The 41,412-nt window shown below is 70.2% G+C and carries 46 protein-coding genes, 1 tRNA gene and 3 pseudogenes (1 of these 50 cut by a window edge); 27 read left to right on the forward strand and 23 right to left on the reverse strand.

Annotated features, from left to right (window positions below):
- Positions 1-684 carry the 3' end of an SDR family NAD(P)-dependent oxidoreductase gene (locus ABZV78_RS06145; RefSeq protein ID WP_355635789.1) on the forward strand. Its footprint begins 945 nt before the window's first position, so only the last 684 of its 1,629 coding nucleotides appear in the window; its start codon lies beyond the left edge, outside the window; its stop codon occupies positions 682-684.
- A gap of 86 nt (positions 685-770) precedes the next feature.
- Positions 771-1,175, forward strand: a complete 405-nt coding sequence (locus ABZV78_RS06150) for a VOC family protein (protein ID WP_355635791.1) — start codon at positions 771-773, stop codon at positions 1,173-1,175.
- Between the two features lie 6 nt (positions 1,176-1,181).
- On the opposite strand, the gene ABZV78_RS06155 is transcribed toward ABZV78_RS06150, so the two are convergent.
- A complete protein-coding gene (locus ABZV78_RS06155) occupies positions 1,182-1,607 on the reverse strand; it encodes a DUF6223 family protein (RefSeq protein ID WP_355635793.1) in 426 nt (141 codons plus the stop codon).
- 218 nt (positions 1,608-1,825) lie between these two features.
- Here ABZV78_RS06155 and ABZV78_RS06160 point away from each other — a divergent pair, with 218 nt between their 5' ends.
- From ABZV78_RS06160 to ABZV78_RS06180, 5 genes are all read left to right on the forward strand, one after another.
- On the forward strand, positions 1,826-2,941 hold the full coding sequence (locus ABZV78_RS06160) for a histidine kinase (RefSeq protein ID WP_355635794.1): 1,116 nt from the start codon (positions 1,826-1,828) through the stop codon (positions 2,939-2,941).
- Complete coding sequence (locus ABZV78_RS06165) at positions 2,938-3,600, forward strand: response regulator transcription factor (protein ID WP_355635796.1); 663 nt, start codon at positions 2,938-2,940, stop codon at positions 3,598-3,600. The genes ABZV78_RS06160 and ABZV78_RS06165 overlap by 4 nt, the downstream gene beginning before the upstream one ends.
- Positions 3,601-3,884: 284 nt before the next feature.
- Positions 3,885-5,123 (forward strand): D-alanyl-D-alanine carboxypeptidase, encoded by a 1,239-nt coding sequence (locus tag ABZV78_RS06170; RefSeq protein WP_355635798.1) that lies wholly within the window; start codon positions 3,885-3,887, stop codon positions 5,121-5,123.
- 29 nt (positions 5,124-5,152) lie between these two features.
- Positions 5,153-5,863: a DNA alkylation repair protein gene (locus ABZV78_RS06175; RefSeq protein ID WP_355635800.1), complete on the forward strand. Its 711-nt coding sequence runs from the start codon at positions 5,153-5,155 to the stop codon at positions 5,861-5,863.
- 124 nt (positions 5,864-5,987) lie between these two features.
- Entirely contained in the window at positions 5,988-6,857 is an 870-nt protein-coding gene (locus ABZV78_RS06180) for an aminoglycoside phosphotransferase family protein (RefSeq protein WP_355635802.1), read from the forward strand.
- Between the two features lie 109 nt (positions 6,858-6,966).
- Here ABZV78_RS06180 and ABZV78_RS06185 read toward each other — a convergent pair whose 3' ends face one another.
- From ABZV78_RS06185 to ABZV78_RS06195, 3 genes are all read right to left on the reverse strand, one after another.
- Entirely contained in the window at positions 6,967-7,722 is a 756-nt protein-coding gene (locus tag ABZV78_RS06185; protein WP_355635804.1) for an SUMF1/EgtB/PvdO family nonheme iron enzyme, read from the reverse strand.
- Between the two features lie 522 nt (positions 7,723-8,244).
- Positions 8,245-8,835, reverse strand: coding sequence for a VanZ family protein (locus ABZV78_RS06190; RefSeq protein WP_355635806.1), 591 nt, complete (start codon positions 8,833-8,835; stop codon positions 8,245-8,247).
- Between the two features lie 129 nt (positions 8,836-8,964).
- On the reverse strand, positions 8,965-9,108 hold the full coding sequence (locus ABZV78_RS06195) for a hypothetical protein (RefSeq protein ID WP_355635808.1): 144 nt from the start codon (positions 9,106-9,108) through the stop codon (positions 8,965-8,967).
- Positions 9,109-9,154: 46 nt separating this feature from the next.
- On the opposite strand from ABZV78_RS06195, the gene ABZV78_RS06200 reads away from it, so the two are divergent.
- Complete coding sequence (locus tag ABZV78_RS06200) at positions 9,155-10,813, forward strand: GH25 family lysozyme (protein ID WP_355635810.1); 1,659 nt, start codon at positions 9,155-9,157, stop codon at positions 10,811-10,813.
- A 75-nt stretch (positions 10,814-10,888) separates the two neighbouring features.
- Here ABZV78_RS06200 and ABZV78_RS06205 read toward each other — a convergent pair whose 3' ends face one another.
- On the reverse strand, positions 10,889-11,392 hold the full coding sequence (locus ABZV78_RS06205; RefSeq protein WP_355635811.1) for a GNAT family N-acetyltransferase: 504 nt from the start codon (positions 11,390-11,392) through the stop codon (positions 10,889-10,891).
- A 110-nt stretch (positions 11,393-11,502) separates the two neighbouring features.
- On the opposite strand from ABZV78_RS06205, the gene ABZV78_RS06210 reads away from it, so the two are divergent.
- From ABZV78_RS06210 to ABZV78_RS06220, 3 genes are all read left to right on the forward strand, one after another.
- The gene (locus ABZV78_RS06210) at positions 11,503-12,600 is read left to right on the forward strand and encodes a CapA family protein (RefSeq protein WP_355635813.1); all 1,098 of its coding nucleotides are present in this window, start codon (positions 11,503-11,505) and stop codon (positions 12,598-12,600) included.
- Positions 12,601-12,637: 37 nt separating this feature from the next.
- Positions 12,638-13,141 (forward strand): hypothetical protein, encoded by a 504-nt coding sequence (locus tag ABZV78_RS06215; RefSeq protein ID WP_355635815.1) that lies wholly within the window; start codon positions 12,638-12,640, stop codon positions 13,139-13,141.
- 222 nt (positions 13,142-13,363) lie between these two features.
- Positions 13,364-14,419: a CapA family protein gene (locus tag ABZV78_RS06220; protein ID WP_355635817.1), complete on the forward strand. Its 1,056-nt coding sequence runs from the start codon at positions 13,364-13,366 to the stop codon at positions 14,417-14,419.
- Positions 14,420-14,637: 218 nt separating this feature from the next.
- Here ABZV78_RS06220 and ABZV78_RS06225 read toward each other — a convergent pair whose 3' ends face one another.
- Positions 14,638-14,955: a VOC family protein gene (locus ABZV78_RS06225; protein ID WP_355635869.1), complete on the reverse strand. Its 318-nt coding sequence runs from the start codon at positions 14,953-14,955 to the stop codon at positions 14,638-14,640.
- A gap of 461 nt (positions 14,956-15,416) precedes the next feature.
- The gene (locus tag ABZV78_RS06230; protein WP_355635819.1) at positions 15,417-15,947 is read right to left on the reverse strand and encodes a GNAT family N-acetyltransferase; all 531 of its coding nucleotides are present in this window, start codon (positions 15,945-15,947) and stop codon (positions 15,417-15,419) included.
- A 423-nt stretch (positions 15,948-16,370) separates the two neighbouring features.
- Here ABZV78_RS06230 and ABZV78_RS06235 point away from each other — a divergent pair, with 423 nt between their 5' ends.
- Positions 16,371-18,035 carry a DUF885 domain-containing protein gene (locus ABZV78_RS06235; RefSeq protein WP_355635821.1) on the forward strand — a complete coding sequence of 555 codons (1,665 nt, stop codon included), beginning with the start codon at positions 16,371-16,373 and terminating at the stop codon, positions 18,033-18,035.
- Between the two features lie 323 nt (positions 18,036-18,358).
- Here ABZV78_RS06235 and ABZV78_RS06240 read toward each other — a convergent pair whose 3' ends face one another.
- Genes ABZV78_RS06240 through ABZV78_RS06250 form a run of 3 tightly spaced genes read right to left on the reverse strand, consistent with a single transcriptional unit; the run spans position 18,359 to position 18,989 of the window.
- Positions 18,359-18,532: a hypothetical protein gene (locus ABZV78_RS06240; protein WP_355635822.1), complete on the reverse strand. Its 174-nt coding sequence runs from the start codon at positions 18,530-18,532 to the stop codon at positions 18,359-18,361.
- Positions 18,529-18,747 carry a flavin reductase gene (locus ABZV78_RS06245; protein ID WP_355635823.1) on the reverse strand — a complete coding sequence of 73 codons (219 nt, stop codon included), beginning with the start codon at positions 18,745-18,747 and terminating at the stop codon, positions 18,529-18,531. The genes ABZV78_RS06240 and ABZV78_RS06245 overlap by 4 nt, the downstream gene beginning before the upstream one ends.
- Positions 18,744-18,989 (reverse strand): hypothetical protein, encoded by a 246-nt coding sequence (locus ABZV78_RS06250; protein WP_355635824.1) that lies wholly within the window; start codon positions 18,987-18,989, stop codon positions 18,744-18,746. The genes ABZV78_RS06245 and ABZV78_RS06250 overlap by 4 nt, the downstream gene beginning before the upstream one ends.
- A gap of 233 nt (positions 18,990-19,222) precedes the next feature.
- On the opposite strand from ABZV78_RS06250, the gene ABZV78_RS06255 reads away from it, so the two are divergent.
- Positions 19,223-19,462 carry a GntR family transcriptional regulator gene (locus ABZV78_RS06255; RefSeq protein WP_355635826.1) on the forward strand — a complete coding sequence of 80 codons (240 nt, stop codon included), beginning with the start codon at positions 19,223-19,225 and terminating at the stop codon, positions 19,460-19,462.
- 269 nt (positions 19,463-19,731) lie between these two features.
- Here ABZV78_RS06255 and ABZV78_RS06260 read toward each other — a convergent pair whose 3' ends face one another.
- Both ABZV78_RS06260 and ABZV78_RS06265 read right to left on the reverse strand, forming a co-directional pair.
- The gene (locus ABZV78_RS06260; protein WP_355635828.1) at positions 19,732-20,016 is read right to left on the reverse strand and encodes a hypothetical protein; all 285 of its coding nucleotides are present in this window, start codon (positions 20,014-20,016) and stop codon (positions 19,732-19,734) included.
- A gap of 542 nt (positions 20,017-20,558) precedes the next feature.
- Positions 20,559-20,978 (reverse strand): ASCH domain-containing protein, encoded by a 420-nt coding sequence (locus ABZV78_RS06265; RefSeq protein WP_355635830.1) that lies wholly within the window; start codon positions 20,976-20,978, stop codon positions 20,559-20,561.
- A gap of 613 nt (positions 20,979-21,591) precedes the next feature.
- On the opposite strand from ABZV78_RS06265, the gene ABZV78_RS06270 reads away from it, so the two are divergent.
- From ABZV78_RS06270 to ABZV78_RS06310, 9 genes and pseudogenes are all read left to right on the forward strand, one after another.
- The gene (locus ABZV78_RS06270; protein ID WP_355635831.1) at positions 21,592-22,137 is read left to right on the forward strand and encodes a hypothetical protein; all 546 of its coding nucleotides are present in this window, start codon (positions 21,592-21,594) and stop codon (positions 22,135-22,137) included.
- Positions 22,138-22,736: 599 nt separating this feature from the next.
- On the forward strand, positions 22,737-23,123 hold the full coding sequence (locus tag ABZV78_RS06275; protein ID WP_355635833.1) for a VOC family protein: 387 nt from the start codon (positions 22,737-22,739) through the stop codon (positions 23,121-23,123).
- A 434-nt stretch (positions 23,124-23,557) separates the two neighbouring features.
- Complete coding sequence (locus tag ABZV78_RS06280) at positions 23,558-24,379, forward strand: alpha/beta hydrolase (protein ID WP_355635835.1); 822 nt, start codon at positions 23,558-23,560, stop codon at positions 24,377-24,379.
- A gap of 328 nt (positions 24,380-24,707) precedes the next feature.
- Positions 24,708-25,532: an LLM class flavin-dependent oxidoreductase gene (locus ABZV78_RS06285; protein ID WP_355635837.1), complete on the forward strand. Its 825-nt coding sequence runs from the start codon at positions 24,708-24,710 to the stop codon at positions 25,530-25,532.
- Between the two features lie 248 nt (positions 25,533-25,780).
- Positions 25,781-26,563 carry a methyltransferase domain-containing protein gene (locus ABZV78_RS06290; protein ID WP_355635839.1) on the forward strand — a complete coding sequence of 261 codons (783 nt, stop codon included), beginning with the start codon at positions 25,781-25,783 and terminating at the stop codon, positions 26,561-26,563.
- A gap of 739 nt (positions 26,564-27,302) precedes the next feature.
- Complete coding sequence (locus ABZV78_RS06295; protein WP_355635841.1) at positions 27,303-28,241, forward strand: HAD-IA family hydrolase; 939 nt, start codon at positions 27,303-27,305, stop codon at positions 28,239-28,241.
- Between the two features lie 140 nt (positions 28,242-28,381).
- Positions 28,382-28,906: pseudogene (locus tag ABZV78_RS06300) on the forward strand (replication initiator); the annotation flags it as partial.
- A pseudogene (locus tag ABZV78_RS06305) lies at positions 28,903-29,094 on the forward strand (DNA-binding protein). The pseudogenes ABZV78_RS06300 and ABZV78_RS06305, both read left to right, overlap by 4 nt.
- Positions 29,094-30,313, forward strand: a pseudogene (locus ABZV78_RS06310) (site-specific integrase). The pseudogenes ABZV78_RS06305 and ABZV78_RS06310 overlap by 1 nt, the downstream one beginning before the upstream one ends.
- Before the next feature lie 77 nt (positions 30,314-30,390).
- On the opposite strand, the gene ABZV78_RS06315 reads toward ABZV78_RS06310, so the two are convergent.
- Both ABZV78_RS06315 and ABZV78_RS06320 read right to left on the reverse strand, forming a co-directional pair.
- Positions 30,391-30,462 (reverse strand) — tRNA-Val (locus tag ABZV78_RS06315).
- Positions 30,463-30,512: 50 nt separating this feature from the next.
- Positions 30,513-31,043: a TIGR02611 family protein gene (locus ABZV78_RS06320; RefSeq protein WP_355635843.1), complete on the reverse strand. Its 531-nt coding sequence runs from the start codon at positions 31,041-31,043 to the stop codon at positions 30,513-30,515.
- Positions 31,044-31,315: 272 nt separating this feature from the next.
- Between ABZV78_RS06320 and ABZV78_RS06325 the strand changes: the two genes are divergently transcribed.
- Positions 31,316-31,747: an SsgA family sporulation/cell division regulator gene (locus ABZV78_RS06325; protein WP_007457244.1), complete on the forward strand. Its 432-nt coding sequence runs from the start codon at positions 31,316-31,318 to the stop codon at positions 31,745-31,747.
- A 79-nt stretch (positions 31,748-31,826) separates the two neighbouring features.
- On the opposite strand, the gene ABZV78_RS06330 is transcribed toward ABZV78_RS06325, so the two are convergent.
- A complete protein-coding gene (locus ABZV78_RS06330) occupies positions 31,827-32,603 on the reverse strand; it encodes an SDR family oxidoreductase (protein WP_355635845.1) in 777 nt (258 codons plus the stop codon).
- Between the two features lie 151 nt (positions 32,604-32,754).
- Between ABZV78_RS06330 and ABZV78_RS06335 the strand changes: the two genes are divergently transcribed.
- Both ABZV78_RS06335 and ABZV78_RS06340 read left to right on the forward strand, forming a co-directional pair.
- Positions 32,755-33,669: an AraC family transcriptional regulator gene (locus ABZV78_RS06335; RefSeq protein WP_355635847.1), complete on the forward strand. Its 915-nt coding sequence runs from the start codon at positions 32,755-32,757 to the stop codon at positions 33,667-33,669.
- Positions 33,670-33,676: 7 nt separating this feature from the next.
- On the forward strand, positions 33,677-34,132 hold the full coding sequence (locus tag ABZV78_RS06340) for an Rrf2 family transcriptional regulator (protein ID WP_355635849.1): 456 nt from the start codon (positions 33,677-33,679) through the stop codon (positions 34,130-34,132).
- 4 nt (positions 34,133-34,136) lie between these two features.
- Here the strand turns inward: ABZV78_RS06340 and ABZV78_RS06345 are convergent, their stop codons facing one another.
- From ABZV78_RS06345 to ABZV78_RS06375, 7 genes are all read right to left on the reverse strand, one after another.
- Positions 34,137-34,763 (reverse strand): malonic semialdehyde reductase, encoded by a 627-nt coding sequence (locus ABZV78_RS06345; protein ID WP_355635851.1) that lies wholly within the window; start codon positions 34,761-34,763, stop codon positions 34,137-34,139.
- Positions 34,745-35,308, reverse strand: coding sequence for a flavin reductase family protein (locus ABZV78_RS06350; RefSeq protein ID WP_355635853.1), 564 nt, complete (start codon positions 35,306-35,308; stop codon positions 34,745-34,747). Before ABZV78_RS06350 ends, ABZV78_RS06345 begins: the two co-directional genes overlap by 19 nt.
- Positions 35,305-36,639, reverse strand: coding sequence for an LLM class flavin-dependent oxidoreductase (locus ABZV78_RS06355; protein WP_355635854.1), 1,335 nt, complete (start codon positions 36,637-36,639; stop codon positions 35,305-35,307). The genes ABZV78_RS06350 and ABZV78_RS06355 overlap by 4 nt, the downstream gene beginning before the upstream one ends.
- Before the next feature lie 11 nt (positions 36,640-36,650).
- A complete protein-coding gene (locus ABZV78_RS06360; RefSeq protein WP_355635856.1) occupies positions 36,651-37,514 on the reverse strand; it encodes an ABC transporter permease in 864 nt (287 codons plus the stop codon).
- Positions 37,507-38,322, reverse strand: coding sequence for an ABC transporter ATP-binding protein (locus ABZV78_RS06365; RefSeq protein WP_355635858.1), 816 nt, complete (start codon positions 38,320-38,322; stop codon positions 37,507-37,509). The genes ABZV78_RS06360 and ABZV78_RS06365 overlap by 8 nt, the downstream gene beginning before the upstream one ends.
- Positions 38,319-39,353: an ABC transporter substrate-binding protein gene (locus tag ABZV78_RS06370; protein WP_355635860.1), complete on the reverse strand. Its 1,035-nt coding sequence runs from the start codon at positions 39,351-39,353 to the stop codon at positions 38,319-38,321. The genes ABZV78_RS06365 and ABZV78_RS06370 overlap by 4 nt, the downstream gene beginning before the upstream one ends.
- A 141-nt stretch (positions 39,354-39,494) precedes the next feature.
- A complete protein-coding gene (locus tag ABZV78_RS06375) occupies positions 39,495-39,572 on the reverse strand; it encodes a putative leader peptide (RefSeq protein WP_349881247.1) in 78 nt (25 codons plus the stop codon).
- Between the two features lie 244 nt (positions 39,573-39,816).
- On the opposite strand from ABZV78_RS06375, the gene ABZV78_RS06380 reads away from it, so the two are divergent.
- Positions 39,817-39,996 (forward strand): DUF4236 domain-containing protein, encoded by a 180-nt coding sequence (locus tag ABZV78_RS06380; protein WP_355635861.1) that lies wholly within the window; start codon positions 39,817-39,819, stop codon positions 39,994-39,996.
- 109 nt (positions 39,997-40,105) lie between these two features.
- Complete coding sequence (locus ABZV78_RS06385; RefSeq protein WP_355635863.1) at positions 40,106-40,630, forward strand: potassium channel family protein; 525 nt, start codon at positions 40,106-40,108, stop codon at positions 40,628-40,630.
- Here ABZV78_RS06385 and ABZV78_RS06390 read toward each other — a convergent pair.
- A partial coding sequence (locus ABZV78_RS06390) for a hypothetical protein (RefSeq protein ID WP_355635865.1) occupies positions 40,590-41,412 on the reverse strand: 823 nt, incomplete at its 5' end. The two genes, ABZV78_RS06385 and ABZV78_RS06390, sit on opposite strands and share 41 nt — an antisense overlap.

Raw genomic sequence — 41,412 nt, forward strand, 5'->3', positions numbered from 1 at the left:
GCTGCGGCGTCGTCGAGCTACCGGCTGTCCCCGGCGGGTGGCGTCGGCCGCACCGACGTCTTCGCGGCCAGTCGCGCGGTCAGCCGCTCGTCGAGGTACGCGGCCACCTGGGCGTCCTGGCCCGCGGTCAGTGTCGTACGGCAGAGATACCGCTCATGCTGGTCGGCGCAGTCCAGGCGGTACGCCTCCCGCATACGACTGACATGCTTGATCGCCGTCCACGGCAGCCGCAGCGAGGTGTGGGCGGTGTGCCACTCGATGGCATCCGCGGTGAACACGTACCGCAGGGGCGCCAGCAATTCCGGGTTGCGTCGCCGGTACAGCGGACCGTTCATCAACCCGGCGAGGCACCAGACCACCCCGAACGGGAAGCCGAACAGCCCGGCGAAGAACCACGCGCCCTCGGCCAGGAACGTGCCGAGGCTCGTGATGGACAGCAGCAGACCAGCGAGGACGAACATGCGGCTGGTCCGTCGCAGGTCTCGCCGCAGCAACCGCGCGAACCGGGCGTCAGGGGTGACCACCAGATCGAACCCGTTCTGGAGGCCTACGTTGCCGAGCTTGGCGTCGCCCACCTGCACCCCTCGTCGTCTCCGGTATGAGCCCGTCGAGGAATCTAGACCCTGCCGCCCCGGCGAGCCAGATCGCCGAGCGCGACGCCCGGTCGCGACCTCCCCATACTGAGGTGGTGACGCCGCACGCTGGCGTGTCGTCGTGTCGCGCCGGCGTCGGTCCGGATCACCGCTGCGCCGAGGCAAGGAGATTCAGCCGTGACCACATTCGACCAGCACGCCAGCGTGCGCTACCTCGTTGACGACGTCCAGGCGGCCGTCGACTTCTACACCACCCATCTCGGCTTCACCCTGAACAGCAGCGCCGCACCCGCCTTCGCCGATGTGGTGCGCGGCCCGCTGCGGCTGCTGCTGTCCGGGCCGGCCAGTTCCGGCGCCCGGGCAACCCCTGACGACGCCACCAGCCCGGGCCGTAACCGCATCCACCTCGTCGTCGAGGACCTGGACGACGAGATCGACCGACTTCGCGGCGCGGGACTCCGGTTCCGCAGCGAGCTGGTCTCCGGGCCCGGCGGGCGCCAGATCCTGCTCGCCGACCCCGCCGGCAACCTGATCGAGCTGTTCCAACCCGCCCACACGTCCCCCGCCACACCGACGACCTGACCGCGGTCAGACGGTGCGGCGGGAGCGGGCCAACGCGAGCCAGCCGAGGCCTGCGGCGATCAGCCCGATCGCCAGGGCCGCGAAGCCGCCGACGATTCCGTAGCCGGTGCCGGGACCACCCTCGGCCGCGGCCACCACCAGCCCGCCGATGACCATGCCGGTCAGCCCCGCGGCCAGGGCCACCAGGGCCCCCCTCCGGCCGCTGCCGTTGCCGACACGACCGGCGGAGCGGGCCAGAGCCAGGGCACCGATGACCACGCCCGCCAGCGCCACCAGCGCGGCCGCGGTGCCCACGAGTCGCCCGGTGGTCAGGGTGTACGCATCGACGGTGGCGGCGGACCGGGTCGAGACGTGCGCGGCCGCTGGTGTGGCCAGTCCGAACCCCCCGAGCAGGGCGGCAGCGGCGGCGGTGAACAGGTGACGGGCGGACATGAGCTGCTCCTTCTCCTCCTACGACCGGATGTGGCTGATCCTGTCCGCCGGACCCACCACCAGTCGTCCTGCCGACGCGGGCACTTCACGCTGCCGCAGGCGGCGCATCCGGCTGCCGCGGCTGTCGCAGAAGCCGGGACGGTACCGCGTCCGCGGTACCTGGCCGGTCATCCGCGCGCAGGATCCGCCCCGGGCAGGCAGGCGGTTAGGGTGCGCGCATGAGCAGGGGACGGATCGGCGTCAGGGACTGGGCTGTCGCCGTCGGCGTGGCGGCGATCCTGCTGGTCACGGGGCTGTCCGGGCAGCACTCCGCCACCGGCCTCGACCTGCTCGGCTACGCGCTGCTGGCGGCCGGCGGCCTGGTGCTGGCCGCACGCCGCCGCGCGCCGGTTCCCGTCCTGGCCGTCACCGGGCTGTGCGCGGTGGGTTACCAGGCGGCCGGTTTCGACGTGCCTGCCGTCGCGTACCTGTTCGCGGTCTACGGCGCCGTGCGGGCGGGACATCGCGCCGTCACGGTGGCGGCGAGCGTGATCATGCTGGCCGCTCTTCCCCTCGCGGCGATGGCCTCGGGCCTGCACGACACGGGCGAGGCGTTCGCGCAGGCCCGCGGTGCCCTCGAGCTGGCCTGGCTGATCGCGGCCGGCGCGGCGGGTGAGGCGCTGCGGCAGGCCGAGCGCCGGGCGGACGAGGCCGAGCGCACGCGTGAGGAGACCGCGCGGCGTCGCGCCGACGAGGAGCGGCTGCACATCGCGCGGGAGTTGCACGACTCGCTCACCCACCAGATCTCCGTCATCAAGGTGCAGGCCGAAGTCGCCGTCCATCTGGCCAACAAGCGGGGTGAACAGGTGCCCGAGGCCCTGCTGGCGATCCGCGAGGCCGGTCGTGAGGCGGCCCGGGAACTGCGCGCGACCCTGGAGGCGCTGCGCGACGACGACAGGAACCCGCCGCGTGGACTCGACCAGGTCCCGGAACTGGTGCAACGGGCCCGGACGACCGGCCTGGACGCGAGGCTGACGATCGAGGGAGACCGGAACGACGTGCCGGCCGCCGTGGACCGGACCGCTTACCGGATCGTTCAGGAGTCGCTGACCAACGTCGCCCGTCACGCCGCTGCCGCCACCGCGTGGGTCCGGATCGACTACCGGCCCGACGCCCTGGTCATCCGGGTCGACGACGACGGAAGGACCACGTCGGACACCGCGCCGGCGCCCGGCGTCGGGCTGCTCGGGATGCGGGAACGGGTCACGGCCCTCGGCGGTCACCTGCGGGCGGCGCCGCGCCGCGAGGGCGGCTTCACCGTCCAGGCCGAACTTCCCGTGGACCAGCTGTCGTGATCCGTGTCCTGCTGGTCGACGACCAGCCGCTCATTCGCAGCGGATTCCGTGCGCTCCTCGACATCGAGGACGACATCGAGGTGGTGGCCGAGGCCGCCGACGGCCGCGAGGGCGTGGCGCTGGCCAGGGAGCACCTGCCCGACATCGCGCTCATCGACATCCAGATGCCGGTCGTCGACGGCATCGAGGCGACCCGGCGCATCGCCGCGGACCCAACCCTGGCCGGGGTGCACGTCGTCATCCTGACCAACTACGGCCTGGACGAGTACGTCTTCAACGCGCTGCGCGCCGGCGCGGCCGGATTCCTCGTCAAGGACATCCAGCCGGAGGACTTCCTGCACGCCGTACGCGTCGCCGCGCGTGGCGACGCCCTGCTCGCGCCATCGATCACCCGCAAGCTGATCAACCGGTACGTCACCCAGCCGCTCCACACCGGCGCCGACGCGGGGCTGGAAGAGCTGACCAACCGCGAACGCGAGGCCGTCGCCCTGGTCGCGCAGGGCCTGTCCAACGACCAGATCGCCCACCGCATGGTGATCAGCCCGATGACCGCGAAGACCCACGTCAACCGAGCCATGACCAAGCTGCACGCCCGCGACCGCGCCCAACTCGTGGTTCTCGCCTATGAATCCGGCCTGGTAACCCCGCGCAACTCCTGACTCCTGGCCTTTCCCACCGGCCGGGCGAAGGCGTCCCCGACCGGCCTCCGAATTCATCGGAACAGGCTTACGGGACCCATTTCCTGTCCTTTACCTGATGGCACGATCAGGCTGCGGATTTCTGTTCGCGGCTGTTCCCGACAGAAAATGCGACACCTGGCCGCCCGTCCCGTCCGGACCGACTGTCCCGGCGTTTCCGCTTTAGGCAACTGTCGGACCGGAATTCTCGCCGCCTTTCGACAACCGGCCTTCGCCCGCCTTGCCAGCAGTTACGGTCCTTTAGCGTGACCATTGTTCGTATTGCAGCCGTGGTGCTCAGCGCCCTGTTGACCACACCAGCCGCGGTGGCCGGGCCGTCGGCGTCGGCGGCGTCCGCGCCGTACGTGCCGTGCCCGGCCGTGAAGCCGCCGGTGCCCCCGCCCGCCGCACCGTCGCCGCCACCGGTCGGTCCCGCCGACCTGGCCGTCGGCGGAGAGACGCTGGCGACGGCGGGCCTGGCCATTCCGGCGGGTGCGCCGATGGCGCCGGCGGTGACCGCCACCTCGTGGGTCGTGGCCGACCTCGACAGTGGCGCGGTGCTGGGTGGCTGCGGCCCGCACGAACGCCGCACGCCGGCCAGCGTGCAGAAGATGCTGCTGGCCGCGGCCCTGATGCCCAAACTCGACCCCACGCAGGTGGTCGAGGTGACCCGGGCGGATCTGCAGGATCTCGATCCGGCCAGTTCGCTCATGGGGGTGGCGGTGGGCGGCCGTTACTCGGTCGAGAGCCTGTGGCTGGGGCTTCTCCTCAAATCGGGAAACGACGCGGCCAACGTGCTGGCCCGCGCCGGCGGCGGCACCGCCGGGCGGCAGGGCGGCGTGCAGGCCATGAACGACGAGGCACGCCGACTGGGCGCCAACCAGACCCATGCGGCGACACCGTCCGGCCTGGACGGTCCCGGCCAGTACACCAGCGCGTACGACCTGGCGCTGATCGCTCGCGCCACCTACGCCCGCGCGGACTTCCGGCGATACATCGCCACGCGGGTGGCGGAGATTCCGGCCGGGTCGGGAACGCCGGGCTTCTCCATCACCCACGACAACACGCTGCTGGACCACTACCCGGGAACGCTCGGCGGGAAGACGGGCTTCACCGACCTGGCGCGACAGACGTACGTGGGGGTGGCCGAACGTAACGGCCGGCGGCTCGCCGTGACCCTGCTCGGCGCGGAGACCGCGCCGCTGGGCAGCCTGGGCGAGGCGGCAGCGCTGCTCGACTGGGGCTTCGCTCTCCCGCCCGGCGCGTCGGCCGGCCGCCTGGTCACGCCGGACGAGAAGAAGCAGGAGCGTCCCGTTGCCGCCGCCAGAAGCGAGGGGCACGGCCAGGCCGCGGCAGGACGCTCGTTCTCGATGGCGGCCGTCCTCAGCCTCGGCAGCGCCGCCGCCCTGCTGGCCGTCCTCCTCCTGGCTGTCCCGTGGCGACACAGGGCCGCGCGCCGGGCGGCCGACCCGCAGGAAGCGCTCGCTGAAAAGGCAGCACCGTAGCCGTCGGCGGTCGCGGTAGGTTCCACGTCATGGCCACGACCGCCGACGTGCGTCACGAGCTCGCCAGCCTCGCCGACCCGCGGCGGGCGGACGGATCGAGCCGGTTTCTGCAGATGGTTCCGGGCGGGTACGGCGAGGGCGACCGGGCCATCGGTGTCTCCGTGCCGGAACAGCGCAGGGTGGCCGCCCGTTACTGGCGCGAACTCTCTCTGGCCGAGACGGCGGAACTGCTGGCCAGTGGCGTGCACGAGGAGCGGCTGACGTCGCTGTTCATCCTGGTGCGGAAGTTCGCCAAGGGCGACGAGGAGGAACGGGGCCGGATCTTCCGCATCGTCCTGGCCAACACCGGCCGCATCAACAACTGGGACCTGGTGGACTCGTCCGCTCCGTACATCGTCGGGCCCTGGCTGATCGACAAGGATCGGAGCGTCCTGGATCAGTTGGCCGGGTCGAGCCTGGTGTGGGACCGGCGCATCGCCATCATGGCGACCTTCGCCTTCATCAAGGCCGGTGACTTCCACTGGACCTTCCGCCTCAGCGACCGGCTCCTGCGTGACCCGCACGACCTCGTCCAGAAGGCGGTGGGCTGGATGCTGCGCGAGGTCGGCAACCGCGACAGGGCGGCCGAGGAGGAGTTTCTGGCCCGACGCTACGGGGTCATGCCGCGGGTCATGCTGCGCTACGCGATCGAGAAGTTCGAACCGCAGCGACGCCGGGACTACCTGTCCGGCGTGGTCTGAGGCGGGCGCCACGCGTCGCGCGTCAGGACTCGCGGGACGGATATTTCACGGGACACGGGCGACACATCCGGCTAGCGTCCACGGACATCCGCGACCGGGGAGGGCCAGAATGTCGGGTGGTCGGATGCACGAGGACGAGGTGCGCACGGACAGCGCCCTGGTCCAACGGCTGATCGCTCGGCAGTTCCCGCAGTGGGCGGGCCGGCCGGTCACGCCCGTGCCCTCCGCCGGCACGGTCAACGCGATCTACCGGCTCGGCGACGACCTCGCGGTCCGGCTGCCCCGCATCGAAGACTCGGTCGGCCAGGTCGAGTTCGAGCACGAGTGGCTGCCTGTCCTCGCGAGGCACCTGCCGGTCGCGGTGCCGCAGCCGTGCGCCGTCGGCAGGCCGGCCGAAGGGTATCCGTGGTCCTGGGCGGTCTACCGCTGGGTCGACGGCGAGCATCCGACCGAGGGCAACACCGATCCGCGACGGTTCGCCGCCGACCTCGGCGCGTTGGTGGCCGGCCTGCGGCTGGCGGACACCACCGGCGCCCGCGCCGGATATCGCAGCGGTCCGCTGAGCGGCCGTGACGAATACCTGCGGGAGTGGACCGAGGCCGCGCGGGGCATGGTCGACGTCGACGCGGTCATCTCCGTCTGGGAGGCGGCGCTGGCTGCGCCGGCCTGGGACGGTCCGCCCGTCTGGAGCCACGGCGACCTGCTGGCGGGCAACGTGCTCGTCAAGGACGGCCGGCTGTGCGGCCTGATCGACTTCGGCGCGGCGGGCGTCGGCGACCCCGCCTGCGATGCGATGGCGGCGTGGACCCTGCTCGACTCCGACTCGCGCCAGGTGTTCCGCGAGACGGCAGGGTTCGACGACGCGACCTGGACGCGCGGCAAGGGTTGGGCGCTGACCTTCATCAGCGCGCTGACCTACTACCGGGAGACCAACCCCACCATGTACGCCCTCGCCCAGCGGGCGGTCGGAGCGGTCCTGTCGGACGGCGCCTGACCGCCAGGAACCTCGCCAAGCCGGTCACCCTGGCCAGGGCCGGGGATCGCGTGCCAGTAAGGCAGGTAAACGGCCTGATGCCGACCAGGTCAACTTCTCAGAAAACTGCCTACCGGGATGGCAGTGGTGCGACCGGGCGGACCGCGGTGAACTGGTTGTGCTCGTACCGGGTGGCGGAAAGCAGCAGCAGCCACTCGTCGCAGCCCTGCCACGGATAGACGTCGGCGGCGCCGCCGCGTACGGTCCGGTGCCCTTCGCCGGTGCGTGGCCGGGCGTCGGCGGGCGCGCCCTCGAAACCGGGGATCCACACGTCGGCGCAGATCTCGTTCGCCGAGCCCATCGCCGCCACACCGAACGCGTTCTCGGCGGCCGCCGTCCGCTCCTCGTCACCGAAGTCGTCGAGGATGTGGTCCTCGCTGGGCTTCCCGTCGCCACGGAAGGTCAGCGTGGTGGTGCCGGCCCGGGCCGCGTACTCCCACTCGGCCTCGCTGGGCAGCCGGAACGGCAGAGCCGCCAGCAGGTCAGCCAGGTCGTCCTCGAGCCGGGCCGCGCCGGAGTCCTCGTCGGCGTAGTCGTCCTCGTATGCGGGCAGCCAGTGCCGCACCTGCGCGACCGTCAGCGGGTGCCGGGCGATCAGGAACGGTTCGACCCGCACCTCGCGTACCGGCTGGGCGTCTCCGGCGCCGGCGAAGAAGGGCTCGAGGGTGTCCTCGGCACCTCCGCTGCGCTCGATGGCGCGAACCGCGTCCAGCTCCGCGTCGGACAGGCCCATTCGGAACGTGCCGCCGGGCACCGCACGGAACACCACGCCCGACTCGGTGTGCCGCCACGCCGGACGCCCGGCCACGAACTCCTCGATCCACATGGCGCCGCACGCTAGCAGCCCAGCCGCCAGCTCGATCGCCGACCGGACAGTCGCCTCGTCACCCTGCCCGGAGCATCGGCCGAGTGCGGAGAAGTCCGCGTCGGTCAGGCCGACTCGGCGCTCCCGGGCCGTCCGAGGCTGCGACTGCCATCCTGTTCGTACCATCGCCCTTGTCGGTGTGGGAGGTCGTCATGGCGGTCGAGAATCGGGCAGGAAAGCCGAAGCTCCCACCACGCTGGTTCATCCGACTGGCCTGGTCGGTGCACCGGGGCCTGTACCGGGTCTTCCGCGGCCGGGTCGGGCTCTGGCGGCCCCGCGCCAACCGCTGGGGCACTCTGCGGCTGTCCACGACCGGGGCGCCGCACCGGCCAGCAGCGCAGCGTCATCATCGCGTACCTGGAGGATGGGCCGAATCTGTTCTCGCTGGCGATGAATGGATGGGGAGTTCCCCGAGTACGAGGCTCAGGTACCTTTACGCCTTGGCCATCGCCCAGGGCCGCCGACCGGCGTAGCGCGGGCGGTTCAGCGTCCCGGGACCGGGGCCGATCGAGGTCGATCTGACGAGGCTCTGGCCGTAGTGCGCCACCAGCGATGCGACGCCAGCGCGGCCAGCCCGGCGCCGGCGGTGTTGAGCAGTACGTCGTCCACGGAGGACACGCGGTCCAGCCGCAGGACGTACTGCGCGGCCTCGACCAGGACCGAGCAGCCCGCCGCGAGCGCCAGGATCCGCGGTACCGATGCCAGCGCCGCGAACCGCAGCGGGGCGAGGAACCCCAGCGCCGCGAACACCAGCAGGTTCCCGACGATCTGAACGGTCACCGTCAGCGGCCCGCTGGCGAGGATCGTGAGCAGGTCGCGCAGCGGTACCAGGCTCACCCGACCGGGGATGGCGCCGGCCCGGTCGCCCGGCAACATGATCATCCATACCCACGGCACCGTCCCGTAGACGATGCCGACCTCGGCCAGCGACATCCGCCATGCCGGCGTGGTGCCGGTGACACTGCGACGGCGTGCCAGCGCCCACACCGCCAGCGCGGCCAACGGCAGAGCGGCCACCGTGAGGAGTACGACGCCATTGAACGTACCGACCCAGCCGTGCCACCCCTTGACCATGCCGCCTCCGCTTCCGTCCGACCGCGAAATCTACCGGGCCGGGCCGGGCCCGTCGTGATGGTCAGGCAGGTTTCCGCTCGGTGATGTAGTCATCCGCTCCGCTCGTTGCGGCCTGCTCAACCTTCTCCCTCATCGCCCCCGAGCGGCGGCGTACAGCGCCGGCCAGGCCGGGTCGTAGGGGGTGATCGTGATCGCCGAGACCGGCACGTCGGCGGGCCGGTCGCCGACCGCTCCCACGACGATGCGGTCGGGAGTGAGCGGGGTCAGCGGCACGCGTATGTCGACCGTCCGCTGTATCAGGAGCACTCTCTTTGGCCCGATGACCAGCAACTATGGACAAGCGACCCATACCTGTGCTCATAGACGGGGGTTACGCTTTCGTCGGACGCGGCGTGGCGCACTGGCCGGTGTCTGGAGGCGAGCCATGGTACGCAGAGGTCTGGCTGTGCTGCTGGGTGCGGCGTTGTGGTTCGTGGGGCTCGCCGGGAGTGCGTCGCCGGCCCAGGCGCTGCCCACCCCGAGCGGATACTCGATCACGGGCGTTGACGTGTCCTACTTCCAGGGACCCTCGCTCGACTGGGCCGCGGTAGCCCGGGGAGGCGCGAAGTTCGCCTATATCCGGGCCAGCGAGCAGGACGGTCGCGTGGTGCCGCACAACAATCCTGATCCGTACTATGCCACCAACCATGCCGGCGCCCGGGCCAACGGCCTGTACACCGGGGCGTACCACCGAGCCCGCCCCGACCTGAGCAGCGGCAAGCAGCAGGCGGACGTCCTGCTCAGCTTCGCTCCCTACAGCTCCGATGGACGCAGCCTCCCGCCGATGCTGGACATCGAGTGGCCCCGGACCGATTGGGGCCTGAACGACTGCTACAACATGACACCCGCCCAGCTGGTGGCCTGGGTCCGGGACTTCGTCACCGAGATCGCGGTACGCACCGGTCGACAGGCCATGATCTACACCAACAAGAACTGGTGGGATCCCTGTACGGCCAGCAGCCAGAGCTTCGCGGCGAACCCGCTGTTCATCGCCAACTATTCACAGAATCCGCCGCCGCTACCCGCAGGCTGGTCGTCTTTCACGGTCTGGCAGCACGGCGCGGGCGCCCCCATCCCCGGCTCCGACTTCTCCACGCCCGATCTGGACGTCTTCAAGGGCGACTTCGCGTCTCTGGCCCGACTGCTCGGCGGTCCCGCGACCAGCCTGCTGGCGACCGTCAACAACCGCCACGTGACTGCGGAGAACGCGGGCGCCTCAGCCTTGATCGCCAACCGGACCGTGATCGGCCCGTGGGAGCAGTTCGACCAGATCGATGCGGGGGGCGGGTTCGTGGCGTTCCGTGCCCGGGCCAACGGCCGGTACGTCACGGCGGAGAACGCCGGCGCCTCGCCGCTGATCGCCAATCGCACAGCGGTGGGGCCTTGGGAGAAGTTCCGCTTCGTCACCAACACCGACGGCACGGTCAGCCTGCTGGCCAACGCGAACAACCGGTACGTGACCGCGGAACAGGCCGGCACCCGGCCCCTGATCGCCAACCGGACCACCATCGGCTCCTGGGAGAAGTTCCGCGTCGTCACGCCGCCGACGCCTGTCACCCTGCTGGCCAACGCGAACCTGCGGTACGTCACGGCGGGCAACAGCGGCGCCTCAGCCTTGATCGCTAACGGGACCATGATCGGCCCATCCCAGCAGTTCGACCGCATCGACGTGGGTGGCGGGTTCGTGGCGTTCCGCGCCCAGGTCAACGGCCGGTACGTCACGGCCGAGAACGCCGGGGCCTCGCCGCTGATCGCCAACCGCACAGCGGTGGGGTCCTGGGAGAAGTTCCGCCTCGTCACCAACACCGACGGCACGGTCAGCCTGCTGGCCAACGCGAACAACCGGTACGTGACCGCGGAACAGGCCGGCACCCGGCCGCTGATCGCCAACCGGACCACCATCGGCTCCTGGGAGAAGTTCGTCCGGATGACCAGTTGACCGCTGAGACTCATGCGAGCCGTGGACACCGTGTGAACAGGCGTCGGGTGGTTCCCGCTGGCGGGCCGATCGCGGCTATTGCGCCCTGCTGGCGATGTCGAAGCGCATCGTGTCGGCGTCCTCGAACGACTCGACCGTGCGGAACCCTTCAGCGGCGTACAGCCTCGCGGCGAAGTTCGCCCGCTCCACGCTCAGCGACACCGCGGGGATGCCACGCTCTCGTGCGGCGTCCAGAACAGCGCGCAGAAGCGCCCGGCCCACACCTCGGCCCCGCCAGGTTTCCACCACGCCGATGGTCAGCTCTGGCACGTCGTCACTCACGTACCCGTAGCCCGGATCAGCGGCGGTCAGGTATCGGAACCAGGCCGCGCCGACCGGCCGATCACCCGGGTCGACCGCGACCAGGCCGAAGTCGTCGGGCTGCATCCAACCGGTGACATAGTGAGCCAGCGCGGGATTCGCCAGGACCTGCTCGCGAGACCAGTTGCGCTCAGGCATCCAGTTCACGGCCTCCACGAGCATGTCGACCAGGAATTCGGAATCGGCCGGGGTGGCGGCGCGGATGCCGAGGTCGGTCACCGCCGAAGCCTCGCACACAATTTCCGACAGAGCCAGCGAAACCAACAGCGGCCGTCAGGCGGTGGCCGCGGGATCGCGGGGCGTCGCGCGGAGCGCGTACCCTCTGCCGCGTGATCCGCAAGAGGGCGCGTACCTCGCTGGCGGCGCTGACGGCGGTCGTAGTCGGCGTCGGGCTGGCGGGATGCGCCGCCGGGTCGACCGACCCGGCACCCGCCTGGCACGGGGCCACGCCGGGCCCGACGCCGCTCGCCACCGGCACCGCGACGCCGGAGCCGAATGCTCCGGTCGAGGTGAGGCTGGCCTTCGCCGGTGACGTCCACTTCACCGGGCGTACTCTGCGCCTGCTCGACGATCCGCAGACGGCCTTCGGGGCGATCGCTTCGACGCTGCGCGACGCCGACGTCACGCTGCTCAACCTGGAGACGGCGGTGACCGACCGGGGCACCCCCCAGCCGAAGACCTACCACTTCCGGGCTCCCAAGACCGCCTTCGCGGCGCTGCGCGCAGCCGGGGTCGACGCGGTGTCGATCGCCAACAACCACATCCTCGACTACGGCCGGCAGGGGCTCTCGGACACCCTCGACGCCGCGGCGGAAGCCCGGTACCCGGTGTTCGGCGCGGGCCGCGACGCCGACGCGGCGTTTGCGCCCTGGTTCACCACCGTGCGAGGGCTGCGGATCGCGGTGCTCGGCATGTCACAGGTGCATGACCTGGCCGGCTCGTGGCGGGCGACGGACACCCGACCGGGGGTGGCAATGGCGTTCGATCCCGCCCGGGCCACCGCCGCGGTACGTGCGGCGCGGGAGCACGCCGACCTGGTCATCGTCTTCATGCACTGGGGCGTGGAGGGCAGTTCGTGCCCGAGCGGAGAGATGAAGACGTTCGCCGGAAGGCTGTCCGAGGCGGGCGCCGACATCGTGGTCGGTACGCACGCGCACACGCTGCTGGCCGACGGCTGGCTGGGCCAGACCTACGTGCACTACGGACTGGGCAACTTCCTCTGGTACGGCAATTCGCACAGCACGGACTCCGGGGTGCTGAAGCTGGTCGTACGCGACCGGACAGTGGTGAAAAGCCAGTTCGTCCCGGCGACGGTTTCCGGCGATGGTCAGCCGGTGCCGGCCACCGGGGTCAGCAAGCAGCGCATCCTCGACAAGCTCGCCACCGCACAGCGGTGCACCGGCTTGGCGGCAAAGCGCCCCGGATAGCGCGGCGGACGGCGCCTTCAACGTCGTAATCGGGATCGTGCTGATCTCCCATGCGCCGGACGCCGCGTTCGGTACTCAGCGGTGCGACCCGAACCTCGGTGGTGGCCCGTTCCAGGGCGAGGACGTCTGGGTCTTCGCCCTGCCGGCCGCGCAGCAGGGCAACTTCACCTCACTGACCATCGAGTTCGCCACGGAGGGTGGCCCCGTCACGGAGACCATCACGACGACACCGGCCGGTGACCGCGCGATCGTCGGCAACCGGGCGTGGATCAGGACGCCAGCCGGCCTGTCCTCGACCGGCGAGCTGGTGAATCCCTTCGCCCTCACCAACGCCAGGGCGGTGATCACGGGCACCGACGGAACATTCGACCTGGCGCAGACCTGCCCGGCGAGCGGCGGGACACCCCGCCCCAGCCTGCCGGTGACCGGCGCGGCAATCTCCGGCCCGACGCTCGGCAAGCTCACTGCCGTGGGCGGCGGTCTCATCCTGGTCGGCCTCGTACTGCTTCGCGCGCAACGGCGTCGTCGCTACGTCGCCTGACCTGAGCCGGTCCATCCGTACACGGGGTACTCCCCCGGCAGGACCGCGTCAGCCGTCGCCCATGGATGGATCTGCTGTTGGCCGGGACCCGACATGTCGGGTCCCGACCAACAGCTGCCCGTCCAGGTTTCGCATCTCGGCCCCGACATCCCGCAGGTCAGCCCGAGGGCAATCCTGGCCAAGTCGGCCCAGGGTCCGGCGGGTTTCCGTACGCTGCGCTGAGTGAAATGGGCACGTTCCTTCGTCGCGCTGGCAGCGACTCTGACCGTAGCGGCGTGCGACGCCGCCCGGATCCCACCGGCGGGTGCGCCCACCCGTTCCGCGCCGGCCGCGTCCCCGTCCCAGCCTGCCGAGATCACCTTGGCGTTCGCGGGCGGCGTGCACTTCGCCGACCGTACGCGTGATCTGCTCGACGACCCGGCGACCGCGTTCGGGCCGATCTCGTCGACCCTGTCGGCCGCGGACCTGGCGATGGTCAACCTGGAAACGGCGGTCACCACGCGGGGCGCTCCTGAGCCGAAGGAGTTCCATTTCCGGGCGCCGGCAAGCGCGTACGACGCGGTGAAGGCCGCCGGCATCGACGTCGTGTCGATCGCGAACAACCACGCGCTGGACTACGGAAGGGCGGGACTGGCCGACACCGTGGACGCGGCCAGGGCCGCCGGGGTGCCGGCCGTCGGGGCGGGCGCCGACGCTGCGGCGGCGTACCGGCCGTGGATCACCAAGATACGAGGCACCAGAATCGCCGTACTCGGGTTCAGCCAGGTCGCCGAGTTGTGGTCGCAGTGGAGGGCCACAGAGACCCGGGCCGGCATCGCGATGACCAGGGACCTGCCCCGCGCCGTCGCCGCGGTTCAGGCCGCCCGGCAGCAGGCCGACGTGGTCGTGGTCTACGTCCACTGGGGTACGGAGGGCGAGGCGTGTCCACCCGACGAGGCTCGCGCGTTCGCCGGCGAGATGGCCCGCGCGGGCGCCACGATGGTGGTCGGCACCCACGCGCACCTCCTGCTCGGCGACGGGTGGCTCGGCAGGACCTTCGTCCAGTACGGGCTCGGCAACTTCGTGTGGTGGCGCGACGACGCGTACAGCAACGACACGGGGGTGCTGCGGGTCACCCTCGACGGATCGACGATCTCGAAGACCGAATTCGTGCCCGCGACGATCTCCCGACGCACCGGCCGACCCGAACCCGCCGGCGGGGACGACGCGGCCCGGATCCGCCGGGAGTATGCGGACCTGCGCGCCTGCACCGGACTCGCCGCGAGCCCCGCCCCCTGATCGATCCGAACACTTGGGGCACCACCAAGGCGCAGCTACCGCAGCCCGTCTCATGCACTCCTTAGCGCCCGCGAAGAGGTGGGCCCAGCAGGCAGTCCGACGCCCACCGGCCTCGCGGTATGACGCCGCCGTCCAACAGCCGGCACCAGCCGGGCGGGGGCGGACAGCCCTGACCACTTCGGTGTGCCCTCTCGGCGGGCGGGGCGGATCGGGCTATCTCAGACCGCCGTCACCATCCAGAGGTGACCGTCGGGGTCGGCGAATGTGCCGACGTAACCCCACGGCTGCTCGGCTGGGGGCGTCACGACCCGGGCGCCCGCAGACCGGGCCTGCTCGACGATCCGCTGGACCTCCGCCGGACTCTCGGCGCTCAGACCGAGCACGCACTCACTGCGGTCCCGATCGGCGACCTCATGGTCACCGATGACCCAGCCAAAGCCTCCGCTCGGCACCAACATCAACCGCAAGCCGTCGTTCACGGTGAACTGCAGCGGCTCGGGGATTCCGTCCGCTGCCGGCTCGCCGAGCGCCGCCAGGCCGAGGGCCTCGGAGTAGAAGCGGTGCGACGTCGGGCGGTCCCGCGATCGGCAGGCTGACGATTACGGGCGAAGTAGGCATGGTGGCAACTCCAGGTCTGGGCGGAAACTGTCACCGTGACGGACCGGCCTACCGGTCAAAAATCATCGCTCGACGCCGAGCCACCTGGCACATGCTCCCCGAAGTTGCAGCGGAACTTGGGGGCCGGGCTCGGCCCACCAGCGGACCCACTGTGTGCCCACACGCCCGTGATGTCTCTCGACTCGGACCAGATTTTGGCGAGTCATCTACAGTCGGCCGGTGGATGTCGGCGGCGTCGTCGAATGTGGCCTGGTGGTCTTCGCAGGCCCCAGCTTCCTCTTCCTCCTTGCCGTCCTCACGGCCCGATGGAAGCAAAAGGACTAAGCCACGACGCGCTGGACAGCCGAGGCGCCCCTGACCTCTCTGTGGCCGATGAGGGTCACCCGGTCGCCGACGACGTCTTCACCACCTGGTACATGGCGTGGTCCTGCCACCGGCCGGCGATATTGAGGTATTCCGGCGCCATGCCGAACTGCACGAACCCGTTTCGTTCGAGCACTCGCTGCGATCTGGCGTTGTGCAGCAGGGTCTCTGCCTGCACCCGATGCAGCCCGAACTCCTCGAAGGCCACCCGCACGATCTCGCGCACCGCCCTGGTCGCGAACCCTTGGCCATTGTGGCTGGCGCTTACCCAGTAGCCCATGGCGCATGACTGAAAAGGGCCACGCACGATGCCGTTGAGCGTGATGCGGCCGATCACGCGACCGGAGTCGTCGAGGATGACGTGGGGCAGCTTTGATCCCTGCTCGTGCTGCTGGAGATCGGCTTCGATGACGGCGTGCTGGCCGTCTGCCGTGAAGTAGTCCTCGCTCCGGATCGGGTCCCACGGCGCAAGAAACTCACGGTTGACGCGGAGCAACTCGGCCAGGGCCAGCGCATCCTCGGAGGTAACGAGTCGGGTGATCTTCACCCACCCATCGTCGCAGGCAGGCATCTCTCCTTCCTTTCCAGGCTGCCCGAAGGCGGAGGCGGGTGTCATCAGTTGTCACCGCGTTCGCTGCCTTCCTGCTGCCTTCAGCGCCCAGTTTCCCTGAGCGGGCTCACCACTCGCCGGACGAGGTCTTCCGCTTGGCGGCATAGAGAACCGCGTGGTTCCACCCAGGCCACGACTGATCCGGCTCTCCCACGTAGACCCGAGTAACGATCGCTGAGCTCTGCTCGGGACCGCCCTGAAGGCACGCATCGAGGTCCGCCGCGATTTCCTCGACGTCTTCGTCCACCTCCGACGTCTGCTGCCCGATGAGCGGAAGTTGTCAGATGGTTCTGAACCGCTTGCCGCGATCGATGCAAGCTCGCACCACCGCAGCTAGGGCAAGGCCCTAGCATTGCCTTCATGATCGAGAACTTCGCGGATCGGCTCCTGTGCGACATGGCCGGCCTCGATCCCTGCACAGCGGTCGTCGAGGCTGGCGAGCAGGATGTCGATGGGCTTACCGACTACAGCCCCGAGGGCCACCAGGCCCGCGCCGACCTTGCAGCCCGCGCCCTGCGCGAGCTCGAGATCTTGGGTGACGCACTGCCGGCCGCGACCCCGCTGCACGCACACCTCGCCGAACGGCTGCACACGCGTGTCGCCTTCCACGACGCCGGGGAGGACCTGCGCGAACTGCACGCGGCGGCCACCGGTCCACTCGAGCTTATCCGCCAGGCCGTCGAGGCCGCGGTTCCCAGCCGCGGCGCCGAGGGCGCGGCCTTCGAGGAGGGCTGGGCTCGTGTCGGCGCACGCCTGGCCGCGATCCCCGCGGCCATGGACGGGTATGCCCGCAGTCTCCTACTCGCCGCGGAGCGCGGCAATTTGCCGGCGCGGCGTCAAGTGGAGCTCGTCACGCAGCGCTGCCGCAACTGGATCGACGATGATGTCGCCCTGGTGGATCGCTACGGCGAGGGGCGTCAGCGGGCGTCGTTGCAGGCCGCAGCGACGGGCGCGCGAGTGGCGTACCAGAAACTGGCCGAAATGCTGACCGCGGACCTGGCGCCGCGGGCCGTTGAGGAGGAAGCGTTCGGCCAGCAGCGGTACGCACTCTGGGTGCGCACCTTCCTCGCGGCCCAGCCTGATCTGCGCGAGCTGTACGACTGGGGCTGGGACGAGTTCCGAGCGATAGAGGCAGCGCTGATCGCGGAAGCGAAGGCCCTGGGCGGGAGCGTGCCAGAGGTGCTTGCCTGGCTCGCCAGCCCCGACACGCCCGGCACGCTGCACAGCAGGGAGGCGTTCGCCGCGTGGCTGCAGGAGCTGTTGGAGGCCGCCACCGAGCGACTGGACGGCGTGTACTTTGACATCCCCGCGCCGCTGCGGCGCATCGAGTCGCGGTTGACGACGTCGTCCGGCATTGCCTACATCAGGCCGTCGCGGGACCTGACGCGGCCGGGCCGGGTCTGGTGGTCCCTCCCGGAGGACGCAGCGAGTTTCCCCACCTGGTACGCCTACAGCACCGCCTATCACGAGGGCGTTCCCGGCCACCACCTCCACCTCGGCTCGGAGGTCTGCCGGGGAGGCCTCGGGCAGCGGCTGAACCTGCTCGGCGGCCTCTCCGGCAGCCAGGAGGGCTGGGCACTGTACGCCGAGCGGTTCATGGACGAGCTCGGGCTCTATGAACAGCCGGGTGCTCGACTCGGACATCTATACATGCAGCTCCTGCGGGCGGCACGGGTTGTGCTCGACATCGGCCTGCACCTGCAACTGCCGATGCCGTCAGGTGACAGAGCAGTGTGGACGCCGGATGCCGCGCTGGAGTTGCTGCGGGACCGCTGTCACCAGGGGCCGTACGCCTCCGCCGAACTCGGGCGTTACCTGGGCCGGCCAGGGCAGGCGCTGGCCTACAAGGTGGGTGAGCGCGTGTGGCTGGCAGGCCGCTCGTCCTTCCCTGGCGACCGGCGCGCATACCATCGTCACGCGCTGGAGCTGGGTTCGCTGGGCTTGGATCAGTTGACAGCCGCCCTCCAGAATGACCACGCACCACTCGCGCACCGCGATGAAACAAGCCAGGGATCGCGCTTGTAGCTGCACGTGTCGACGACATTGAACCGCTACACCCACTCCACGGCTGAGCGTGACCGCCGGGTGTTGAAGTCCGTTGCTGCCTTCTCGCTGCCTCCGAGCAACAACTGACCCTCAGATACGAGTCAAGGCCCCTCGATCGAGGGGCCTTGAGCTTGCTTTATTTATGGTGGGCGATACTGGGATCGAACCAGTGACCTCTTCGGTGTGAACTCTCGGCGAGCCGGTCGGGTCGGGCTTGATACGAGGCCAAACGGCCTGCTGAGGCCCTTCTTGGCTCGGTTTGGCTGGCACGGTAGCTGTACTTCGCTGCTGTACTGCTGGTGTCAGACGAGGCGCTGGATGCGAACCTTCGGGCGCTCGTTTCTGAGGTGGCTTTGCTTGTGCTGGTGGACCTGCTCGTTCCAGACCTCCTGGTCGTAGTCGGCGTCGGGTGGGATCCACCGGTGGGAGCCGTCGCTGTAGTGGAACTTCTCGTCGCCGGGTCGCAGGATGCTCATCGGGTCCAGCCGAGGAACCGGTGGTGCAGGTGGCCGGCGGGGACGTGGGCCAGGTCCTGGGTAGCGTCGACGAGATGGGCGGCCAGGTAGAGGGCCAGCGACACTGGGGCGCGCTCGTACTCGGCTCGCAGCTCCCGGCGGCGGGTCTGGCAGGGCCACTCCCCCGCACAGCCGCCGCAGGACCAGGCCGGCTTGGCCGGGTGGTGAGTGGTCATCGCGGACCGTCCTGCTCCGCGGGCTGCTCGAGCCGGCGTTGCGGAAAGAAGCTGCTCGACGGGATGTCCTGGCTGGGCCAGTGACCACGGTTGATCGGAATGCGGTGACGGCTGCGGCAGGGCAGGGTCGCGCCGCAGCGGCAGATGTGCCGCCAGTGCCGCCAGGACCAGACGGGCCGGTGGCGGCGGGCGAGGGTGAGGGCTGCCGCCAGGAGGTACTCGTCGTAGGAGATCCGCTTCATCGGCTCGCCACAGCCGCCGGAGCCACTCTTCGCCGGGTTGGGGAGTTGGAAGGGAGCACTGCCGCCTCCTCGTGCTGCAGGTGTCCGGAGGCGTGGATGCCCGATCGCGGGGGATGCGCCGGACATCCACGCCGGCGAGGACGGCCCACAGCGCCAACCGGGGGAATCGACCTCCTCGGCAACCTCCCATAGGTACCGTTGGGTAGTCAAGGGCTGACGTAGGTGGTCTGCTCGTGTTGCCAACCGAGGGGAACACCGTGCCACCGCGTTACCGCTACGAGCAGATTGCCGACGACCTCGCCGAACGCATCGCGTCCGGTGAATTTCCGCCGGGCTCCAAGCTGCCCAGCCGACGGGAGTTGATCGAGCACTACGGCGTCACGGAGCCGGTGATCGACCGAGCCATGCAGGTGCTACGGATCAAGGGGCTGACCGAGACTCTGCCCGGCGTGGGCGTGTTCGTCGCGGAGTAGCCGCATCTGCTCGCCGTTGCGGCTGCCAAACCTCTTCGACGTGAACGCGGTCATGGCGCATCGATTGAACGGCATCCGCTGCCGCCTTGCGGCCCTGAGTACGTTCACGATGCCGCCTGTCGACGTGTTGCGCCAGCTGCTGCTGGCGGTCTCGCCGCTTGCCGCCAAATACTCAGAGCACAGGCCAGACTCCGGGTAGGCCGTGGCCGGGTAACCGGCTGCGACCAATCTATGTCGGATCACGGCACGTCGGCAGCGTCACCCGCGCTCTATCGACCATGCGACGGAGCTGGCGATGACGGCGACGGCGACGGGCCGTCCGTCGAGTTGCTGGATGCGGCCGCCCATGCGGAACCAACCATCCACGCTAAGGCGACGGCAAGGATCACGATAGCCCCCCGCACAGCCGCCCAGAACGCCTTCAATAGTTGCGGCACGAGCGCCTTCGTCTTCTTGTAGTCCGACCAGGCCCGATGAGCGACCTGATAGGCACGCCCGGCCAGAAACCCGATCGCAACACTGATGATGACTAGAACGGACGCGCTCGTGTTCATCCACTCACGTTTGCATGATGCATTGCCGATGGTCACTGGGCCAAAACAGCAGCAGTGGTGACGGGTTGTCGACACCTGCGCGCCGACACCCGCACCCGGCCTCGGCGCGCCAGCCGGCGCGCTCGTCAAGCAGTTCCCCACCGTGTGGACCCACCGCCACCGCGCCCAGGGCGTCGCCATCTACGCCCGCCACGGCCGCATATGGACCGTCACTGACCTACTCATCGCCGCCACCCGCATCATGCGACATACCCAAGTCGGTGGCGGTGGTTCCGACCAGACCCGGCTGCATCGACCTGGCCCTCAGCCAGTCCACGCGGCTCGCAGGACCTATCCCGTCGGTCCGCTCCACATCGACCGCTGACCTGCTCATTACGAGTCGGTGGCCGGGCGCTGGTCCGCCGGCTGGTCCTCCTACTCGACCTGATACCCGGTCCGTGATTGTCCGCTGCTGTTCGCCGGTTTGGCTGCTCGTCTGGCTGCTCGGCGAGCCCCGGAGGCTTGCCGGTGACGTGAGTCGGAAAGACCGCGAGCCAGTCGGATCAAACGGTGTGCACCAGCCGGAAACGCTCGGCCAGCACCAGGGTGTCGTCGTCGACGGTGAAGCCGGGGTCGCCCAGCTCCGCGCGCACTTCCTCGCTCTGCCAGAACGCCTCGTGCCCGGCCCGCCACTGCGCCACAGACTCATCTCCCTCGCCCTCGTCGAGGGCGTGTTGCAGATCGACATCGGCGAGCCGGACCACACGCACCTCGGTCAGCTCGATCACCGCGACGCGCCGGCCCTCCGAGTCCACCACCGCCGATCGCTGGCCGACCTGAGGCAGCGGCTCGTTCGCGCACTCGTATCCGAGCACAAGGCTGGAGGTCGAGGACTTCGCGCCGGACAGGATGGCGGCCACCAGCTTGTCTCGCAGCGGCCCGGGGAACGCGAACTCCGCCAGGGGAAGATCATCGAGATTCATGCGGGAAGGGTAAGTGAACCGGCGAGCCGCCACTGACTGATATCTCGCTTACAAGCTCTGTGCGTCGCGTCCGGACGCGTCCAGCAACGGCTGCGCGCTCGGAGCTTCGTCCGTGCCAGCGCTCGTCAATATGCCGCCGTCCGGCGGCGTTGCTGTCAGCGTTGCTGTCGACAGCCGTTCCGCCGGCGCCCCAGGCCGAACCCCGCCGGGGGGAGCCTGGTCGGCGTTGTCGACCAGTGTCGGCGGGTGTCGTTGCCTGTGGTCCTGCTCTCGGCGTCTCGCCGGCTGTGACCTTTGGTGTCGGCCGGAGTCGCCCCGTTCGCTGACTCTCTGCTGGCTCGTGCGCCGTGGGGGACGACTGCTGAGCTAGCGGGCCTGGCGGTCATGGCTGGCGGGCCCGTTTTGGCGGTCCTGCTGATAGCTGCCGCAGCGGCAGCGCTGCGCATGCAGCGGGACCGGATGCGGCGGCAACCGCGTTGATGCAGATCGAAGGGCTCGGCCCCGCCGACATCTCCCTTGGAGGTGCATCCCCTGGCCGACGGCAGGACTCTTGACGCCGGATCGGATTATAGGAGGGCTCCTCACCGCCCCACGTTCAAGATCGGAAGACGACATGGCTGTGCTGCGCCGACGTTGGCAATCCGGGGCAGCCGTTGCCCTCCTTGCGAGCATGGTCACCATCGGCCCGGCCGCATGCACGTCGCTGCACGGTGAACGGACCCCGCAGCCGAGCACAGCGGCCGTGCCCACGATGGCGCCGCGGCAGCTCCGCAACCCGGTGTCGGTGCAGGTGGTGGCCCGGATAGACCAGGCCGCATGTGTCGAGGGCGCAGGCGGATTGCCTGGCCCGGGTGCAGGCGGGGACTGGTGCTACTTCCTTGATCCCGGCCTCAACGTGACCCGGGCCGAACGGGTTGAGCTGGTACAGGATGCGCTCCGCGATTTTGTCGTGGTGGTGACGCTACTGCCAGAAGATCGCGATGAATTCGCTGCATGGACGGCACGGGCTGCCGGGCGCCAGATTGCCATCAGCGTCCAGGGCCGGGTTGTGGCCGCGCCTGAACTCCTTGAACCGCTCAGCGGCGACGACCTCCACATCTACCATCCCGGCATTGCCGAGGCTGCCGCACGGACCCTGTTGCGGCAGCTGTCCGGCTGAGGCTCATGCATCACCTACCCTGGCGGTCGCCGTTCGTCACCACCTCGCCGGGCACGGGGCGCGATGCTGTCGTGGCCGATCGTTACCTCAAACCCCTTGCTGCTGACCGGTCCGCGGTGATCGCCTGCATCGGAGTCGATCAACAGCACCAAGCCGGGGATACGCCTAAGCAGCCCGACCGAGGCCGCTAACCCGCACGGCGTTGCACACTTCGTCCCGAACGCCGTTGTGGCGCATCGTCTGTTGCCATCGGCTCTCATCCTGTGTCGCCAAGCTCGGCGACAACCCCGCCTGTTGTCGTCAGATGTTGCCCCCAGACGGAGCGTTCGATGCCTCCTCGCTGCTTCGTACGGGGGTCGATCGGGTCCGACGTCCCGGCCCGCTACTGAACCTATGGATTGTCTGCGAGGTGGCCGCTTGGGGTCGTAGGCAGGTCGCAAGCCTCAACCGCTCGGATTGGGAGCGCCAGCGGTTTGGGTCAGTCGCTGTACTTCCGCGCCGTAGGGCCCGGGCACGGCAGCCTGCCCTCGTTCATCTACCGCGCCGTATCGGGGATGATCAGTCTGAGACAGAACAGGCCTTAGGACCGGGGAGGATCTGTGGAACGGGTGACCGGCATCGGCGGGCTCTTCTTTCGCGCCCATGACCCTGACCGACTAAATCATTGGTACGCCACCCACCTCGGGGTTGATTCGGCACCGGAGTCATACGACGTGTCCTCATGGTGGCAACAGCCCGGTCCAACTGTCCTGGCCGCTATGCAGGCGGACTCGGAGCACTTTGGCGGTCCTGATCACTCCTGGTCGCTCAACTTCCGCGTCGCCGACCTAGATGCGATGGTCACCCAGCTGCGTGGTGCTGGTATCGACGTCGAGGTCGACCCCGAGGAATACCCCAATGGCCGATTCGCCAGCCTGCGAGATCCAGAGGGCAACGTGGTCCAGCTCTGGGAGCCGGCAGGGGCTGACAGCCGTGGGCCAGCCTGAGCAGAGCACAGACCCCGCCGGGGGGAGCCTGGTCGTGGTTGTCAGCCAGTGCCGACCGATGTCATCTCGTCCGCTCACGCACAGCAGCTACGTTGTTCGTTCCGCCCGCTGTCGTCGCGCAGCGGGCAATTTGCTGACTCGCTGCTGACTCCGCTCGGCTTCGACGTCTCGCTTAAGGGACCTGCCGCACAGCCACCGCGTCCGCTGACGGTTGCCACATCCACGGGACAGAGCAACGGTTGAGGCGGCTCGCGGAATCCTTCCCTGCGTTCGCCGATCTCGGCGCATGGTTTACGCACTGCCCTCTAACATCGGGTAAAGCCGGCATCGCGGGCACGGGCTGCTGCACCCCGTCTCGCAACTCTCGGCGGTTCTGCGGTACGGGCCGGTCCGGCCCGGCATGCCAAACCGTGACGAATCGGAAGGACAGCGGCATGAGCTACATCACCGCCAAGGACGGCACCGAGATCTATTACAAGGACTGGGGTGCGGGCCCGGTTGTCACCTTCTCCCACGGCTGGCCGCTGAACGCGGACGCGTGGGACGGGCAGATGCTCTTCCTCGTGCAGAACGGGTACCGGGTCGTCGCGCACGACCGCCGTGGTCACGGCCGGTCGAGCCAGGCCTCCGGCGGCAACGACATGGACGGCTACGCCGACGACCTCGCAGCGGTCATCGAGGCGCTCGACCTCACCGATGCCACGCTGATCGGGCACTCGACCGGCGGTGGTGAGGTCGCGCGCTACATCGGCCGCCACGGGACGGGACGGGTCGCCAAAGCCGTCCTCATCTCCGCCGTGCCGCCGATCATGGTGCAGACGCCGGACAACCCCGAGGGCCTGCCCATCGCCGTCTTCGACCAGATGCGCGCCAACCTGATGAAGGACCGGTCGCAGTTCTACCAGGACCTGGCGCAGATGTTCTACGGCGCCAACCGGCAGGGGGCGAAGGTCTCGAAGGGGATCCTCGACCAGTTCTGGCTGTGGAGCATGCAGGCCGGCCTGTGGAACGCCTACGCGAGCATCAAGGCCTTCTCCGAGACGGACTTCCGCGACGATCTCGCCAAGTTCGACATCCCCACCCTGGTGCTGCACGGCGAGGACGACCAGATCGTCCCGGTCAAGGACTCGGCGAGGAAGACCGCCCAGCTCATCGCGAACGCGAAGGACATCTACTACCCGGGAGCGCCGCACGGCATCACGTCCACGCTCCAGGACCAGGTCAACGATGATCTGCTCGCGTTCCTGAGGAGTTGACCTGAGGCGACCTAGCCTTCGGTTTTCCCGAGCTGGCCAGACCCGGTCCGCCGCCCCTCCCTCGACGCCTCGCTTACAAGCTCTGTGCGCTCCGTCCGGCGTAGTCCGCCCTCGTCCGCGGCCTCGGGCGACCGTCCGGGGCCGGTGGGCAGCAATCGTCCCAGTTCGGGTCCGTTGCTGTCAGCGCTGCTGTCGGCGGCCCCGCCCGATCTCCTCAGACCGTCGCCCGACGGCCGGGTCCGACCTCTCGCCGCTTGCCCACGGCTGTCGCGAACTGCGGGACCATGACGACTGTCGGTGAGATCGACAGTTGGCTAGGGTTACGCAAGTGCCTCGATACGCTGTTGGCCTGCCGAATGTCGGACCCTTCGCCGATGCCCGGTTACTCGTGGACATGGCCGTCGCGGCCGAGGAGCAGGGCTGGGACGGGGTCTTTTTGTGGGATCACGTGCTCTATCACCAGGCGGACTGGCCCGTGATGAATTCGGTGGTCGTCGCCTCCGCGATGGCGGCCCGAACGTCGCGTATCCGGCTCGGCGTACTCATGATGGCGTTACCCAGACGTCGGGTGCAGACCGTGGCTCGGGAGACCGTCACCCTGGACACTCTGTCCGGCGGGCGGCTCGTCTTCGGGGCGGGTATCGGCTCGATGGATAGCGAGTACGCCGCCTTCGGGGAGGATCCCGACCTGCGAAGCCGCGGTAGACGCCTGGACGAGTCCTTGAATCAGCTCACAGACCTGTGGTCGGGCCAGGAAGTGCCCATGCCATCCGGCGCGCGGGTACGGATGCTGCCGACAGCTGTACAACGGCCGCGCATACCGGTCTGGTGTGCTGGCCGATGGCCCAACCGGCCGGGCTTTCGACGTTCTGCCCGCTGGGACGGGATGGTAGCGACGTTCGCCGACGCGGGCAGGACGGTTCCCGTGCCGGTCGAGGACTTCGCCGCCGCGGTACAGTTCGTCGCTTCACAGCGGGGGTCGCTGGACGGGTTCGACGTCGGGCTAGAGGGCTGGACTTCCCCGGACAACGCCGCCGAGATCATCGCCCCGTACGCCGCCGTCGGGCTCACATGGTGGATCGAAGCCATGGGCTGGTGGCGCGGTGGGAGAGACGACGCATGGCAGCGCATCCTCGCTGGCCCGCCTGCCTGAATCCCGACATCGGCGTCTCGGCCCCTCGGTTCACCAACTACAGGTAAGCCCTGGTGGTCTTGGCCGGCCATTAGGCCGGCTCCCGCTGTTAGCTGGGCATACGTCGTCGTCAGTAGTCGTCGTTCGTCACTTCTGTTCGGCGCTCGACGGCCTGGCGACGGCCTGGCCCGGCTCCGGGGAACTCATGACCGCGTTGGAATGCCGCATCCGGTCAGCACCGCAGGAACCGCCGCAAATAGGCTCCGACCATGCATGGGTTCATCGACGTCGACCACCAGCCCGACCCGACCTCGTGGGTGGCCGTCCTGGACCGCCTCACCGAGGAGCCGTTCTACCGGTCATACCAGCAGCGGGTACGTGAGCTACTCCGTCCGTCTCCTGGTCGCCGCTATCTCGAAGTAGGCGCCGGAACAGGGGCAAGCGCGGTCCGGCTGAGGGATGACCACAGCGTCAGCGTGGCAACGGTCGACCACGCCCGGACGATGTCCGTTGCGATGCGAGCCCGCGGCTTGACCGAATGCGCCGTTGCCGACGCCCATCACCTTCCGTTTCTCAACCGCTCCTTTGATGGAGCATGGGCCGATCGCACACTGCAACACGTCGCCGATCCCCACGCCGCGATCAAAGAGCTGGTCCGGGTCGTCCGGCCGAGTGGCCGCGTCGTCCTAGCAGACCCGGATTACGACACTCAGGTGCTCGACATCGCCGACCAGAGTTTGGCTCGGCGCGTCCTGCGGTTCCGAGCTGATGTCCTCCTCCGCAACGGCACCCTGGCTCATCAACATGCCGGCCTCCTCGCCGCGTACGGCCTGGTCGACATCAACGTCGAAGCCCGAACCCTCGTGGTCCGCAACCCGACCGCCGTCGACAACGTGCTCGGCCTCCGAAGCTGGGCCGCCACAGCTGCCGAACGTGGCGCACTCGACCCTGCCGAGGCGCAGGCCTTCGCAGACGCGTTCGACGATGCCGTCGCCGCGCACCGGTTTACATACACAGTCACGTTCTTCCTCACCGCCGCCACGGTCAGCTGACGCAAGCGGTCACCAGGCAGATCCTCAGACGTTGAAGCGGAACTTAGACCGCCTCGCCCGTGACCTGCGGCGACCTGGTCGGCGCACTGGTCACGCTTGCTCCTGGGCTCACGTTGTTGATGGCTGGTTGCCGACGTTTCACAGTGTTTTGTGCCCCGTGTGTGCCCCGGCGGACTCCTTGACCCCCAGGCAACCAACAGGGCTCGTTGACCTGCATTGCCAGGAGAATCTAGCTGCGGCAACCGTCCCTGGGAGTCCGTAGACGTCCTCCGCCGCTCACACCCGTCGTCACTCAGATAGTCACCCATGGCAGCCACGATCACCGCAGGCCCGAGCGATGAGGGACGGCCCGTCGGGTTCCAAGACACCTGTCGCCGCGACGGTGCCCCGTCGCGTCACCGAGACGCCGGCTCGGCTTAGCTCCAGCCGCGCGGGGGCGGGCTCCCCGGCCGGGCCGTCTACGCAAGTGTGCCCTACGTCGAGAGTGCAAGCCCGACCAACCCTGCCAGGCACCGTCAGCTTGGAAGGTGCCTTGCATCGCTCTGACGAAACGGTTCGGTCGAGGCGTTGACCAGCCATGGCGGGCGGTTGGAAACGCATAGCGATCGATGTTGTGGCTGCCCAATGTCGCGATGCTAACCGGTGTTGACCGCTGGGTCGGGCACGGGTCGGGCACGAATCTCGGTCTGCCTGCTGTCCACGGCACTGCCCCTCGGCGGCCTTGCATAGACTGATGACCGTGGCTGTTGATCCCTCGATTGGCCTTGAGACCTTTGTCGAGCGAGTCGGCGAGCAGGGGCGAATCCGCGACGCGCCGATCGAAGCGTCAGATGCGACGCGAGGTATTCGAGCACTGGTGTCGGGAGCTCATCGCGATGTGCTTCATCGTAGACCGTCTCAGCTGATGCAACCGGTCGTCCTATTCGACCTAGACGGGCTTCTGATCGACTCCGAGCCGATCTGGGACGCGGCAAAGCGTGAAGTGTTCGGTCCGCTCGGCCTGCACCTCACGACGGAGATGCAGGCGGCGACGCGCGGGATGCGGCAAAGGGACATGGTGGCCTACTGGTTCGATCGGGCCACCATTCAAGCCGACCCCGACGACGTCCAGCAGCAGATCGTCGCCGCGGTGTGCCGCAGGCTGAGGGAGGGAGTGGCGGTGAAGCCCGGCGCCGATCACGCCGTCGCGACGTGTGCGCGTGCATCAAGGGCGATCGCCGTCGTGTCATCGTCGCCGGAGTCGGTGATTCGGCATGCGCTCGCGAGCGCCGGCCTCGACCGATCCTTCGATGCCGTGTTTTCGGCCGAAGACGACGAACACGGCAAGCCCCACCCGGGTGCCTATCTCCGGGCCGCCGCCGCCCTCGGTGCGTCACCCGACGAGTGCGTGGTGATCGAGGACTCGCTCAACGGCGTCCTCGCTGGCGTGTCAGCCCAGATGGCGGTCGTCGCCGTTCCCGAGGCCGCTGATCGCTGCGATCCGCGCTTTGCGATTGCCACTCTGGTACTGGAGTCCCTCAAGCATCTCGATACCTCTGTACTCGGCGCCGCCGTGTCCAGGGGGAGCCGGGGCGCCGCGTGGGCATCGCGTGCCGCCCTTCTGGGGAGTGGGCCGCCGCCCGGTCCGCCACGTCAAGCGGACCTTGACGCCCGTACGGACGCTGCCGGGACAGACTGAGTCGGCTTTCGTGTCACGGACCGCGCCCCCGGCGGACACCGCCACAGTGGCGCTGTTGACCCGACCTCGCCTGGTACGGACCCGGCTCCCGGGGTCGGAGCTGGCCACCGGCGGCCACCCCTCCCCCTCCCAGGTGAGCGGTTTCCAAGTACGCCACCAAGTCCACCGAAGCCACGGGCCACTCGTCCACCCGACTCACCCCGGCCACCATCGACGACTACGCCGACCCCGAAGGCGACCACCTCGCCCGCCTCATCGACGCCTGCTGGCACCTCGGCCGCCCCACCCACACCGACATGACCGGCGGCGCCGCAACCGCCGGCGACCGTCAAGCCAGCCTTGACACCAAACCGCGCCCCTACTCCGGGCTGCGCCGCTGGGCACACATGCTCGGCTTCGGCGGCCACTTCCTCACCAAAGCCCGCCGCTACTCCGTCACATTTGGCCTGCTCCGCGCCATCCGCGCTAATTACCGGCGCGAAGAAGACGACGAACCCACAACAGACACGATCACCGTCGGCACCCTCACCTACCTCGGGTCCGGCTGGCTCACGGAAGGCGATGCCCTGCTTGCCAACACCGCCGCCCGACAGCGACGTGAGAGCAGACGCATCGGCCGGGAAGAACTCGCCTACGAAGCCTGGCTCACCGGGGCCGCCGCATGAGCCACGACCTCCGCCCCCGCTGGTACTCACCGGCAGAAGTCGCGTGCTGCTCGGCTTCGGCATCTCCAAGGTCAAGATGAAGATCGCCACCGGCGAGCTGCGCTCCATCAAGGAAGTACCGCCGCATCCTCCCCGAATGGGTCGACGACTACATCCGCGAACAGGTCGAACGCCAGGAGGCCGCCTGATGCCCGGACGTGCCCGTGCAAACGGCGAAGGCTCGATCTTCCCCTACCGCAACGGCTTCGCCGCCTACGTCTGGGTCACCAAGCCCGACGGCAAACGCACTCGCAAGTACGTCTACGGCAAGACCCGCGAAGCCGTCCACGACAAGTGGATCAAGTTGCACCAACAGGCCAAGGCCGGACCGGTGGCGACCAGCGTTCCGACGGTCGGCAGCTTCCTCACGTGGTGGCTGGCCGAGATCATCCAGCCGAACCGGGCTCCCCTGACCTACGCCACCTACGAGACGTCGTCCGCCGTTACATCTCCCCTGGCCTCGGGTCCAAGCGGCTCGACCGGCTCCAATCCCGCGACGTGCAGACGTGGATCAACCAGGTGGCCCGGACCTGCCAGTGCTGCGCCCAGGGCAAGGACGCCGCCCGCCCGAAGCACAAGCGGCGCTGCTGCGCGGTTGGCCGCTGCTGCCGGGCCGTCCCGTCGACGCGGACACTGAGCGACATCCGGGCCGCGCTGCGGGCCGCCCTCACCCACGCCCAGGCCGAAGACCTCATCACCAAGAACCCCGCCGTGCCGGTCACCCTCGCCACCGTCCGCCGCCGCAGGGGCAAGTCCTGGTCGAGCGACGAGGCGCGGAAGTTTCTCGAATCGGCCCGCGCCGACGAGGACCCGCTCTACGCGGCCTACGCCCTGGTCCTCGTCACCGGTCTGCGCAAGGGCGAAGCCCTCGGGCTCACCTGGGAGGACGTCGACCTCGACGCCGGAGAGCTGACCATCGGCCGCCAACTGCAACGCGTCCGCGGCCAGCTCCTCCACCGCGACACCAAGACCCAGGCGTCCAACGCCACCCTCCCCCTGCCCGACATCTGCCTGACCGCCCTCAAGCTCAGACAGCAACAACGCGACGAGGCTGAAGCAGCGGCAGGCAATGCGTGGCACGAAACCGGACTCGTATTCACCACCCGCTATGGCACACCAATCGAGCCGCGCAACTTCCAACGGTCGTGGCAGACGAGGTGCGAGAAGGCCAACGTCAAGCCGATCACCGTTCACGACGCAAGAAGAACCTGCGCCACGCTCCTGGCCGACCTGGACGTCCATCCGCGAGTCGCCATGCAGGTGCTGAGGCACGCCAGATTCTCGGTAACGATGGAGATCTACACCCAAGTCTCGTCAAAGGCGACGAGAGAAGCCCTCAAGCGGCTCGGCGACTCGCTAGCTCGATGACCGGGCTGCTGTACTTAGCTGCTGTACACAAGCAGAAAGGCCACCTCCCGAACCCGGGAAGTGGCCTTTGACCTGCGTGGGCGATACTGGGATCGAACCAGTGACCTCTTCGGTGTGAACGAAGCGCTCTCCCGCTGAGCTAATCGCCCTCAGCGCCGATGACTCTACCTGATCGAGACCCCGGACCAAAAACCGGGTCTCAGTGCGTCGCGAGGTAGTGCAGCGCCCGCGCCACGAGGTCGATGCCGAGGCTGTACTTGAGCGACAGCCACACCACGACCGACACGAACACCAGCCCGACGGCGCCCAGGGCGCAGCGTACGGGCAGCGATCGACTGGTAACCCAGCGTGTCCAGGCGTTGACGTGCCGGCGGGTGAAGGCGAGCAGCCGCCGCGCCCAGTGGAACTCGACGGCCCAGACGCCGAGGCCGGCGATCACCAGCAGCCAGCCGGGCCCGGGCAGCGGGATCAGCGCGATGCCGACGGTGACCACGATGGCGCCGAGCAGCCCGATGAAGATCTTGAGGGCGACCCGGCCGGTGGGGTTGGCCCGAATCAGTTCGAGGGTGGCGTGCAGGCGGCCCCGCCAGCCGTCGCGTCGCTCGGCCAGAGCGGTCCGCGGACCCCCTTCGACAGGCACCTCGTACCCCCGACTTTCGGCTGCTCGGGCCGCACCTTTCGGCGGGCCGGCCGTGGTCCTCGTTTCCACCGAGGAACCCCTCGTGACCATTTCCACCCCCAGTGTCGCCCGCGACCGTCACCCTCGCTGAGGACTGGACGTTACCGGAGTAAGTCGACGACTGAACCACCTGTTGCCGGGCGGGACGCGGATCGGGCGGAACCGGAAATCCTACAAGAATTTTCATGTTCTCGAAGGCTTTCCGACCCCCTTCCCACCACTGGGTGAAGTCAGCGTATGGCGGAGCGTAGCCAGGAGCAGCACCTGAGTATGGGAAAAGCGGGACACGCGCGTTCCGCAGCGGTGCCGGGGGGAGAACGTCCATGAGTGTCATTCGACCGACGACCGTAGAGGTCGAGACGTCGCTAAGGCTCGTCGCGCCTGACGCCACCGCCTTGCCGGTGCGTGCCAGTCTGCGTTACGACCCTGCTGACCCGTATGCGGTCCATGTCCTGTTTCACGCCGAATCCGCCGGCGGCGAGGCGGTGAGCTGGTCGTTCGCCCGCGAACTGCTGGTCACCGGGCTCGACGAGCCGGCCGGCATCGGCGACGTCCGGGTCTGGCCGTGGGCCACCCCGCGCGGCGACTTCGTCGCGCTCGCGCTGTCGTCCCCGGACGGCAACGCCCTCTTCGAGGTCCCGCGCAGCGTGCTGGTGCGCTTCCTGCGCCGGACCTACGTCGTCGTCCCGCGCGGCCGCGAGGCCGAGCACCTGGACGTCGACACGGCGGTGAACCGCCTGCTCGCCGGCCGCTGACACGGCACACCCGGGGCCGCGCGGATCTGCCGAGTCCGCGCGGCCCCGGGCCGTCAGTTCCGGGTACGCCGGGAGCACCTCAGCCGTGCGTGGTGATCCCACCGTCGACCGGGATGACCGCCCCGGTCAGGTACGCGCCGGCCCGCGACGACAGGTAGATCGCCGTGCCCGCCATGTCCTCGGGGCGGCCGATCCGGCCCAGCGGCACCTGCTGCTCGATGGCCGCCCGGGAGGCCGGGTCGTCCAGCGCGAAGGCCATCATCTTGCTCTCGAACGGGCCGGGCGCGATCGCGTTGACCGTGATCCGCTCGCCGGCGAGCTGGTGGGCGAGGCTGCGGGTGAGCATGTGCACGGCCGCCTTGGTCGCCGAGTAGGCGTACACCTCCATCCACGGCACCCGGATGCCGTCGATCGAGCCGATGTTGATCACGCGGGCCGGGTCGTCGGGGCTGGCTGCCGCGCGCAGCGCGGGCAGCAGCGCGGTGGTGAGCCGGAAGACGGCCTTGACGTTGACCGCCCAGAGCTTGTCGAACGCCGCCTCGGGATACGACTCCAGCGGCGCGCCCCAGGTGGCGCCGGCGTTGTTGACCAGCACGTCGAGCCGGTCGGTGCGCTCCCGCACGGCCTCGGCCAGCCCGAGCGCGCCCTCGTCGTGGCCGAGGTCGGCGGGGATCGCCTCGCAGTGCCCCTCGGCGGAGAGTTCCTTGGCCACGGTCTCGCAGACGTCGGCCTTGCGCGAGGAGATGATGACCTTGGCGCCGGCCCGTACGAAGCCCCGGGCGATCATCAGACCGATCCCCCGCGAGCCGCCGGTGACCAGGACCGTCTTGCCTTCGACCGAGAACAGATCCGTCATGCCCATCCCATCGCCGGTGTGTCGGGCCGCGGGTCGGTCGGGCGACCCCGGCGCTACCGATCGGTAACCTAACCGTCGGCTCCCGCTACCGACAAGACCGGCCGAAACCGTCGAGATGCAACGTGCGCGCCGGGCGGTTACCGTCGGGACGATGGTCACTACCGGTCAGCCCTCCCCGGCCACCCGCACCGACCTGTCGGCGCCTCGCGTCGACGCCGACGAGATCGTCACCGGTGCGCTCGCCGAGCTGGCGCCCGCGCCCGGCTGGCCCCGGCCGGCCCTCCTCGGCGCCGACCTGCTGATCCTGGTCACCCACGGTCACGGCAGCGCGGAGCTGGACTTCCGCGCGCTGCCCTGTCGCCCGGGCACGCTGCTGCGGGCCCGCCCCGGTCAGGTGCTGCGCTGCCTCGGTCCGCAGCTCGACGCGACGGTGGTGCGCTGGGGTCCGGAGACGCTGCGCGGCCTGGACGTCGACCCGGACGCGGTGCCGGCGTACCGGCAGCTCGCCGGGGAGGACGAGGACGCGGTGATCAGCGAGGTGACCCAGCTGGCGGTGGACGCCGACCGGCACGCCGGGATCCCGGCCGCGGCGGCGTTGCTGCGCCACCAGCTCGCCGTGCTGCTGCTGCGGCTGAACCTGCTGTCCGGCGCCGACGAGCGGGCCACGCCGGGGGCCGAGACGGAGACCTTTCGGCGGCTCTGCCGGGAGGTGGAGCGCGGCTACCGGCACACCCGCCGGGTGGAGGACTACGCCGCCCAGCTCGGCTGCTCGGTGCGCACCCTGACCCGGGCCTGCCTGGCGGTGACCGGCCGCAGTGCCAAGCAGGTGATCGACGAGCGGGTGGCGTTGCAGGCCAGCCGGCTGCTGGCCGCCACCGACGAGCCGATCGCCCGGATCGGCCGGCGGCTCGGCTTTCCCGAGCCGACCAACTTCGGTCGCTTCTTCACCCGCGAGGTCGGGGTGAGTCCCGGGGCCTTCCGGGCCGCCCGGGAGCAACCCCTGCCCGTCCGCATGGTGCGCCCTCGGCCGCCCGCCGACTCCCCCGCCCCCGTCGGCCGGGCATGATGGCACTGTGCAGATCTCCGCGCGCGGCGACTACGCGGTCCGGGCCGCACTGAGCCTGGCCACGGCGTACCCCACCCTGCTGTCCACCCAGGCCATCGCGGCGGAGCAGGACATGCCCCGCAAGTTCCTCGAGGCGGTCCTGGCCGACCTGCGCCGGGCCGGGATCGTCCGGGCCCAGCGCGGCGCCGAGGGCGGCTACACCCTGGCCCGGCCGCCGCGCGAGGTCACCATCGGGCAGATCCTGCGCGCCGTCGACGGCCCCCTCGCCGGGGTACGCGGGCTGCGCCCCGAGGAGACGCAGTACGAGGGCGCGGCCGAGAACCTGCCCCGGCTCTGGGTGGCCGTCCGCGCCGCCGTCCGGCAGGTGGTCGACGAGGTGAGCCTGGCCGAGATGGCCAGCGGGAAGCTCCCCGGCCACGTCCGCAAGCTGATCGCCCGCCCCGACGCCTGGGAGCCCCGCTGACGCCTCAGAGGACGCTGACCACCTCGGCGTAGTCGAGCCGGGGCAGCCGCTCCCGCCAGGCGTCCGGCGCCGGCCGGCCGATGTTCATGAGCAGCAGCACCCGGTGCCGGCCGTCCGGGAAGAACTCCCGCTCCACCCCGGCGGTGTCGAACCCGGCCATCGGGCCGGCGGCCAGCCCGGCGGCGCGCACCCCGACCAGCAGGTAGCCGATCTGGAGCGCGGCGTTGAGCCGGGCCTGGGCCTCCCGGCCGGCCGGGTCGCCGGCGAACCAGTCCCGCGCGCCGGGCCGGTGCGGGAACAGTTCGGGCAGCCGGTCGTGCCAGTCCACGTCGGCGGCGAGCACCGCGGTCAGCGGCGCCCCCGCCGTCTTGTCCCGGTTGCCGGAGCTGAGGTGGGGCAGCAGCCGGGCCCGGGCCGGCGCCGAGCGCAGCAGCAGCACCCGCAGGGGCTGGGCGTTCATCGCGGTCGGGCCGTTCCGGACCAGGTCGTGGATCGCCCGGACCTGCTCCTCGTCGACCGGTTCGTCGGTGAACGCGTTGGCCGTCCGGGCCGCCCGGAACAGCAGGGCCTGGGCGGCCCGGTCGAGGGCGAGCAGGTCGGTGGCGGGTGCGCTCACCACGTCTCCGGCCACGCGCCCAGCGTGGTGGTGTAGCCACCGCGGTGGTGCACCAGCGGGTCACCGTCCTCGCCCGCGCCGAGCGCCAGCGGTTCGGCGAGCACGAGGGTGTGGTCGCCGGCGTCGACCCGGCGGACCACCCGGCAGAGCAGCACGGCCAGGGCGTCGGCGATGAGCGGCACCCCGAACGGCCCGGTCTCCCAGCCCGGGTGGGCGGCGAACCGGTCGATCCCGCTGGTGGCGAAGATCTTCGCGACCTCCTGCTGCCCGGAGGCGAGCAGGTGCACGGCCACGTGCTCGGCGCGGGCCACGGTCGGCCAGGTCGACGACTCGCGGCCGAGGCAGAACGACACCAGCGGCGGGTCCAGCGACACCGAGGTGAACGAGGTGGCGGTGAAGCCGGCCGCCGGCAGCGACGGCAGGCGCCGGCCGCCGTGCAGGCCGGGGGTGGTGACCACGGTGACCGTGGACGCCTGCCGGCGCAGCAGCCCGCGGAACGTGTCGGCGTCGACCGGGCGCAGTTCGACGGTGCCGGCCCCGGGCCGGTCCACGGTGGTCACGCCGTCACCAGCTCTCGGTCGGCGTAGGTGCTGGCCGGGCGGGGCAGCCCGTAGTGCTCGCGCAGGGTGCGGCCGGTGTACTCGTGCCGGAACAGGCCGCGCCGGCGCAGCAGCGGTACGACGTGGTCCACGAAGGCCTCCAGACCGTGGGGCAGCAGGGGTGGCATGACGTTGAAGCCGTCGGCGGCGCCCTGGGTGAACCAGAGCTCGATCTGGTCGGCGATCTGCTCGGGGGTGCCGGCGACCACGCGGTGCCCGCGCCCGCCGCCGAGCCGGCCGATGAGCTGCCGGATGGTGAGCTTCTCCCGCCGGGCCAGGTCGACGACGAGCTGGTAGCGGCTCTGGTGGGACTGCACCGCGGTGTCGTCGGGCAGGTCGGGCAGCGGCCCGTCCAACGGCAGCCCGGTGAGATCGAGACCGGTCATTCCGGAGAGCTGGGCGAGGGCGTGTTCGGGCACGATCAGCGCCTCCAGTTCGTCGGCGAGGGCACGGGCCTCGGACTCCGTACCCCCGATCACCGGCGCGATGCCGGGCAGCACCTTGACCCCGTCGGGGTCCCGGCCGGCGGCGGCGGTCGCTCGCCTCAGCTCGGCGTGGAACGCCTGGCCGTCGGCGAGGGTCTGCTGGGCGGTGAAGACGGCCTCGGCGTAGCGGGCGGCGAACGCGATGCCGTCGGCGGACGAGCCGGCCTGCACCAGCAGCGGCCGGCCCTGCGGCGGCCGGGGGGTGTTCAGCGGGCCGTGCACCCGGAACCGCTCGCCGCGGTGCGCGATGTCGTGCACCCGGTCGGTGTCGGCGAAGACGCCGGCCGCGGTGTCGAGGACCAGCGCGTCGTCCTCCCAGCTGCCCCAGAGCTTGATCGCCACGTCGACGAACTCGGCGGCCCGCCGGTAGCGCTCGGCGTGCGCCGGGTGGTCGTCGAGGTTGAAGTTGCGCGCCTCGCGGGCCTGGGCGGAGGTGACGATGTTCCAGCCGGCCCGGCCGCCGCTGAGGTGGTCCAGCGAGGCGAACTTGCGGGCCAGGTTGAACGGCTCGTTGTAGGTGGTGGAGGCGGTGGCGATCAGGCCGATGTGCTCGGTGACGGTGGCCAGCGCGGCCAGCAGGGTGAGCGGTTCGAAGACGGCCTGGATGTTGTGCCGGACGGCCGGGCCCACGGCGAGCCCGTCGGCGAGGAACACCGAGTCGAGGGTGCCCCGCTCGGCGATCCGGGCCAGCTCCTGGAAGTGCTTCACGTCGGCGATTCGGCGCGGGTCGGTGCGCGGGTGCCGCCAGGCCGCCTCATGGTGGCCGACACCCATCAGGAACGCGTTGAGGTGCAGGGTTCGGGACATGGGGGTTCCTCTCAGGCGGTGACGTCGACGCGCCAGGTGGAGAAGCGGCGTTCTCCGGCGACGAGGAGTTGGTTGACGACCAGGCCGATGGCGGAGATCGTGATGATCCCGGCGTACATGTCGGGGATCGCGAAGTTGTACTGCGCGTAGTTGATGAGGTAGCCGAGCCCGGCCTTCGCGCCGACCATCTCGGCGGCGACCAGCACGAGAATCGAGTACGCCCCGGCGAGCCGGACACCGGTGAAGATGGTCGGCACGGCCGCCGGCAGGATCACCTTCTGGAACAGCCGCAGGTGGTTGAGCCCCATCGAGCGGGCGGAGCGGATCAGCAGCGGGTCCACGCCCTTCACCCCGGCGATGGTGTTCAGCAGGATCGGCCAGGAGCAGGCGTAGAGCACGAGGGCGATCTTGGAGGTCTCGCCCAGCCCGAGGATGAGCACGAAGACCGGCAGCAGCGCCAGCGCCGCGGTGTTGCGGAACACCTCCAGCAGCGGGCTGAGCAGGTCGGCGAGGGGCCGGTACCAGCCGATCAGCAGGCCGAGCGGGATCGCGGCGGCCACGGCCAGGGCCAGCCCGGTGAGCGAGCGGGTCAGGCTGGCGCCGACGTGGTCGGCGAGCTGCCCGTTGCGCAGCAACGTCCACCAGGCGGTGAGCACCTCGGAGAGCGGGGGCAGGAAGACCCGGTCGACCAGCCCGGCGCGGGGTGCGGTCTCCCAGACGGCGGCCAGGGCGAGCAGCGCGACGCTGCGGTGCAGGGCCCGGCCGCCGAGCCCGACCAGCCGTCCGGGCAGGGTGGACGCGGCGGCGGGAGCCGCCGCCGGGGATACGGTGGGCCGGGCCGCCGGGCGGGCGGGCCGTTCGGCGATGTCAACCAACGCGGGCCTCCTCTCGTACGGCGGACTGGGCGGCGCGCACCTCGTCGCGCAGCAGCGTCCAGATCTGGTGCCGGTGGTGCCGGAACGCGTCGGAGGAGCGCAGGTCCTCCTCCGCCTCGCGGTCGCCCAGCTCGATGTCGATGACCTCCTTGATCCGCCCGGGGCGGGAGGTCATCACGGCGACCCGCTGGCCGAGGTGGACGGCCTCGTCGATGCCGTGGGTGATGAAGACGATGGTCTTGCCGGTGGCCTGCCAGATCCGGACCAGCTCGTCCTGGAGCGAGTCGCGGGTCTGCGCGTCGAGCGCCGCGAACGGCTCGTCCATGAGCAGCACGTCGGGGTCGTACGCGAGGCTGCGGGCGATGGCCACCCGCTGCTTCATGCCGCCGGACAGCTCGTGCGGGTAGCGGTCGGCGAACCCGGCGAGCCCGACCAGGTCGAGGTGGTGGGCGATCAGGTCGGCGCGCTCCGCGCGCGGCACGCCCTTGGCCTCCAGCCCGAACGCGACGTTGCCGGCGGCGGTGCGCCAGGGCAGCAGCGCGTACTGCTGGAAGACGATGCCGCGGTCCAGGCCGGGCCCGCTGACCGGCCGGCCGTCGACCAGCACCTGCCCGCCGGTCGGGGCGGAGAGCCCGCCGAGCAGGTCGAGCAGGGTGGACTTGCCGCAGCCGCTGGGGCCCACGACGACCAGGAACTCGCCGGGGCGTACGCCGAGGGTCAGCTCGTCGAGCGCGGTGACCGCGCCGCCGCCCCGCCGGCCCGGGAAGACCTTCGTCACCCGGTCGAAGAGGATCTTGTCGGTGCTCACGCGCCACCCCCGTCGGTGGCGAACCGGTTGAACCTGTTGGTGTAGAGGTCGCCGGGCTTCGGCCGGTCGCCCTTGAGCTCGCCGGAGTCGGCCAGCCAGTCGATCCAGGTGGTGAACTCGCGGTCGCTGATCAGACCGCCCTTCCCGGCCACCCCGCTGGACTTCCAGTACTTCACCAGGGACGGGTCCTCGTTGCGGCCGCGCTTGGTGATGATGGACTCCAGCCGGGCGATGACGGTCTCCCGGGGCTGGGTCCGCGCCCACTCGATGGCCCTGCCCACACCGGTGACGAACGCCCGGACGGTCTCCGGGTTGCGCTTGATGAAGTCGTCCCGGAAGACGTAGCTGCCCCCGCTGAACGCGCCGAGCAACTCGTAGTCGGTGAAGACGGTGCGGACGCCGCCGGTGGCGACCGCCTTGTCGCGGATCACGCCGCCGAGCACCGCGACGTCGATCTGCTGCTGCCGCAGCGACTGCTCGATGTTGACCGGGGGCAGCGCGACCAGTTCGACCTTGGCGACCTCGGCGGGCGTCAGGCCGCCCTTGGCCAGCCAGGTCTTGAGCACCGCCTCGGCGTGCGCGCCGAGGGTGTTCATGCCGACCTTCTTCCCGATCAGGTCGCGCGGGCCGCGGATCGGGCTGTCTTCGAGCACGTAGTAGCCCTGGAAGGTCTGCGCGTCGGAGCCGTAGTAGGCGACCACGGCGGTGATCGGGGCGTGTGCGGCCTGGAGCTTGACGATGGCGCCGTTGAAGGCGCCGCCGAAGTCGGTCTGGCCGGTGGCGGTGGCCTGGATGTCGGCCGGGCCGCCGGTGACGTTGCCGATCCAGTCGAGCTTGACGTCGCCGAGGTAGCCGAGGTCGGCGGCGAGTTCGGGGAGGGTCACCTGGCCGACCGAGCCCTGGTAGCGCAGTTCCTTGGTCTGCCTGCCGCCGGCGGCGGCGTCGGCGCCGCAACCGGCGGCGGCGGTGAGGGCGAGCAGGGTGACGGCGGCGGCGAGGGTACGCCGCAGCGACTGACGGGTGGAGGGCATGGAGAGGTCTCCTGATCTGTCCACGATGCGGTGGCGAGAGCCCGTGGGGGGCGCGAGAGCGCGCCGCTGCCGGCCGGGCCACGATGCGCCGGCGACGGGAGCGGACGAGCGGAGGAGATGCGACGACCGGAAGCGGTCAGCTCAACAGAGCGCGCTCGCGTGCCGGACCAGGTCGACGTGCACGCGAGCGGTGAGGAGAAGCTCGTCCCGCTGCGACATGACCTCATGCTGCCGACCGTTCTCCGCGCCGGTCAATGCCCTTCCATAGAGTGAGACCTGCGTCGCTGGCTCTGTTACAACCCGTCACCACCAGCATTTACCGCCCCTTAACACCTACCCGTTGGATAGAGATTGTGACGGGTGGGACGGGCACCGTCCAGACCGGATCCGACCGGGTTTCGCGAACCGCCGTTTCGGGCATGTTCGATGCCGCAGAGGCAGGGAGACGACGAAGGAGGACCCCATGGGCATCCAGTTCCGCAAGCGCAAGAAGTACGGTCCGCTGATCCTTCACTTCACGGAGAACGGCTTCTCGTCGTGGAGCTTCAAGATCGGCCGCTGGTCGTGGAACTCCAACACCCGCGCCCACCGCGTGGACCTGCCGGGGCCGCTCTCCTGGAAGCAGGACAAGTCCCGGGCGTGACGTCCCGAGGTCGCGCGGGGTGCCGGTGGTTGACCGGCACCCCGCTCGGCGTCCGGGCCGGCTTCGTCGTTCCGCCGACGGGAACCCCGGCGCCACGGAGAATCGTGCCGTGGCGGACCAGTCCTTCCGGTGGGAGCGGCGGCGGGCCGCGGCGGCCGTCGCGCTGCTGCTGCTCGCCTACTTCCTCGTCCCGGTCGCGCCGGACCCGAACGGCCTGCGGCTCGCCCTGCGCTCCGCCGGCACCCTGGTTTTGGTGCTCGTGGTCGCGTTCCTGGTCACCGGCCAGGTGCGCCGCCAGGTCGCCGCCACCCAGCCGACCGGCGAGGCGGAGACCCGCGCGCTGATCCGGCTCGCCGTGGCGCTGATCGCCGGGCTGCTGGTCTTCGCCCTCGCCGACTACGTGGTGGCGAGCAGCCGCCCCGGCGAGTTCCACGGCATGCGGACCCGGATCGACGCGCTCTACTTCGCGCTCGCCACGCTTACCACGGTCGGCTACGGCGACGTCAACGCCGAGGGGCAGATCGCCCGGGTGGTGGTCTGCGCGCAGATGGTGTTCAGCATCGGGGTGATCGCCACCGGGGCGTCCATCGTGGTCAAGCAGATGACGCAGCGGCCCCGCCCGACCCGGCGCTGATCACCGTGTCCCCGCCGAGCCGGCCGTGCCCGGGGTCGCGGGTCACCGCGCCGGCGGCGAGCAGTGAGGTGAGCGCCCGGTTCGCGTCGGCGGCCCGGTAGACCGTCGAGGTGGCGGCGAAGCGGCGCAGCTCGGTCACCGTACGCGGGCCGGAGCGGGTGAGCTCGGCCAGCAGTTCGCGGCGCAGCGGGCCGGGTTCGGGGTCGAGGCTGATGTCGAGCAGCCGCCCCGCCGGGTCGGCCGGGTCGCGGTAGCGCACCCCGGCATACTCGTCGACCGCCCAGAGCGCGTCCTTGACCGCCTCCAGGCCACGGTCCGAGCCGGTGGCGTAGCCGAGCAGCCGGGCCGGCCCGCCGTCGGCCGGCACCAGCTCGACCTCGGTGACCAGCGGGAAGCCGGCCCCGGTCAGCGCCGGGCGCAGCGAGCGGCCGGGCGCCGTGACCAGCAGCACCTCAGCCGGGCGGCCGGACGCGGCGGCGGCCAGCAGGGCCGCGTCGGGTTCGCCGCCGTCGACCACGGTGAACAGTGGGGCCCCGGCCGCGCCGGCCGCCTTGAGCGCCACCGGCAGCCGGTCCGGCGAGCCCGGGACCACGTGCACGGCGACGTCCGCGGGCAGGGCGGCCTCCGCCACGCCCAGCCGGGCCGGCAGCTCCGCGCCGCCGTCGGCGAGCACCAGCACGGTCAGCCGCCGGCCGCGCAGCCGGTCGGCGAACTCGGCCACCACCCGCAGCGCGGCCTCCGCGCCGCCGACGTCGCTCCCGGCGGACGCGAGGGCCAGGGTG

Origin of the sequence: Micromonospora sp. NPDC004540, from assembly GCF_040610095.1 — a bacterium.
Lineage (GTDB): Bacteria > Actinomycetota > Actinomycetes > Mycobacteriales > Micromonosporaceae > Micromonospora.

Coding starts and splice junctions, on each gene's coding strand:
- ABZV78_RS06380 (WP_355635861.1), top strand. CDS start 39,817: ATGGGCATCCAGTTCCGCAAGCGCAAGAAGTACGGTCCGCTGATCCTT.
- ABZV78_RS06320 (WP_355635843.1), bottom strand. CDS start 31,043: ATGGTCACGAGGGGTTCCTCGGTGGAAACGAGGACCACGGCCGGCCCG.
- ABZV78_RS06185 (WP_355635804.1), bottom strand. CDS start 7,722: ATGTGGATCGAGGAGTTCGTGGCCGGGCGTCCGGCGTGGCGGCACACC.
- ABZV78_RS06250 (WP_355635824.1), bottom strand. CDS start 18,989: ATGAAGCGGATCTCCTACGACGAGTACCTCCTGGCGGCAGCCCTCACC.
- ABZV78_RS06160 (WP_355635794.1), top strand. CDS start 1,826: ATGAGCAGGGGACGGATCGGCGTCAGGGACTGGGCTGTCGCCGTCGGC.
- ABZV78_RS06175 (WP_355635800.1), top strand. CDS start 5,153: ATGGCCACGACCGCCGACGTGCGTCACGAGCTCGCCAGCCTCGCCGAC.
- ABZV78_RS06270 (WP_355635831.1), top strand. CDS start 21,592: ATGGCTGTGCTGCGCCGACGTTGGCAATCCGGGGCAGCCGTTGCCCTC.
- ABZV78_RS06375 (WP_349881247.1), bottom strand. CDS start 39,572: ATGTCGCAGCGGGACGAGCTTCTCCTCACCGCTCGCGTGCACGTCGAC.
- ABZV78_RS06155 (WP_355635793.1), bottom strand. CDS start 1,607: ATGTCCGCCCGTCACCTGTTCACCGCCGCCGCTGCCGCCCTGCTCGGG.
- ABZV78_RS06260 (WP_355635828.1), bottom strand. CDS start 20,016: ATGAACACGAGCGCGTCCGTTCTAGTCATCATCAGTGTTGCGATCGGG.
- ABZV78_RS06180 (WP_355635802.1), top strand. CDS start 5,988: ATGCACGAGGACGAGGTGCGCACGGACAGCGCCCTGGTCCAACGGCTG.
- ABZV78_RS06280 (WP_355635835.1), top strand. CDS start 23,558: ATGAGCTACATCACCGCCAAGGACGGCACCGAGATCTATTACAAGGAC.
- ABZV78_RS06355 (WP_355635854.1), bottom strand. CDS start 36,639: ATGTCCCGAACCCTGCACCTCAACGCGTTCCTGATGGGTGTCGGCCAC.
- ABZV78_RS06265 (WP_355635830.1), bottom strand. CDS start 20,978: ATGAATCTCGATGATCTTCCCCTGGCGGAGTTCGCGTTCCCCGGGCCG.
- ABZV78_RS06335 (WP_355635847.1), top strand. CDS start 32,755: ATGGTCACTACCGGTCAGCCCTCCCCGGCCACCCGCACCGACCTGTCG.
- ABZV78_RS06370 (WP_355635860.1), bottom strand. CDS start 39,353: ATGCCCTCCACCCGTCAGTCGCTGCGGCGTACCCTCGCCGCCGCCGTC.
- ABZV78_RS06200 (WP_355635810.1), top strand. CDS start 9,155: ATGACCAGCAACTATGGACAAGCGACCCATACCTGTGCTCATAGACGG.
- ABZV78_RS06330 (WP_355635845.1), bottom strand. CDS start 32,603: ATGACGGATCTGTTCTCGGTCGAAGGCAAGACGGTCCTGGTCACCGGC.
- ABZV78_RS06240 (WP_355635822.1), bottom strand. CDS start 18,532: ATGAGCATCCTGCGACCCGGCGACGAGAAGTTCCACTACAGCGACGGC.
- ABZV78_RS06235 (WP_355635821.1), top strand. CDS start 16,371: ATGATCGAGAACTTCGCGGATCGGCTCCTGTGCGACATGGCCGGCCTC.
- ABZV78_RS06190 (WP_355635806.1), bottom strand. CDS start 8,835: ATGGTCAAGGGGTGGCACGGCTGGGTCGGTACGTTCAATGGCGTCGTA.
- ABZV78_RS06325 (WP_007457244.1), top strand. CDS start 31,316: ATGAGTGTCATTCGACCGACGACCGTAGAGGTCGAGACGTCGCTAAGG.
- ABZV78_RS06245 (WP_355635823.1), bottom strand. CDS start 18,747: ATGACCACTCACCACCCGGCCAAGCCGGCCTGGTCCTGCGGCGGCTGT.
- ABZV78_RS06290 (WP_355635839.1), top strand. CDS start 25,781: ATGCATGGGTTCATCGACGTCGACCACCAGCCCGACCCGACCTCGTGG.